The organism is Micrococcus sp. Mcc28 (genome assembly GCF_024519775.1).
In the GTDB taxonomy this organism is placed as follows: Bacteria; Actinomycetota; Actinomycetes; order Actinomycetales; family Micrococcaceae; genus Micrococcus; species Micrococcus luteus.
Window position 1 is genome coordinate 171,177 of sequence record NZ_JALJRH010000001.1, and the last position, 42,223, is coordinate 213,399.

Here is a 42,223-nt window from a genome sequence, read left to right on the forward strand (position 1 = left end):
GCCGGCGTAGGTCGAGGCGGTGTCGAGGGCAACCTGATCCGCGTACGCGTCGTCGCAGACCGTGGCGGCCTCGAAGGTCTGCGTGTGGGACACGGTGTTCGGCGCGCCCAGCGGCACGGACGAGCCGTGGGTGTAGACGGTCTCGCCCACACCGATGGACGAGGCCGGCCGCGTGGACCAGTCGCCCACGACGTCGACGTCGTCGGCCAGGGCCACGCGGACCGCGTCCACGCCCGAATCGCCGGGCAGTGCCGAGACGGTGCCGATCGCGGTGCCGTCAGCGTCGCGGACGGTCGAGCCGATCTGCCACTGGCCCGCACCACAGTGGGCCGCGGTGTAGGCGGTGGCGTCGTCGACGATGGTCAGGCTGCACGCCCCGGCCGGCGCGGTGATCGCCGAGCCCTGGGTGAGCGTGGTCTGCGCGAGGGCGGGGCCGGCACCGGCCACCACCACCGCGCCCAGCGCCGCGGTGGCGACGCCGGTCAAGGTTCTGGTTCTCATGGGTACTCCTCGGAGGATGGGAGGCATGGGGCCGGCGCGCGGCGCACGGCCTCCAGGATGGGGTGGGGCCACCACGGGCCCTCCCCTCCCCCTCAACGGTACCGGACAGGCCGGGCGACCGATCAGGGTCGGCGGACCGTGATCTCCACGGAGTCGGCCCGCTCGGCCAGCAGCGGCAGGTCTGCCAGGAGGGTCTTGAGCGTGGCCGTCATCAGGCGCACCCCGGCCGCGTCGGCGTCCCGGGTGGGCATCGCGACGATCTGCAGCTCGGGCCCGGCCCCGCCTCCGTTCATCACCGCGCCGGAACCCGTGTGTGTGGCCACCCCCGACCCGGGTGCGAGGCCCAGGTTCAACAGGTTCGGGACCAGGTCGGCGATCTCGGCGATCTCGTCCGCGATCTCCTGGTCCCGATAGGCGGGGGTCCACTCCCTCTGCTGGGCGAGCGACCACACGGCCGGGCGTCGCACCACGTACGTGTGCTCGGCGCCGGCGTCGATGACGACGAGCTCACAGCCCTCGTCCACGGCGGACAGGCAGGCACGCGGCAGCCACACGGCCACGGGTCGGGCGACCGGGTTCCACGCCGTCAGCGCGGGCACGTTCGTGAACACCGGCAGCGCCTGCCGGCCGTCCGGCGCGCGCATGGTCACGAGGGCCACGTCCGCGGCCTTGTCCCCGTGCGCCGCGACGTCGTGCTCGTGGCCGGTGTGGTCGGCGTGGTCGTGGACGTCGTCCTCGTCCCCGGCGAGGGTGGGCACGACGGCGGCGAACACGCGGATGCGCGCGAGCACCTCCGTCACCTCCCGCTCACCGGCGGAGCCGTCCGTCAGGGCCGCCATGACGGCGGTCCACTCGGCCGGGCTGGTGCCGTCGTCCTCGTCGAACACGTGCAACGGGTTCGCGGAGCCGTCCACGCCGGGGCCGGAGAGGTCGCGGCCCTGCCACGGGATGCCCGCGGTGTCCGCGGTGTTCTCGCCCGCGGTCTTCTCCCGCATGCGGTCGAGTGCGGCCCGGATGTGCCCCGGCAGCTCCCGGGCCGCCGGATGCGGCACCGCGACCGTCTCGTCGATCGGACCGAGCCCGTCGCCGCGGGCCAGGCCGCCGTCGTCGTGCGAGCCCGTCACGGGGCGACCGGGCCGGGCTGCTCGGAGCGCGCCTGCTCCACCGTGGCGCCGCCGGCGACGGCCAGCGCCTGCTCCAGGCTGAAGCGGCCGGCGTACAGCGCCTTGCCCATGATCGCGCCCTCGACGCCCTGGCCGGTCATGGCCGCGAGCGCGGCAACGTCCTCGAGGGAGGAGATGCCGCCCGAGGCGACGACCGGCTTCGCGGTCTTCGCGCAGACCTGGGCGAGCAGCTCCGTGTTCGGCCCCTTGAGCGTGCCGTCCTTCGTGACGTCGGTGACCACGTAGCGGGCGCAGCCGGCATCCTCGAGGCGGGCGAGCACCTCCCAGAGGTCGCCGCCCTCCTTGGTCCAGCCGCGGGCGGCGAGCGTGGTGCCGCGCACGTCGAGGCCCACGGCCACCCGGTCGCCGAAGCGCTCGATGACGCGCGCGGTCCAGTCCGGGTCCTCGAGGGCGGCGGTGCCCAGGTTCACGCGCGCCGCACCCATCTCGAGGGCGTTCTCGAGCGAGGCGTCGTCGCGGATGCCGCCGGACAGCTCGATCTTCACGCCGATCTCCTCCACCACACGGCGCATGACCTCGCGGTTGTCACCGCGACCGAAGGCCGCGTCCAGGTCCACGAGGTGGATCCACTCCGCGCCGGCGCGCTGCCAGTCCAGGGCGGCGGTGACCGGGTCGCCGTACGAGGTGGCGCTGCCGGCCTCGCCCTGGACGAGGCGGACGGCCTGGCCGTCCTGGACGTCGACGGCGGGCAGCAGCTCGAGGGCGGGGGCGTTCGGGGTCATGGGGTTCCTCTCGGGTGGGGCGGCCGGCGCGGTCAGGCGCCGACGGTCAGGAAGGAGGCGGCGATGGCCATGCCGGCCAGCACGAGGACGATCACGATGGCCCACAGCGGCGCCTTCTGCGTGCGCATGGACCAGGCGGCGCCGAGCAGCAGCCCGCCGAGGGCGAGGTAGAGGACGGACCAGTAGGGCATCAGAGGGTCTCCAGCCAGTTGCGCAGCAGCTGCAGCCCGGCGTCCCCGGACTTCTCGGGGTGGAACTGCGTGGCCGACAGGGGGCCGTTCTCCACGGCGGCGATGAAGTCCGCGCCGTGGTGCGCCCAGGTGACCTGGGGCGGACGCATGGCGGAGATCGTCTGGTCGAACTCCCATTCGAGCACGCCGTAGGAGTGGACGAAGTAGAACCGCTCGTCCTCGATGCCCGCGAAGAGGGCGCTGCCCTCGGGCGGCCGGACGGTGTTCCAGCCCATGTGGGGCAGGACCTCGGCGGGCAGCTCGGCGACGACACCCGGCCACTCCCCCATGCCTGCGGTGCGCTCGCCGTGCTCGACGCCGGCGTCGAAGAGGATCTGGTGGCCCACGCAGATGCCGAGGACGGGTCGGCCCCCGGCCACGCGGCGGCCGATCCAGCGGGTGCCGCCGACCTCGGTCAGTGCCCGCATCACGGACGCGTACGCCCCGACGCCGGGCACGAGCAGCCCGTCGGCCTCCTGCACGGCCTGCGGATCGCGCGTGAGCTCGACCTCCGCGCCGGCCCGCTCCACGGCACGCAGCGCCGAGTGCACGTTGCCCGAGCCGTAGTCCAGGACGGCGACGCGCGGCCGCACGCCGGGGACGGTGGTGGGGCGGGCCATCAGAGGGCGCCCTTGGTGGAGGGCACGCCGGTCATGCGGGGGTCGTCCTCGACGGCGGCGCGCAGGGCGCGGGCGAAGGCCTTGAACTGCGCCTCGACGATGTGGTGCGGATCCCGGCCTCGCACGACGTCCATGTGGAGGCAGATCGCCGCGTGGTACGTGATCGACTCGAACACATGGCGGGTCATGGAACCGGTGAAGTGCCCGCCGATGAGGTGGTACTGCTGGCCCTCGGGCTCGCCCTCGTGCACGAGGTACGGCCGGCCGGAGACGTCGACGACGGCGCGCGCCAGCGCCTCGTCCAGCGGCACGGACGCCTCGCCGAAGCGGCGGATGCCGGACTTGTCCCCGAGCGCGGTCTTGAGCACCTCGCCCAGGGTGATGGCGACGTCCTCGACCGTGTGGTGCACGTCGATGTGCGTGTCCCCGGTGGCACGGACCGTCAGGTCGATCTGGGAGTGCCGGGACAGCGCGGTGAGCATGTGGTCGTAGAACGGCACGGTGGTGGAGATCTCAGCGCGGCCGGTGCCGTCCAGATCCATCTCGACGTACACGTCCGACTCGCTCGTGGTGCGCGTCATGCGCGCACGGCGTCCGGAGATCAACTCGGCTGCCACGGGTCCTCCTCGGGCTGGGTCCGCACCGGTCCGGGACGGGTGCGGGGGGATGCGGGTGCGCGCGGCCGGTGCCGGCGGGCCGGGGCGCCGCGCGCGCTGTCCCTATCCTAGGGAGCCGGGCGGACGCCGAGACTCCGGTGACGCCTCAGGACCGGTCCCCGGTCTCGCCGAGGACCTCCGCGAGAGCGGTGAGGAACGCCGTCGTCTCCGCCTCGGTGCCGGCGGTGACGCGCAGGTGGTGCGGGATGCCGACGTCCCGCACGAGGACGCCGCGGTCGAGCAGGCGGCGCCACACGTCGGACGCGTCCTCGAGGTGACCGAAGAAGACGAAGTTCGAGTCGGACACCGAGGGCCTCAGTCCCAGGCCGCGCAGGGTGGAGACGATGCGGTCGCGCTGGGCCTTGATGTCCTCCACGGTGCGCAGCAGCGCGTCCACGTGATCGAGGGCGGCCTCCGCCGTGGCCTGCGTGACCGCGGAGAGGTGGTACGGCAGGCGCACCAGGCGCAGGGCGTCGGCGACGGCGGGGTCCGCGGCCAGGTAGCCCAGGCGCGCGCCGGCCAGGGCGAACGCCTTGGACATGGTGCGCGTGACGATCAGCCGCTCACGGCCGGGCAGGAGGGTGAGGGCGGAGCGGGTGCCGGCGAGGGCGAACTCCGCGTAGGCCTCGTCCACGACGACCATGGCGCCGGGCCCGCCGGCGGCCTCGTTCTGCGCCTGCGCGGCGTACACGGCCTCGATGGTCGCCAGGTCCAGGGCGGTGCCCGTCGGGTTGTTGGGCGAGGCCAGGAAGACGACGTGCGGACGGTGCTCCCGCACCATGGCCGCCGCGTGCTCGGCGCTGAGGGTGTGGTCTTCGGCACGGCCGCCGTCCACGAACACGGTGTCCGTGCCGCCGGCCAGCAGCGGGTACATGGAGTACGAGGGCAGGAAGCTCAGCAGTGTCCGCCCGGGGCCGCCGAAGGCCTGGAGGATCTGCTGCAGGATCTCGTTGGAGCCGTTGCCGGCCCACACGTGGTCCGCCGTGAGGCCGTGGCCGAGGTAGCCGGCGAGCGCACGTCGCAGCCCCGTGAACTCGCGGTCCGGGTAGCGGTTCAGCCCCCCGGCGACGGCCGCGACCCGCTCGGCGATGGCGGCGGCGACCTCCTCCGGCACCGGATGCGTGTTCTCGTTGGTGTTGAGCATGTACGGCACGTCCAGCTGGGGGGCGCCGTAGGGGCTCAGGCCGCGGAGGTTCTCACGCAGGGGCAGAGAGCTGAGGTCGGTCATGGCCGCCAGTCTAGGAAGCGTGGAGGGCGAGGCCCGCCGTGCGTCACCGCGTGGCCGGGACGAACAGCTCCTCGCCCGGCGCGGGGGCCCGGCCCTCGAGCCCGTTGAGCTCGTCGATCGTGGCGATCACCTCGTAGACGTCCGCCTCCGGAGCCACCGTGGTGGCGATGGTCCACAGGCTGTCCCCGGGCATGACCGTGACGGACTGGGTGGCGGGCCCCGCGGTGTCCGCGGACACCGCGGCGGGCGACAGCAGCACACCCAGGAAGAAGGCGGCCGCCAGCGTGGCGGCCACGGCCGCGGCGATCACGGGGATCCCCCGCAGCACGAGGCGGCCGCGGCGGGTCAGACGGATGGTGGCCGGACGCGGCCGCGCCGTCGCGGGCGAGCCGGCGAACTGGGCGGTGGTGAGCGTCATGGTGTCCTCCTCCGGGGCGGATGCCCTCCAGGTGATCGAACATGTGTTCGAATCCGTTCGAATGCCTTTCTAGCACAGGTGTTCGAGACATGCCACGACGAGATCGAACATATCTTTGAAGGAGAGGCGGCTCTCCTCTAGGCTCGAGGCCATGCACGGACGCCCCGGAACGCCCCGGGACCGCCAAGACACAGGCAACCAGCGGGGGCGGACACGGTAAGCGTCCGGACGGCAGCCGGACGCCGGAACACGAGTCCGGCCACCATCACCCCGGGAGAACGGACGGCAGCCATGAGCACCACCGACGATCAGCCGGCGGCGCGCGCGCCGCTCACCGACCGCCAGCGGCGGATCGTGCAGACCATCCGGGACGCGATCGCCGACCACGGCTACCCGCCCTCCATGCGCGAGATCGGCGACGCCGCGGGCCTGGCCTCGCTCTCCTCCGTCACGCACCAGCTGGGCCGTCTCGAGCGGCACGGCTACATCCGGCGCGACCCCGGACGCCCGCGTGCCCTCGAGGTGCTGCTCGACGTGGACGGCACCCCGCTGGGCGAGGCCGCCTCCCCCGCCGCTGCGCCGTCGTCGCAGGTCTCCACGATCCCCGCGTGGCACACCGGCACGGACGAGGCGGACAGCGTGCCGGTCCCCTGGGTCGGCCGCATCGCGGCGGGCGGCCCCGTCCTGGCCGAGCAGCATGTCGAGGACGTCATGGCGATCCCGCGACGCCTCACGGGCGAGGGCGAGCTGTTCATGCTGCGTGTCACGGGTGACTCGATGGTGGACGCCGCGATCTGCGACGGCGACTGGGTGGTGGTGCGCCGGCAGGAGACGGCGGAGAACGGCGACATCGTCGCGGCCCTGCTCGACGACGAGGCCACCGTGAAGACCTTCCGCCGCCGCGACGGGCACACCTGGCTCCTCCCCCAGAACACGGCCTACGAGCCCATCCTCGGCGATCACGCCACCGTGATGGGGCGGGTCGTCACGGTCCTGCGTTCGCTCTGACCCGCTCCCTCCGACCGGGCCGGGCTGACGGCCCGAGGCCGAGCGAGCTCAATCGCCCGAGGCGAGCCGTGCCAGCACCCCACGGACGACGTCGCCGTCCGTGGTGCGCCAGAAGTCCGGCAGGGCGCTCGTGATGTAGCCGCCGTACCGCTCGGTGGCCAGGCGGGGGTCCAGCACGGCCACCACGCCGCGGTCCGTCACGGAGCGCACGAGGCGCCCGGCGCCCTGGGCCATGCGCACGGCCGCATGCGTGGCGGAGATCCGCATGAACCCGTTGCCGCCGTGCCGGGCGACGTCCCGGGTGCGGGCCTGGGAGAGCGGGTCGTCCGGCCGCGGGAACGGGATGCGGTCGATCACCACGAGCCGCAGCGAGTTCCCCGGCACGTCCACGCCCTGCCACAGGCTCATGGTCCCGAACAGGGACGTGTCCGGCTCCTCGGCGAACTGGCGCACGAGGGCGGAGAGGGTCGCGTCCCCCTGGCACAGGATCGTGGTCTTCGGCCCGAGCCGACGGCGCATCTCGGCGGCGGCGTCCTCGGCCGCCCGGCGCGAGGAGAACAGGCCGAGGGCCCCGCCCCGCGACGCCCTCAGGAGCGCCTCGAGCTCATCCAGGGACTCCGGCGAGGCCGTCCTGCCGGGCCGGGGCAGGTGCCGGGCCACGTAGAGCACCCCCTGACGCGGGTAGTCGAAGGGGCTGCCGACGTCGAGGGCCTCGAACTTCGGGGCGTCCGGACCGGCCAGGCCCACGTCGCCGGCCACCGAGTCGAACCGGCGCTCCCCCGAGCCCACGGTGAGCGTGGCGGAGGTGAGCACCGTCGTCGCCTTGCCGAACAGGCCCTCCCGCAGCTTGCCGGCCACCGAGAGCGGGGCCACGTAGAGCTGGGGCGGGTCGGTCTCGTCCCCCGGCTGCCAGCCCACGCCGGGCTCGAAGTGGCCGGGGCGGGTGGCCCACAGCACCTCGGGGAAGTCCGCCTCGGGCCGGGCCGCGAGCATGCGCTCCACCACCTCGAGGACCTCGAGGATCCGCGAGCGCGCCATCTGCCGTCCGCCGTCGGCGTCGGCCTCCTTGTCCTTGTCCTGGCCGAGGTCGGACAGGCACTGACGCGCGGCGGTGAGGACGCCGGTGAGGGCCTGCTCCTGCACCTCGTCCGGGCCCGCGGCGATCAGGCCGGACGGGGTGTCCGTGAACGCGCGGTCCAGGGCCGCCCCGGCCTCGATCAGGTCCTCCACGGCCACCGTGGTGTGGCGGCGCAGCGAGGTGGCCGCGCCGTGCACGATCGACCCGGACAGCTGCCCGGTGACCGCACCGGTCACCCGGTCCTGCAGCTCGTGGGCCTCGTCCACGACGACGGCCGAGTACGCCGGCAGCACCGCGAGCCCCTCGAAGGCGCTGATGGCGAGCATCGCGTGGTTGGTGACCACGACGTCCGCGTCCGCCGCGTCCGCGCGGGCACGCTCGGAGAAGCACTCCTCGGCCTGGGGGCAGCGGGACGCGCCGAGGCAGTCGACCGCGGTGACGGAGACCTGCCGCCACGCGCGGTCGGTGACGGGGACCTCGAGGTCGTCGCGGTCCCCGGTCTCGGTCTGGTCCGCCCACGCCCGCAGGTACATGACCTCCTTGCCCAACAGGGAGGAGGGCCCGGCGGCGCCGTCCGTGGCGGAGCCGATCACCCCGCCGTCGTCGGCGACCGTGAAGAGGGCCTCCTCGCCCTCATCCCCGGGGTAGCCGCCGTCCACCTTGTGGCGACAGAGGTAGTTGGAGCGGCCCTTGACCAGGGCGACGACGGGCTCGCGAGGCAGCTCGTCCGTGAGCGCCTCGACCAGCCGTGGGGCATCCCGCTTCATGATCTGGGCCTGCAGGGCGAGCGTGGCCGTGGCGACGACGACGGGGTCCTCCTGCGTCATCGCGTGCTGAAGCGCGGGGATCAGGTAGGCCAGGGACTTGCCGGTGCCGGTGCCGGCCTGCACGAGCAGGTGACGGCGCGACTCGAGGGCGCGCGCCACCTGCAGCACCATCTCCCGCTGGCCCGCGCGGTGCTGGCCACCGGTGGCCTGCACCGCGGCATCCAGCAGGCGCAGCGCCTCGCGCTCGTGCTCCGTGCGCGGCTGCGCGCCGTCCGCCCCGGCTTCCTTCGCCCCGCCGCTCACGACGCGTCCGCCTCCACGACGAACTCGGCGAAGTCCGGCGCGATGTCCTCACGGACCAGCACGGACAGGCGGGTGCCGCCCTCCTCGTAGCCCTCGGCCAGGATCTCCGCGTCCGCCGAGTGCAGGCGGGAGACCAGCTCACCCCGGGTGAACGGGACCAACAGTTCGAGCCGCACGTCCGGCCGCGGGATGGTGGCCGCGATGGCGCGCTCGAGCTCGTCGATGCCCTCGCCGGTGCGCGCGGAGACCACCACGGCGTGGGGCTCCTTGGACCGGATCCGGGCGATGACGGCCGGGTCCGCCGCGTCCGCCTTGTTCAGCACGATGATCTCGGGGATCCGGTGCGCGTCCACCTCCGCGAACACGGAGCGCACCGCGGCGATCTGGCCCTCCGGATCCGGGTGCGAGCCGTCCACGACGTGCAGGATGACGTCCGCGTCCGCGACCTCCTCGAGGGTGGAGCGGAACGCCTCGACCAGCTGCGTGGGCAGGTTCCGCACGAAGCCGACCGTGTCCGAGAGGGTGTAGCCGATGCCGTCCGGCGTCATGGCCTTGCGCACGGTGGGGTCCAGCGTGGCGAACAGGGCGTTCTCCACGAGCACCCCGGCGTGGGTGAGGCGGTTGAGCAGGGACGACTTCCCGGCGTTGGTGTACCCGGCGATCGCCACGGACGGCACCCGGTTGCGACGACGGTTGGCGCGCTTGGCCTCGCGTGCCGGCTTCATCCCGGCGATGTCCCGACGCAGCTTCGCCATGCGGGTGCGGATGCGGCGGCGGTCCAGCTCGATCTTGGTCTCGCCGGGGCCACGGGAGCCGATGCCCTCGCCGGCGGCGGCACGGCCGCCGGCCTGCCGGGACATGGACTCGCCCCAGCCGCGCAGGCGCGGCAGCAGGTACTCGAGCTGCGCGAGCTCGACCTGGGCGCGGCCCTCACGCGAACTCGCGTGCTGGGCGAAGATGTCCAGGATCAGCGCGGTCCGGTCGATCACCTTCACCCGCACCACATCCTCCAGCGCGCGACGCTGGGACGGGGCGAGCTCGGAGTCCACCACCACGGTGTCCGCACCGGAGAGCGCCACGATCTCGGCGAGCTCCTGCGCCTTGCCCTTGCCGAGGAACGTGGCCGGGTCCGGGGTGGCGCGGCGCTGGATGACGCCGTCGAGCACCTCCGAGCCCGCGGTCTCGGCGAGCGCGGCCAGCTCCCGCAGGGAGTTCTCCGCGTCCTCCGCGGACCCCTCGGTCCAGACGCCCGCCAGCACCACGCGCTCCAGGCGCAGCTGGCGGTACTCGACCTCGGTCATGTCCTCGAGCTCGGTGGACAGGCCCTGCACGCGCTTGAGGGAGTGGCGCGCGGCGAGCTCGTCCTGGTCACCGTCGGCGTCCGTGTGGCCGTCCTCGCCCTCGTCCAGGGCGAGTGCGCGGCCCGCGAGCGCGCCGGAGCGGTCCGGGGCGCCGGCGTCGGGGGCGTCCCGGTGCTCGGCGGCGGCGCCGTCCGCGGAGCCGTGCCCGGTCGCCTCGCGCTCGGAGGCGCGGCGAGCGTCATCGGCGGCCAGGATGCGGTCGATCACGGCCTGGATCTCGTCCTCGGAGCCGTGGGCTCCCTGGGGGCCGGGGGTGTGCTGGTTCTTCTCAGTCATGGTCTCCTCTGGGCCGCCGCGGTCGGATGGCCCGATGGTCTCAGGGTAAAGGGGTGCGCGGACGCGTTAGGCGGCTGTCCGCAGGGGGCGGACGTGGCGGGTGACGCGCACGGCCGTGTGGGCAGGGGTCGGCGCCGCGCTGCGACGATCTCGCGGCGGCTCCGTTCGCGGGAGGAAGGTGAGCACGCGGCACCGCAGCCACGAGGTCTCATCGGCGGGCGTGCAGGGACGGACCACATCGTCCATGGTGGGATCTCCATCAGGTGCCAGGGCGCGCTCGACGGCCTCATCCGAGGCGGGCGCGCGAGGGGGCGGGGGCGGGCAGTGACGCGGGGGCGTCAGCGCAGGAAGATCCACATGGGCGTCGAGTGTACCGGGCGGCGCGCGTGCGCGACAGGGGCCCCGGCGCCCGGTCCGCTGACGACGCGCACGTATCCTGCGGGCATGACCGTGTCCCCCTCCCCTGCCCCGCCGCAGCCCGGCCGGACGGGCCGGGCGACCGTCGTCGTGATCGGCGCGGGCCAGGCGGGGCTGTCCGCCGCGTACCACCTGCGCCGCCGCGGCGTCGTGGGGCTGACTCCGAACGACGACGGCGCCGCCGGCGTCCCCGAGGACGCCCCCGGCACGTTCGTGGTGCTCGACGCGGAGACCGCCCCGGGCGGTGCGTGGCAGCACCGCTGGGACTCGCTCACGATGGCCACCGTCAACCACATCCACGAGCTGCCCGGCGACCCGGTGCCGCCGGCCGACCCGGCCGCGCGCGCCAACGCCCTGCTGCCGGCCTACTTCGCGGACTACGAGGCACGGTTCGCCCTGCCGATCCGGCGGTCCGTGCGCGTGAGGCGCGTCGAGCGGATCGGCGAGCCGGGACGTGCGCGCGGGCTCCTCGTCCGCACGGACGGGGCGCCGGGCACGTGGCGGGCGGACTTCGTGGTCAACGCGACCGGCACCTGGACGTCCCCACGGTGGCCCTCGGTGCCCGGGATGCGCTCGTTCCGCGGCCGGCAGCTGCACACCCATGACTACGTGTCCAAGGACGAGTTCGCCGGGCAGCGGGTGGTGATCGTGGGCATGGGCGTCTCGGCGACGCAGCTGCTGGCCGAGATCTCCACGGTCGCGGACACCCTGTGGGTGACCCGCCGCGAGCCGCAGTGGCAGGACTCGGCCGCGCCCGGCGCCCTGGCCGAGTCGGTGCGCGGGGTGGACGAACGGACCCGTGCGGGCCTGCCGCCGGGCTCCGTGGTCGGGGCGACCGGGATGCACCGCTCACCCTGGGTGCGCGAGGCGGAGACACGAGGCGTGCTGGTGCGCCACCCCATGTTCACGGCCGTCGAGCCGGACGGGGTGCGGATGCCCGACGGCTCGTTCGAACCGGCGGACGTGATCCTCTGGGCCACCGGCTTCCGGCCGGCGATCCGGCACCTCGCTCCCCTGCGGCTGCGCACGCCCGCCGGCGGCATCCGCGTGGCGGGCGGGCGCGCCCTGGACGAGCCGCGCCTGTTCCTCCTCGGCTACGGCCCCTCCCAGTCCACAGTCGGGGCCAACCGCGCCGGGCGCGACGCAGCGCGCGCGATCCTCTCGGACCTGGCCGGGCCGGCGTCGGGCTGAAGGCCGCCACGACCCGCTGACTACGATGGTCGCCGTGAGCTCCGCATCCCATTACTTCGACGTCGACCCCTCCGCGCCCGAGCGACGCCGCACCGTGCGGACGCGCCTGGCCGGCCGCGACGTCGAGGTCCAGACGGCCAACGGGATCTTCTCCCCGGACGGTCTGGACAAGGGCACCGCGGCCCTGTTCTCGGCCGTGCCCGCGCCGCCGGCGAGGGGCCGGTTCCTCGACGTCGGCGCGGGCTGGGGGCCGGTCGCCCTCACGCTGGCGCTGCGGTCGCCCGAGGCGGAGGTGACCGCCGTCGAGGTCAACGACCGCTCCCTGCAGCTGACCCGCGACAACGCCGCGGCGCTGGGTCTCGACAATCTCGTGGCACTGCGGCCGGAGGACGTCCCCGAGGGCGCGGAGTTCGACCTCATCTGGTCCAACCCGCCCATCCGGATCGGCAAGCCGGCGCTGCACGCCCTGCTGGAGCGGTGGCTGCCGCGCCTGGCCCCCGGCGGCGAGGCCTGGCTGGTGGTGCAGAAGAACCTCGGCGCGGACTCGCTGCTGCCGTGGATCGGCCGGATGCTCGAGGAGCGCGCGCCCGGCCGGTTCACCGCGGAGCGGGCGGACAGCGTCAAGGGCTTCCGGATCCTGCGGGTGGCGCGGGCGCGCTGAGACGCCGTTCCCCGAACGACAGCGGTTCGTGGCCCGCCGTTTCCCGAACGACAGCGGTCAGGCGGTGAGTTCGCCGTCGAAGACCAGCTCGGCCGGGCCCGAGAGGACCACGTGCTCGGCCCCCTCCGGGCCCGGCACGACATCCACGGCCAGCACGCCGCCGGGCACCTCGACGAGCCACGAGTCCGAGCCCTGGTCGCCCGACCACGCGCGCATCGCCACGGCCGCCGCGCACGCGCCCGTCCCGCAGGACTGGGTCTCGCCCACCCCGCGCTCGTGCACGCGCATCCGCACGCGGCCGACGCCCTCGCGCACGAGCGGCTCGTGCGCGGCCACGAACTCGACGTTCGTGCCGTGCGGCGGGGCGGGGTCCACCTCGGGGGCGCGGCCCAGGTCCAGGCCCTGCAGGTCGGCGAAGGAGGCCAGCGGGACCACGGTGTGGGGGTTGCCCATCGAGATGCTCAGCGCCGGACGCGGATCGGTGAGGCCGTGGGCACGGACCATCGAGTCCGACGCCGCCTCCTCCGCGAGCTCGGGGTCGAGGTAGGACCAGGGGCCCATGTCGATCGCGTAGCCGTGCTCGAGCCGGGTCACGGCCTTCACGCCGGCGCGCGTGCCGATGGTGATCGCCCGGCCGGGGGCCAGGTCCACGAGACCCTTCTCGACCAGGAAGTGCACGAAGACGCGCACCCCGTTGCCGCACATCTCGGCGATCGAGCCGTCGCCGTTGCGGTAGTCCATGAACCACTCGGCCTCGGGGTGCTCGGCGAGCAGCGCCTCACCCTCCGGCAGGCGTGCCGAGCGCACGGCGCGGATGACGCCGTCGGCGCCGATCCCCCGGTGCCGGTCGGCCAGCCGTGCGACGCGCTGGGCGTCGAGCTGCGTGTTGCCGTCCGGGTCGGCGATCAGCACGAAGTCGTTGCCCGTGCCATGGCCCTTCGTGAACGGCACGCGCGGCGCGCTCGCGTGGAGGGGGTCCTGGGCGGCGGGCGCCGCGGGCTGCTCGGTCATGAGCCCAGTCTAGGTGGCGTCCCCGGCGACGACGGCGAGCGCCTCCGCCACGATGTCCTCGCCCTGCGCGTCGAGCCAGACGACGCGCGGGTCGGCCCGGAACCAGGTCTCCTGGCGTCGGGCGAACCGGCGCGTGGCCACGACGGTCTGCTCGGCCGCCTCCGCCTCGGTGAGCTCGCCGTCGAGGACGGCGAGCATCTGGGCGTAGCCGATGGCGCGGGACGCGGTCGGTCCCTGCCGCAGCCCCTCCGGCCCGGGGACGTCGAGGCGGCGGACCTCGTCCAGCAGGCCCTCGGCCAGCATGCGCTCCACCCGGGCCGCGATCCGCCGGTGCAGCTCGGCCCGGTCCAGGCGCAGGCCGAGCTGCACCACGGGGGCGACCTCCGGGGCGTACGTGCGCTCCGGCATGAACGCGGAGAACGGGCGGCCCGTCAGCCGGCACACCTCCAGCGCGCGCACGATGCGGCGGGCGTCCTGCAGCCGCTCCGCCGAGACCGGGTCCAGGGCGGCCAGCTCGGCCCTCAGCCCGGCCAGGCCCTCCCGCTGCGCGCGCGCCTCCAGCTCGGCCCGCAGCGCCGGGTCCGTGGGCGGGAACTCGAGCACGTCCAGCGCCGCCCGCACGTACAGCCCGGAGCCACCCACGAGGATCGGGGTCCGACCCCGCGCGCGGATCTGGTCGAACAGGTCGCGGGCCGCGGACTGGAAGGCCGCCACCGAGGCCTCCTGGCCGACGTCGAGCACGTCCAGCTGATGGTGCGGGACGCCCTCGCGTTCAGCCTGGGTGACCTTCGCCGTGCCCACGTCCATCCCCCGGTAGAACTGCAGGGCGTCCCCGTTGACCACCTCGCCGTCCAGCGCGTGCGCCAGGGCGACGGCGAGGGCGGACTTGCCCGTCGCCGTCGCCCCGACGACGGCGACGACGGGCGGCCGGGCCGCGGCGGCGGACATCAGGACCGCGGGCGCAGGGTCGGCATGCCGAGGCTCGTGGCCCCGGAGCCGCCCGCCGTGCCGGGGGCGGGCGCGCCGCACGACTCGGCCTGGGCGCGGTCCCACGCGTCGCCGGCCCGGGAGCGGCGCAGGACGTAGTCCTGTGCGGTCGGGTCGGCGACGGCGAAGAACGGGTGGGCCTCGGTGACCGTCACGGTGACGAAGTCGCCGGGGCGGGGGGTCTCGGCGCCGGCGGGCACGGAGAAGTGCACGAGCCGGTTGTCGGGTGCGCGCCCGGACAGGCGGCCGCGCTCCGCGGCCTTGGAGCCGGAGTCGGCGGTGACGAGCAGCTCCTGGCGGGTGCCGACGAGCGTGGCCATCTCCTCGGCCGAGATCCGGTCCTGCAGGGCCACGAGGCGCTCGAAGCGCTCCTGGACGACGGCCTTGGGCACCTGGTGGTCCATCTCCCCGGCCGGGGTCCCAGGGCGGATGGAGTACTGGAAGGTGAACGCGGAGGAGAAGCGGGAGGCCTCGACCACGCGCATCGTCTCGGCGAAGTCCTCCTCGGTCTCCCCGGGGAAGCCGACGATGATGTCCGTGGTGATGGCGGCGTGCGGGATGCGCTCGCGCACCTTCTCCAGGATCCGCAGGAACTTCGCGGACCGGTAGGAGCGGCGCATGTCCTTGAGCACCTTGTCCGAGCCCGACTGCAGGGGCATGTGCAGCTGCGGCATGACGTTGGGGGTCTCGGCCATCGCGTCGATGACGTCGTCCGTGAACGCGGCCGGGTGGGGGCTGGTGAAGCGGACGCGTTCGAGGCCCTCGATCTCCCCGCACGCGCGCAGCAGCTTGGCGAACGCGCCGCGGTCGCCGAACTCGACGCCGTAGGTGTTCACGTTCTGGCCCAGCAGCGTGACCTCGACGGCGCCGGCGTCGACGAGCGCCTGCACCTCGGCGAGGATCTCCCCGGGGCGGCGGTCCTTCTCCTTGCCGCGCAGCGACGGGACGATGCAGAACGTGCACGTGTTGTTGCAGCCCACGGAGATGGACACCCAGCCGGAGTGGGTGGAGTCGCGCTTGGTGGGCAGGGTGGAGGGGAACACCTCGAGCGACTCGAGGATCTCGATCTCGGCCTCGGCGTTGTGGCGGGAGCGCTCCAGCAGCACGGGCAGGGAGCCGATGTTGTGGGTGCCGAAGACGACGTCCACCCACGGGGCCCTGCGCTGGATGGCGGCCTGGTCCTTCTGGGCGAGGCACCCGCCGACGGCGATCTGCATGCCCGGGTGCGCGTCCTTCACCGCACGCAGGTTGCCGAGGTTGCCGTACAGGCGGTTGTCCGCGTTCTCGCGGACCGCGCACGTGTTGAAGACCACGAGGTCGGCCTGGGCGTCCTCGGCGACCGGGGCGTAGCCGGTGGACTCGAGCAGGCCGGAGATGCGCTCGGAGTCGTGCACGTTCATCTGGCAGCCGAAGGTACGGACCTCATAGGTCAGACCCTCGTGCGGGCGCGCGGCGGCGCCGTCCTGCGCGAGCGGGGTGGTGCGGGGGGTGGGGTCCGTCAGAGTCACCGCACCATTCTAGGAACTCCGGGCGCGGCCCGGATCCGCTCACTCCTCGTGCTCGGCGAGGACCTCCTTCACGACGGCGAACGCGAGGCCGCCGCCGTAGCCCTTGCGTCCCAGCATGCCGACGAGGCGGCGGGTCACCTTGTTCCGCTCGGCCCGGGCCTCCGGCGAGGCACCGCCGGGGACGGTGCGGCCCCGCAGCCGTCGGCGCACGAGGTCGAGGGCGGCGGTCCGTTCGTCCTCGCCGTCGATGGCCTCGAGCGCCTCGGCGGCGATCTCCCGGTCCACGCCCTTCTGCTGGAGCTCGTGCCCGAGGGCACGGCGCGCCAGGCCCTTGCTTCGGTGACGGCTGCGGACCCAGACCTCGGCGAAGGCGGCGTCATCCACGAGGCGCACCTCCTCGAAGCGGTCGAGGACGCGCTCGATCAGCTCGGGCTCGGCCTGGCGCTCGGCGAGCTTGCGTTCGAGCTGGCCGCGGGAGCGGGGGCCCAGGGCGAGCTGGCGCAGGACGACCTCGCGTGCGGCCTCCTCGCGCTCACGCGGTGCGGTGGGCAGGGGCGCCGGGCCGGGGCGACGTCGGGGGCGGTCGGTCTCGACGGCGGGGCGGGGATCCACGGCCGGGCGTCCCTCGTCGCGAGGACGGCCACGCCGCGGGGGCGTGGTGGCCCGCTTCCGGCCCCGGCGCTCGATGTCCGCCCGGGTGTCCTCGCGCCCGGACCAGGGCAGCGCACGGGGCCCGGCGCCGGGCGCGGGACTGGGCAGATCGCTCGCGCGAGTCAGCAGGGCCCCGAGATCCGGTGCTGCGCCGGGGGCGGGATCCGAGCCGTCCCCCGCGGGGGTTCCGGCGTCGCGCGCGGGCACGGCGTCCCGCGCGGCGTCCGCGTCGGACGACGTCGGCTCCGGTGCGCCGGCCAGGTCGAGCCACATCCGGCCCACGTCCGAGTCCCGGGCGTCGTCGAACGCGGACGCACCGGAGGCGGAGCCGCTCCGGCCGGTCGTCTCCGACCGGTGGGCGGCCCCGCCTCCGACGTTCCTGCGCGATCGGGTCATCCGACGGCGGTGTCCCCCGGAACCGCGGTCAGGGCCGGGGCCTCGTCGTCCTCGGCCTCCGGGGCCACGCCGATGCCGAGCTTCGTGAGGATGCGCTCCTCGATCTCGTTGGCGAGGTCCGGGTTGTCCTTGAGGAAGCGACGGGCGTTCTCCTTGCCCTGCCCGAGCTGGTCCCCGTCATAGGTGAACCACGCGCCGGACTTCTTGACGATGCCCTCCTCGACACCCATGTCGATCAGGCCGCCCTCGCGGGAGATGCCGACCCCGTAGAGGATGTCGAACTCGGCCTGCTTGAAGGGCGGGGCCATCTTGTTCTTGACGATCTTCACGCGGGTGCGGTTGCCGACGGGGTTGCCGGCCTCCTTGAGGGTCTCGATGCGGCGGACGTCGATGCGCACGGACGCATAGAACTTGAGCGCCTTGCCGCCCGTGGTGGTCTCCGGGGAGCCGAAGAACACGCCGATCTTCTCGCGCAGCTGGTTGATGAAGATGGCCGTGGTCTTGGTCTGGTGCAGGCGGCCGGTCACCTTGCGCAGCGCCTGGGACATGAGGCGGGCCTGCAGGCCGACGTGGGAGTCGCCCATCTCGCCCTCGATCTCGGCGCGCGGGGTCAGCGCGGCCACGGAGTCGATGACGACGATGTCCAGGGTGCCCGAGGAGACGAGCATGTCCATGATCTCCAGGGCCTGCTCGCCGGTGTCCGGCTGGCTGACCAGCAGGGCGTCCGTGTCCACCCCGAGCTGGCGGGCGTAGACCGGGTCCAGGGCGTGCTCCGCGTCGATGAAGGCCGCGATGCCGCCGTTGCGCTGCGCGTTGGCCACCGCGTGCAGGGCCAGGGTGGTCTTGCCCGAGGACTCCGGGCCGTAGATCTCCACCACGCGGCCGCGCGGCAGGCCGCCGATGCCCAGGGCCACGTCCATGGCCACCGAGCCCGTGGGGATGACCTCGACGGGTGCCTGGGTCTGGTCCCCCAGCCGCATGACGGAACCCTTGCCGAACTGCTTGTCGATCTGGGCGAGAGCGGCCTCGAGGGCCTTCTCGCGATCCGTCACCTTGCTCATCCTTCACCCCTAGCTCTGGTGGTGCTGCCGCGGACGCTGGAGCGCCCGCCTCAGTCATGTCCGTGAATCTACGGGGGGGCGGCGGACACGATAAGCGTGGCCGGCCCCGCCTGTGCACGAGATCACCCCGTCGCACTGCTGTGCAGGACTCTACCGCATTCTTCGAACACGTGTTCGAACAGGGGCAGTGCCCCGCCAGCGCGTCGCGGCGTCAGCGTTTCGGCGGCACGTCCCGACCGAGACGCCGCTCCTGCGGGATCTCATGCAGGTCGCAGACCGCCAGCCAGACCCGCCGCGGGTCCACGCCGGCGGCGAGCGCCGCCGTCGCGGTGGTGTCCAGGCCGGGCAGGTGCAGGGAGTCGGCCACGAGGCCGGCCCGGGCGGGGCCGAACTCCTCGTCCATCAGCCGGCGGAACTCGCTCTCGCGCACGGGCGGTCCTCTCTGTGGTCGGTCGCGGGGTCAGGGACGGGGACGCAGACGGCGCGGGCGCCCCGAGACGGGGCGCCCGCGCCGTGGGTGTGGCGGGGTCAGCGGCCGGCCAGCGAGCCCAGGCTGGGGTCCGTGAGGTCGTCCGGCAGGGTGTCCGGGACGACCATGCCCTCCTGCTCCACGAGCCGGTCCGAGACCTCCCGCAGCAGGTAGGACAGCGGGATGTCCAGCGCCTGGCAGATCGAGGCCAGCAGCTCGGAGGAGGCCTCCTTCTGGCCGCGCTCCACCTCCGACAGGTAGCCGAGCGAGACACGGGCGTCGTGCGAGACCTCGCGCAGGGTGCGGCCCTGGAGCTGCCGGACGTCGCGCAGGACGTCGCCGATCTCGTGGCGGAGGAGGGGCATGCTGCGCTCCTTGATGTCGGGGGCGGCCGCGCGGGGACGGGGCTGGTCATCGACCCAGCGCGTGATTCCGTGGGAATGGACGGGATGTCGCATCATGTCTATCGCCTGCTCCTGGACTTTTCCTGAAGGGCGCCGGGCCGCGGGCCTGATCCCGCGGGGCACTCTTCTTGACTCGTTACATTCAACGTCGGGCGGGGTCGCGTTCATTCCCGACACATGGTCTCCTCCGCCGTCAGGCCCTCGGCGGCCCCGTCGCCCTCGTGCCGCTCCGAGCGCCGATGCCGTTCCCGCAGGGAGTACGTGGCGTTCCGGATGCGGTCGGAGTCGTCCAGGCTCGAGCCGACGGCCCCGGCCATCGTGCCCATCGACGCCGCGAGCCACACGAGCCGCACGTAGTCGCCCACGCCGCCGGGCTGGTCGAGCTCCTCCTCCAGATACTCCACGGGGATGATCATGAGCGCGACCAGCAGCAGCGTGACGAAGAGCAGGACGTAGACCACGGTGCAGGCCAGACCGACGGTGAGCACGGTGGAGAGGTTGTCCAGCCGCGAGCTGTGCCGGTGGGTCGCACCGTGCGTCCACAGGCCGTTCGTGGTGACCAGCCACGCCACCAGCAGCACCACGGACAGCACGCTGACCGCCGCGAGCCGCACCGGGGACATCACGCTGGAGAGCACCCAGATGGAGCCGAAGAACACGCCGTAGGCACCGGCCGCACTGGCCGAGGCGATCGTGAACGTCATATCCCGCGGCATGAGCAGCGGCCGGTTGGCCATCACCATCCCGGCCAGCAGACGCAGCGTGCCCGCCCAGCCCTTCACGTACACCGTGGACGTGCGCCGGGACCCGCCGCCCATCCCGGTGGTCGTGGTCACGTCCGCGTCGACGTCGACCAGCGGGGCGATGCCCCGCAGCGCGTCAGTGTCGGGCTCGGGGGGCTCGTCCGCCGGGGACGGGCCGCCGTCCTCCTCCACCTCGCCGGACTCGTCGGAGGACTGCACGTCCAGCTCCCCGTCCGGCGGGTCCACGTGGGGGGCGGTGTCGATGTGCTCGACGATCCGCAGCACCGTCTCCCGCAGCCGGCGGGCCGGGGTGATGACCCCCAGCGCCGGTACGCACACGACGCCGACCCGCAGCTGCGGCACGACGTCCGCCACCACGCCGCGCCGGTGGTCGAACCGGGGCAGGTCGACGACGGCGACCACCGTGTCCCATCCCCGCCCGTCCGCGAGGGAGCGGACCGGCTCCTCCAAGACCATGCCCCCGGTCGCACCGACCGGCAGCGACTCCTGCCGGGTCTCGACCCGCCAGCCGCCGGGCTGCGGCAGGCGTTCGTCGAGCCGGTCCTCGACGTCCCCGGCGATGCGGCGCACGAGGGCCCACGGGGTGCCCGGGTCGGCCACGAGGCCGATGACGCGGGGGCCCGGGGCGTCGTCGCCGTCCTGCGGCGCATGCTCGGGCGGGGTGGGAGGCGATGCGGTCTCCATCGCGCCGAACCTACGCGGCGGGGCGGGCCGGCACCAGGGACGGGGCGCCGAGGCGGGTCGGTCGGCGCCCCCATGCAGCCTCAGTGGCCGCAGCCGGCGAGCAGGCGCGTCAGGGCCTGCAGCGCCGCGGCGACGGTGGCCTCCCGGATCGCGGCCCGGTCGCCGTCGAGCCGGAGGAGGATCGCGGTGGCCGCGCCGTCGCGCTCGCCGCCGAGCACGTCCAGCGCGCTCGCGTCCGCGTCGGGCACGGCCAGGCCGAGCCACACGGTGCCCACCGGCTGCCCCTGGTGCGGCTCGGGCCCGGCCACGCCCGTGGTGGCCACGCCGACGTCGGCGCCCAGGGCCGCCCGGGCGCCGAGGGCCATCCGCCGGGCCACGTCCGCATCCACCGCCCCGACCCGCGCGAGCAGGTCCTCCGGCACACCCAGCAGGCCGGTCTTCACGGCGTTCTGGTAGGCCACCACGCCGCCGTGCAGCACGGCCGACGCCCCGGGGACGTCGGCCAGGCGCGCGGCCAGCAGGCCGGCGGTGAGGGACTCCCCCGTCGCCACCGTGAGGCCCGCGTCCGCGAGCGCGTGCACCACGTCCCGGGCCGCCGCCGTGGTCATCGCCTCAGGCCCCCCGCTGGGCGGCGAGGGCGTCCCGCCGCAGGATCCACGCGTCCTTGACGTACTCCAGACCGGTCAGCACCGTCAGCACGGTGGCGGCCCCGATGACCACCCAGCCGGCCCACGGCCACCAGCCGCCCACGAGCGGAGCCAGGGGCAGGAGCAGCAGGCCGATGCCCACGGTCTGCAGCACGGTCTTGAGCTTGCCGCCGCGGCCGGCCGGCATCACGCCGTAGCGGATCACCACGAAGCGCATCAGGGTGATGCCCCATTCACGCACCAGGATCACGATGGTCACCCACCACCACAGCTCGCCCAGCAGGGAGAACAGCACGAGGGCCGTGCCCGTGAGCAGCTTGTCCGCGATGGGGTCCGCGATCTTGCCGAAGTCGGTGATCAACCCGCGGGCGCGGGCGATGTCCCCGTCGAGCTTGTCGGTGTACATGGCCGCCGCGAACAGCGCCAGCGCGACCCAGCGGGCGACGAGCGAGTCGCCGCCCCACGGCCCGCCGGCCCACAGCGCCCAGGCGAAGAAGGGCACCATCAGGATGCGCACCGAGGTCAGGATGTTCGGCAGGTTCCAGGCGGACACGTGCTGCGCCCCGCCCGCCGTGCTCATCTGCCCGTCAGCTGCCACGCGTCCTCCGATCCCTCGTCGTCGTCCTCATCGTTCCAGTCCACGGCGGCCGGGCGCGAGTCCAGATCCTCCTGCACCAGGTCGCGCGGACCGGACGACGCCGAGGCGTCGCCGTCGCCGGAGGTGGCCGAGGGCGGGGTGTCTCCGGAGATGGTGGCGAGCACGTCCGCGAGGTCGTCGGGCTTGACCAGCACGTCGCGGGCCTTGGAGCCCTCGGAGGGGCCCACGACGCCGCGGGACTCCATGAGGTCCATGAGGCGGCCGGCCTTCGCGAAGCCCACCCGCAGCTTGCGCTGCAGCATGGACGTGGAGCCGAACTGCGTGGTGACCACGAGTTCGACGGCCTGCAGGAGCAGGTCCAGATCGTCGCCGATGTCCTCGTCGATGACCTTCTCGGTCTTCTCGGGGATCACGTCCTCGCGGTACTGGACCTGCATCTGCGACTTCACGTGCTCCACGACGGCGTGGATCTCGGACTCGTTGACCCACGCACCCTGCACGCGCATGGGCTTGGACTTGCCCATCGGCAGGAACAGGGCGTCGCCCTGGCCGAGCAGCTTCTCCGCGCCGGGCTGGTCCAGGACCACGCGCGAGTCCGTGACCGACGACGTCGCGAACGCCATGCGCGAGGGCACGTTGGCCTTGATCAGGCCCGTGACCACGTCCACGGACGGCCGCTGCGTGGCGAGCACGAGGTGGATGCCGGCCGCACGGGCCAGCTGGGTGATGCGCACGATCGCGTCCTCGACGTCGCGCGGGGCGACCATCATCAGGTCCGCGAGCTCATCCACGATGACCAGCAGGTACGGGTACGGGCGCAGCACGCGCTTGGAGTCCGGCGGCAGCTTCACCTGGCCGGCCCGGACGGCCTTGTTGAAGTCGTCCACGTGCTTGTAGCCGAACGCCGCGAGGTCGTCGTAGCGGGTGTCCATCTCCTTGACGACCCACTGCAGCGCCTCGGCCGCCTTCTTCGGGCTCGTGATGATCGGGGTGACCAGGTGGGGCACGCCCTCGTACGCGGTGAGCTCGACGCGCTTGGGGTCCACCATCACCATGCGCACCTCGTCCGGGGTGGAGCGCATGAGGATCGAGGTGATCATCGAATTCACGAACGAGGACTTGCCGGCGCCGGTGGCGCCCGCCACGAGCATGTGGGGCATCTTCGCGAGGTTGGCCACCACGTAGCCGCCCTCCACGTCCTTGCCGACGCCCATCACCATCGGGTGGTCGGTGCGCTGGGCGGCCTGCGAGCGCAGGACGTCGCCGAGGGCCACGACCTCCTTGTCCGTGTTGGGGATCTCGATGCCGATCGCGCGCTTGCCCGGGATGGGGCTGAGGATCCGCACGTCCGAGGAGGCCACCGCGTACGCGATGTTCTTCTCCAGCGCCGTCACCTTCTCCACCTTGGTGCCGGGGGCGACCTCGACCTCGTAGCGGGTCACCGTCGGCCCGCGGGAGAACCCGGTGACCTGGGCGTCCACCTTGAACTCGGTGAACGTGGTGGTCAGCGCGGCGACGACCCGGTCGTTGGCCTCGGAGCGCTCCTTCGGCTGGGGCCCGGCCGGGAGCAGGGCCGACTGCGGCAGCGTGTACGACACGTCCCCGCCCAGCTCGGACTGGGTGCCGCGGGCCGGCTCGGCGGTCACCGGCGGCACCGGCGCGGGGGTGCTGGCGGGCACGGCGGAGGACGACGACGGCGCGGCGGTCCCGGAGCCCTGACCTGGGGCGTCGTCCAGGGCGAACGGGGTGTCCTCCCCCGCGTCCTCCTCCAGGGCTGTGGCGGCCGGGGCGGCGGCCTCGCGCTGGGCGCGGGCGTGTTCGCGCACCTGCTCGAGGGCACGGTCCGCGGCCGTGGGCCGGCGCACTCCGGCGGGCGGCTGCGGCTCGGCGTCCGCGTCCTCGGGCGCGTCGTCCTCGTCCACCCACGGGTCGAAGTCGTCCGAGGCGTCCTGGTCCGCGTCCCGCGGGTCACGCGCGTCTGCGGCGGCCTGCTCGGCGTCGAACACGCCCTGCTCTCCGCGAGCGGCCCGCCGCGGGGCGGGTCGGGGCAGGACCTGGGTGGTCTCGGCCTCGGGGGCGGCGTGGGAGCCGGCCTCGGCCTCGTGGATCACCGGGGAGTCGTAGGCGGTGCCGGCGGAGTGCTCCGAGGCGGCGTCGGCGGCCTGATCCTCGCGTGCCCGGCGCCCGCCGAACAGGCGCGCGAACAGGCCCGGCCGGGAGGCCCCGGCGGCGTGGGAGCCGGCTGCCGGTCCGTCCAGGTAGGACTGGTCGTGGTCCGGGTGGGTGCGCCCGGTCTCCGCGTCCACGGAGAGCGGGGTGGCGAGGTCCTCGGCCTCGCGGCGCACCTCACGGGCCCGGCGCCGCTCGTCGCGGCGGGCGGCCCGCTGCTCGGAGGCGCCCTCGGGGTCCTGGCCCGTGAGCCAGTCGTAGCCTCCCGCGAGCCGCTGCGGGATCGCACCGACGGGCGTCGCGGTGAGCACGAGCACCGAGAAGAAGGCCAGCAGGATCATGAGGACCCAGACGGGCACGGGGGTCAGCAGGGAGGCCAGCGGCGCCGTCGCCAGGTAGCCGACCATGCCCCCGGCACCGAGCATGTCCTCGAAGGCCTCGGCGGCCGAGGGCACACCGCCCACGAGGTGGGCGATGCCGGAGCCGGCGACGGTCGCCATGAGCAGGCCGATGATGATGCGCCCGTTGGCGCGATGGTCCGTGGCGTGGCGGAAGCAGCGCACAGCCACGACGAGCAGGGCGATCGGCACCAGGAGGGCGAACCACCCGACGGTGCCGCCCACCACCCCGTGCACCACGCGGCCGACGGCGGTGCCGCGCAGGCCCCACCACTCCACGGCCGCGATCAGCGCGGCGAGCAGCAGCAGGAGCAGGCCGGTGCCGTCACGGCGTTCCTCGCGGTCGATGCGCACGTCCGGGCCGAGCTTGCGGAAGCCGGCGCCGACCGGCGTGGCCAGCCCCATCCACAGGGTGTGCAGGGCGCGCAGGGGCGCGGCGGGCCGGTCGGTCTCGGGGACGGTCGCGGTCGACCCCTTCCGTCCGGAGCCTCGGCGTCCGGCGGAGCCGGAGCGGGACGTGGCGGAGGAGGAGGACGAACGCGTGGGGGAAGTACGGGTCGCCATGCCCACCAAACTACCGCGAACCGCGGACACGGCAGGCATGGCGACCCGGAGGGGTCAGGCCTCCAGGACCACCGGGATGATCATCGGGCGGCGGCGCAGCTTGCGGTTGACCCACGTGCCGACGGTCCGGCGGACCACCTGCTGGAGCTGGTGGGCGGTGTGGTCCTTGCTGGACTGCACGGCCTCCTCGAGCGCCCGGACGATCTTCGGCTTGATCTCCTCGAACACCTTCTCGTCCTCGGCGACGCCGCGGGCGTGGACGTCCGGGCCGGACACGATCGCGCCGGTCTGCCGGTTGACCACGGTGATGATCGAGAGGAAGCCCTCCTCGCCCAGGACACGGCGGTCCTTGAGGTCCGAGTCGGAGATCTCGCCCACGGAGGAGCCATCCACGTACACGTAGCCGCACTCCACCTCGCCGACGACCTTCACGAGGCCGTCGGTCATGTCCACCACGGTGCCGTTGCCGGCCAGGATGACGTTCTCGGCCGGCACGCCGGTCTTCTCCGCGATCCGGCCGTTGGCGATCAGGTGGCGGGTCTCGCCGTGCACCGGCATCACGAACTCGGGCTCGACGATGTTGTAGCAGTACAGCAGCTCGCCCTCGGAGGCGTGGCCGGAGACGTGCACCTTGGCCATGCCCTTGTGCACCACGGTCGCGCCGAGCTTCATGAGCCCGTTGATCACGCGGAACACGGAGTTCTCGTTGCCCGGGATCAGCGAGGAGGCCAGCACGACGAGGTCGCCCTCCTCCAGCTGCACCTGGTGGTCGCCGTTGGCCATCCGGGACAGGGCCGCCATCGGCTCGCCCTGGGAGCCGGTGACCATCAGCACGATCTCGTCGTCGCGGTACTTGTCCACCTTGCGGATGTCCACGAGGATCCCGTTCGGCACGTTGAGGTAGCCGAGCTTCGCCGCGATGGTCATGTTGCGGATCATGGAGCGCCCGCCGAAGGCCACCTTGCGACCGTGCTTGTGGGCGGCGTCGAGGACCTGCTGCACGCGGTGCACGTGGGAGGAGAACGAGGCCACCACGATGCGGCGCTTCGCCGTGGCGAAGTAGCGCTCGAGGGTGGGGCCGATCTCCGCCTCCGTGGTGGTGAACCCCGGAACCTCGGCGTTCGTGGAGTCGGTCATGAACAGGTCCACGCCCTCCTCGCCGAGACGGGCGAAGGCGCGCAGGTCGGTGATGCGGCCGTCGAGCGGCAGCTGGTCCATCTTGAAGTCGCCGGTGTGCAGGATGGTGCCGGCGTCCGTGTGGATGGCGATGGCGAGCGCGTCCGGGATCGAGTGGTTCACGGCCACGAACTCGCACTCGAACGGGCCGAACTCGACGATGTCGTCTTCCTTGACCACGCGGGTGCGCGGCTTGATCCGGTGCTCCTCGAGCTTGGCCTCGATCAGGGCCAGCGTCAGCTTGGAGCCGATCACGGGGATGTCGTCGCGCAGGCGCAGCAGGTACGGCACGGCGCCGATGTGGTCCTCGTGGCCGTGAGTCAGGACGATGCCGACGACGTCGTCCACGCGGTCCCGGATGTAGTCGAAGTCCGGCAGGATCAGGTCGACGCCGGGCTGGTGCTCCTCGGGGAAGAGGACGCCGCAGTCGACGATGAGGATCTTGCCGTCGATCTCGAAGGTGACCATGTTGCGGCCGACCTCCTCGAGGCCGCCCAGCTGGACGATGCGGCAGGTGCCCCGCTTGAGCTTGGGCGGGGTGGACAGGCGGGTGCCTGCGGTCATGGAACGGGTCCCTTCTAGAAGGTGATGCCGGCCTCCGCGAGGTCGGCTCGGATGACGGAGAGCTCGTCCGGCGTGGCCTGGACGAGGGGCAGCCGCACGGCTGCGGACGGGATGACGCCCTGGGCGGCGAGGACGGCCTTCGCGGCCACCGCGCCCTGGACGTGGGTCATGATGCCGCGCTGGACGGGGTCCAGCGCGAAGTGGTGATCACGGGCACCGGCCAGGTCGCCGGCGTGGACGGCGTCCACGAGCTGGCGGTACAGCTCGGGGGCCGCGTGCGCGGCCACCGAGACGACCCCCACGGCGCCGAGCGCCATGAGCGGCAGGGTCGCGCCGTCGTCGCCGGAGTAGAGGTCGAGGTCCGTGTGCGCCAGGACGGTGGTGGTGGACTGCAGGTCCCCCTTGGCGTCCTTGAGCGCACGGATGTTGGGGTGCTGCGCGAGCGCGATGACCGTCTCGGGCTCGATCGGCATCACGGAGCGGCCCGGGATGTCGTAGAGCATGATCGGCAGGTCCACCCCGTCGGCCACGGTCTCGAAGTGCGCGCGGATGCCGGCCTGGTTGGGCTTGTTGTAGTACGGGGTGACGAGCAGCAGCCCGTCCACGCCCGTCTCGGCCGCGCGGCGGGACAGCTCGAGGGTGTGCGCCGTGTCATTGGTGCCGGTGCCGGCCACGACCCGGGCGCGGTCCCCCACGGCCTCGACGACGGTGCGGAACATCGCCACGTTCTCGTCGTCCGTGAGCGTGGAGGTCTCGCCGGTGGTGCCGGTGACCACGAGGCCGTCGGCCCCGCGGTCCACCAGGTGCTCGGCCAGCGCGGCGGCCGCCTCGAGGTCCACGGCGCCCTCGTCCGTCATGGGGGTGACCATGGCGGGCACGACCGTGCCGAAGAGCAGCTCGGAGGGGATGACGGCGGAACGGACGGCACTCATGGGCCCCACCCTACCTGCGAGACTGGGGGCCCGCGCCGTCCGTGGCCCCTCCGCGACGCGCGGCGACCCGAGAGGAGCCCGCCCTGCGTCCCGCCCCGCCCCCCGCCGCCGTCCGCCCGGACCGGCCCGCGCGTCGCCGGCTGCCCGGCGTCGACGCGGCCCGCGCGATCGCCCTGCTCGGCATGATCACCGTCCACGTCGTCGACCCGGTGACGGCGGACGGGGCGCCGCACCCGGCGTTCCTGTGGTTCGCCGGACGCGCCTCGGTGCTGTTCGTCCTGCTGGCCGGAGTCGGGCTGGCCCTGTCCACGGGGGGCGCGACGCCGGCCACGGGGGTCCGGCGCGCGGCGCTGCGCCGCCGGATCGCCCGACGGGCGGGCCTGCTGTTCGTGCTCGGGCTCGCGTGCGGGACGCTCGGCGTCCCCGTGGCCGTCATCCTGTGCCACTACGCCCTGCTCTTCCTGCTCGCGCTGCCCCTGCTGGGCCTGCGCGCCCGCGCCCTGGGCCTGATCGCGGGGGCGTGGCTCGTGCTCGGGCCGGTGCTGGTGTTCGCGGTGGTCGCGGCCGCGCAGGCCGCCGTGGGGCGTCAGGAGTTCTTCGTGGGTGGGCGGCTCTGGCTCTCCCCCGGCCCCGCGGACCTGCTGCGTCCCGGGCTGCTGCTGGCCGATCTCACGGTCACGGGCTACTACCCCGTCCTGTCCTGGGGCGCGTTCCTCGTGCTGGGGCTGGCCCTGGGGCGGCTGCCGCTGGACCGTCGCCGCGTGGCCGCCGGGATCCTCGGCGGCGGGGCCACGGCGTGGGCGGCGGCCGGCGTCGTCGGTGCGGCGGTGCTGCGGGCCCCGGGCACGGTCGGGCGGGTCGCCGCGGCGATCGGCACGGACCCGGTCGAGACGGCGCTCACGCTGCGCACGGGCGAGCCGCGGCTCGCGCTGCTGATCCCGGATCCGCTGTGGCTCGCCCTGCCGACCCCGCACTCCGGGTCCGTCGTGGCCGCCGTGCTCGCGGCGGGCTGGGCGTGCGCCGTGCTGGGCGCCTGCCTGCTGGCCCGGCCGCTGGTCGGGCACGCCGCGCTGCGCCCGCTCGTGGGTGCGGGGCGCATCCCGCTCACGCTCTACGTGGGGCACCTCGTGGTGCTCGCGCTCGTGGACGCGACCGGGATCGACCCGGCCGACGGGGCGCTGCTCGCCGTCCTCGTCGTGCTGTGCCTCGCGGCCGGACTGACCGCCGAGCTCAGCGGCCGGCGGGGTCCGCTCGAGGCCGTGATGGCCCGGCTCTCCCGGGCGGGTGGGGAACGGGCCGTCGGAGGGCGCTGAGCGACGCGTGGGCCGCGTCAGCCGGCGCGGTGCAGGCGGACGGCCTCCCGGGCCGCCTCGCGGGCGCGGCGGCGGTCGCCCGAGGCGTCGTAGGCCAGGGCGAGGCGGTAGCGGGCGCGCCAGTCGCGTGGTGCGGCCTCGGCCTCCACGCGGTACAGCTCGAACTGGGCGTCGGCGGCCTCTCGGTCGATCCGGCCGCCGGGCGAGCGCGGCAGGTCGTCCTCCGGCAGCCCGCCCTCGGCCTCGAGCTGGTCGGCCAGGCGTTCGGTCTGGCGGCCGAACCACACCTCGCGGGCCAGGACGGCCACGGTCACCAGCACCACGAGGATGACGCCCACGCCGATCGCCTTGGCCAGCGGCTGCGGGGCGCGCACCAGCGCGACGGACGCGTTGAGGGCGAACCCGGCGAACAGCAGCACGAGCAGGCACACGAAGCCGACCCACACCTTGCTCATCACGGTCGAGCGGCGGGCGCGGGCGGCGGGCTCGGTCGGGCCCACGGCGCCGTCGTCGGGGGTGCGGGAGGGCTCAGCCAAGGTCCAGGTATCCGTCCAGTCCGTAGGTCAGACCCGGGCGGGAGGCCACGGTCCGCAGGCCGAGGACGACGCCGGGCATGTAGGCGCCGCGGTCGAATGCGTCGTGCCGGACCACGAGCTGCTCACCCGGCCCGCCCAGCAACACCTCCTGGTGCGCCTCCAGGCCGCGCAGGCGCACCGCGTGCACGTGCACGCCGTGGACGACGGCGCCGCGCGCGCCGTCCGGGTCGTGCTCGGTGGCGTCCGGGGAGACGGGCACGCCGGCCGCGTCCCGGGCCGCGCCGATGAGCTCGGCGGTCCGCACGGCCGTGCCCGACGGGGCGTCCACCTTGTCCGGGTGGTGCAGCTCGACGAGCTCGACGGACTCGAAGTACCGCGCCGCCTGCGCGGCGAACGCCGAGGCCAGCACCGAGCCGACCGAGAAGTTCGGGGCGATCAGCACGCCCACCCCCGGGTGCTCAGCCAGCTGCGCCTCCAGGCGCTCGCGGCGCTCGGGCACCCAGCCCGACGTGCCCACGACCGTGTGCAGCCCGTGCTCCACGGCGAAGGCCACGTTCTCGGGCGAGGCGTCCGGGACCGTGAGGTCCAGGACGTGGGTGGCCCCGGCGTCGAGCACCGCGTCCAGGCGGTCCTGCGAGCCGAGCTCGGCCACGAGCTCCAGGCCCTCGGCCGCTCGCACCGCGGGCACCGCGTGGCGGCCCATGCGGCCACCGGCGCCCAGGATCGCGACGCGCGGGACGTCGTCGGGAGCGGACACGGCGGAGGGGGTGCGGGTCTCGGTCATGGCCTCCAGCCTACGCGGCCCGCCCCGGCGGCCGTGGCCGAGGTCAGGCCGGGGCGACGACGACGCGCGCCCGGTCCCCCGCGGCCAGGCGCGCGGCCACGGCCCGGACCTGGCCGGCGTCGACCTCGCGGACCCGGGCGAGGGAGGCCGCCAGGTCCACGTACTCCCCCGTGACCAGCTCGGCCCGTCCCAGCCGGGACATGCGGGCGCCCGTGGACTCCATGCCCAGCACGGTGCCGCCGCAGATCTGCCCGTGGGCGCGCGCGAGCTCCTCCTCGGTGACGTCGGCCTCGGCCATCCGGTCCAGCTCGGCCTCCATCAGCGCGGCCACCTCCTCCACCCGGTCCGGCTGGCAGCCCGCGTACAGGCCCCAGTAGCCGGCGTCGGAGTACCCGGCGGAGAACGAGTAGGTGTTGTAGGCCAGGCCGCGGCGCTCGCGGATCTCCTGGAACAGCCGCGAGGACATGCCCCCGCCCAGGACGGACTGCATGACGCCCAGGGCGAAGCGGTCCGGGTCCGTGGTGGACAGCGAGCGGCCGCCGACGAGGACGTTGGCCTGCTCGACCGCCTTGGCGACGGTGTGCGTGCCGGTCCGCACCCGCGAGGCCGCGGCCCCAGCGGTGTCCACGGCACGACGCGGGGCGGGCAGGGCCCCCGGGGTGAGCTCCCAGCCCGAGGCGCGCAGGGCGGCGAGGACGAGGCGGCAGACCTCGTCGTGGTCGAGGTGGCCGGCGGCGGTGACGACGAGCTCGTCCGGGCGGTACCAGTGCGTGTAGTGCCCCACCACATGGTCGCGGGTGACGGCCCGGATCGTCTCGGGCGTGCCGCCGATCGGCCGGCCGAGGGGGTGGCCGTCCAGCATGACCTCGGCGAGCTTCTCGTGGGCCACGTCCACGGGGTCGTCCGCGTCCATGGCGAGTTCCTCGAGGATCACGCCGCGCTCGGTCTCGAGCTCGTCCGGGTCGATCAGGGAGGAGGTGAGCATGTCCGTGAGGACCTCCACGGCCATCGGCAGGTCCTCGTCCAGCACGCGGGCGTGGTAGACGGTGGACTCCTTGGCCGTGCCGGCGTTGGACTCCCCGCCCACGCGGTCGAAGGCGGCCGCGATGTCCATCGCGGTGCGCGTGGGCGTGCCCTTGAAGAGCAGGTGCTCGAGGAAGTGCGTGGCGCCGTAGCCCTCGGGCGACTCGTCACGGGACCCGACGGCCACCCAGTAGCCGATGGTCACCGAGCGCTGGTCCGGCATGGCCTCGGTGAGCACGCGGACGCCGCCGGGCAGCACGGAGCGGCGCACCACGGAACCGTTGCCCTCGTCCGCCAGCACGCCGTCGAAGTCCAGGGGGATCTCACGGTGAACACTCATGACGGCCATTCTCGCCCATGCGCGACGACGGCGCCGCACCACTCGCGGGGAGGGTGCGGCGCCGTCGTGGTCACCGGGCCGGGCGGGGCGGATCAGGCCTCGATCTGCGAGGACTCGATCGCGTCCGCGGTCTCGGCCAGGGCGTCGGACTCCGCCACCACCGGGGAGAGGGACAGCTTGCCGCGGTCGTCGATCTTGGTGATCTCGACCTGGACCTTCTGGCCCACGCCGAGCACGTCCTCGACGTCGTCCACGCGCTTGCCCTCGTTGAGCTTGCGCAGCTCGGAGACGTGCAGCAGACCGTCCTTGCCCGGGGTGAGCGAGAGGAACGCGCCGAACGTGGTCAGCTTCACGACGGTGCCGAGGTACCGCTCGCCGATCTCGGGGACCTGCGGGTTGGCGATCGCGTTCACCGCGGAGCGCGCGGCCTCGGCCGAGGCGCCGTCGGTGGCGCCGATCAGCACGGTGCCGTCGTCCTCGATGGTGATGTCCGCGCCCGTGTCGTCCTGGATCTGGTTGATCATGGCGCCCTTGGGGCCGATGACCGCGCCGATCTTGTCCACCGGGATGCGCACGGAGATGATCCGCGGAGCGGTGGGGGCCATCTCATCCGGGGCGTCGATGGCGGCGTTCAGCACGGACAGGATGTGCAGGCGCGCCTCGCGGGCCTGCGTCAGGGCGGCGGCCAGCACGGAGGCCGGGATGCCGTCCAGCTTGGTGTCCAGCTGGATCGCGGTGACGAACTCGGCGGTGCCGGCCACCTTGAAGTCCATGTCGCCGAACGCATCCTCGGCGCCGAGGATGTCGGTCAGGGCCGCGTACTGGGTCTGGCCGTCCACCTCGGCGGAGACCAGGCCCATGGCGATGCCGGCCACGGGCGCACGCAGCGGCACGCCCGCGTTCAGCAGGGACAGGGTGGAGGCGCAGACGGAGCCCATCGACGTCGAGCCGTTGGAGCCGAGGGCCTCGGAGACCTGGCGGATCGCGTAGGGGAACTCCTCGCGGGCCGGCAGCACGGGCACCAGGGCGCGCTCGGCGAGGGCGCCGTGGCCGATCTCGCGGCGCTTCGGGGAGCCCACGCGGCCGGTCTCGCCGGTGGAGTACGGCGGGAAGTTGTAGTGGTGCATGTACCGCTTGGCCGTCTCCGGCGCCAGCGAGTCGATCTGCTGCTCCATCTTGAGCATGTTCAGCGTGGTGACGCCCATGATCTGGGTCTCGCCGCGCTCGAAGATGGCGGAGCCGTGCACGCGGGGCAGGACCTCCACCTCCGCGGTCAGCTTGCGGATGTCCGTCAGGCCGCGGCCGTCGATGCGCACCTGGTCGGTGAGGATGCGGCGGCGCACGATCTGCTTGGTGAGGGAGCCGTAGGCCTTGGCGATCTCGCCCTTGCGCTCGGCGAAGTCCTTGCCCTCGCCGGCGAGCTCCTCGAGCACCTCGAGCAGGTAGGCGTCCGAGGCCGACTCGCGCTCCTGCTTGTCGCCGATGGAGAAGATCTCGGTCAGGCGCCCCGTGGCGAGCTTCTCGACGGCGGCGTAGGCGTCGTCCTGGTAGTCCTGGAACACGGGGACGTCCACCGGGTCCTTGCCGGCGCGCTTGACCAGGTCGGCCTGGGCCTCGCACAGGGCGCGGATGAAGGGCTTGGCGGCCTCGAGGCCCTCGGCCACGATCTCCTCGGTGGGCGCCTGCGCGCCGCGCTCCTTGACCAGGGTCCAGGAGTCCGGGGTCGCCTCGGCCTCGACCATCATGATGGCGACGTCGTCGCCCACCACGCGGCCGGCCACGGCCATGTTGAACACGGCGCCCTCGAGCTGGGAGTGCTTCGGGAACGCGACCCACTGGCGCGCGCCGGAGCCGTCGTCCATGAGGGCCATGCGCACGCCGCCGATGGGGCCGGAGAACGGCAGGCCGGACAGCTGCGTGGACAGGGAGGCGGCGTTGATGGCCACCGTGTCGTAGATCTCGTCCGGGGCGATCGAGGTGACGGTCACGACGACCTGGACCTCGTTGCGGATGCCCTTGACGAACGCCGGGCGCAGCGGGCGGTCGATCAGGCGGCAGGTGAGGATCGCGTCCGTGGACGGGCGGCCCTCGCGGCGGAAGAACGAGCCGGGGATGCGGCCCGCGGCGTACATGCGCTCCTCGACGTCCACGGTCAGCGGGAAGAAGTCGAAGCCCTCGCGGGGCGACTTGCCGACGGTGGTGGCGGACAGCATCGACGTCTCCTCGTCGATGTAGACCATGGCGGCGCCGGCGGCCTGCTGGGCGAGGCGCCCGGTCTCGAAGCGGACGGTGCGCTTGCCGTACGAGCCGTTGTCGATGACGGCCTCGGCGAAGGTGATCTCAGGACCCTCCATGAGGGCCTCCTTTCAGGTGGACGGCGCCGCAGGCGTCCCTGTCCCCCTGGTCTTCGATCGAGGCCCTCGGCATCCCGCCGTGCGGCGGGGTCCGGGAGCCACTGTCGAGGACCGCGAGCGATGGGCGCGGAGCCGTCGGGTGTGTCGATGATGCGGGGATGCGCGCCATGGCGCGCCGGAGTGCCGCAGGCTGCGGCGATCTCTCCCCCGGGACACACTACGTGCGTCCGGGGGCAGACGAAAGGCGGCGCCGGCGCTCGCGGGTCTCCCGCGGGCTCCGGCGCCGCCTCCTCAGGTCACTTGCGCAGGCCGAGGCGCTCGATCAGCGCGCGGTAGCGCTCGATGTCGACCTTCTGCAGGTAGCCGAGCATGCGACGACGGCGACCGACCAGGGCCATCAGGCCGCGACGGGTGTGGTGGTCGTGCTTGTGCTCCTTGAGGTGCTCGGTCAGGTCCTTGATGCGGCGGGACAGGACCGCGATCTGCACCTCGGGGGAACCGGTGTCGCCCTCGTGGGTGGCGTACTCCTTGATGATCTGCTGCTTGACAGCGGGATCCAGGGCCATGGTGGGCCTCCTTCACTTCGGTACCGCGAACACGGGCCGCGCCCCGCCGGGGCGGACGACGCGGGGCCCACCCCACCGCGGACTGCAGGGAGGCCGAGGGTCGAGTCTACCGCATCGCCTACCCTGGCCCGGTGAGCACCCCACCGGTCCCCCACTCCCCGGCCCCGTCGTCGTTCCCCCTCCGGCCGCCCGCGCCGCCCCTGGATCTGCCGCTGATCGGCCACGGCTACCCCGCGCTGCTGCGCACGCCGCGGGCCCGATGGTGGAACCCGCTCGCGTCCTTCGGCCTCGTGCTGGCCGGCCTGGTGGGCCTCCTCGTGCTCGGGGGCGTGCTGGGCGCTCTCGCCCTGATCGCCACGTCCGGGCCCGCGCTGCTCGGCGCGGCCGACCCGACGGACGTGACCGACCTCGACCTGTACTCCGCGCCCATGGTGCTGCTGAACAACCTCCTGCTCGCCGCGCTGATCGGGGTCGCGCTGCTGGCCGTGGCGCTGGGCCACCCCGTCGCCGCCCGCTTCGTCCACTCGGTCGAGGGCCGCGTGCGCTGGCGCTGGCTGGCGCGCTGCGTCGTCGTGCTGACGCCGCTGTTCCTCGCCTACGTGCTGGGCGCGTGGGCCCTCGACGGCGCCCCCACGGCCCCGCGCGCGCAGGACTGGGTCTGGCTGCTCGTCATGGCGTTCGTGCTCACCCCGTTCCAGGCCGCGGGCGAGGAGTACCTGTTCCGCGGGTGGCTGCTGCTGGCCGTCGGCACGTGGATCCGCCGGCCGGTCGTGGCCGCCGCGGTCACCGCGGTGCTCTCGGCGGCGACCTTCTCGCTCGCCCACGGCTCGCTCGACCCGTGGATCCTGCTGGACCTCGCCGCGTTCGCCGTCGCCGCCGTCCTGCTCACGTGGCGCACGGGCGGGCTCGAGGCCGCCGTCGCCCTCCACGTGGTCAACAACGTGGTGATCATCGCCGTCGGCACGCTCGTGGGCACCGTCGAGGACAGCTACGTGGGCGCGGAGACCGCCGGCTCCCCGGCGGCCACGCTGCTCTCGGTGGCGGTGGTCGCGGTGGCCACGGCGCTGCTGCTCTGGCAGGCGCGGCGGGCCGGGATCGCCCGGACGGTCCCGGTCACCGTGGGCGCCCGCCCCTGACCGGCGCCGCCCACCAGGCCACCGTCACGTAGGGCACCTGCAGGACCGCGTCCGCCGCATGGCCCAGGTGCTCGTGCAGGTACCAGTCGAGGTTGGCCGTCATCCGGGACCGGATCCGCTCGTCCGCGCGCAGCCAGTACGAGCGCGAGGCCATGAGCCCGTGCAGCCCCGCCGCGGTCATGGGCTGCGTCCACGCCCAGCGCGCGTGCTCCTCCGCCCCGAACGGGGCGGCGAACCGGCGCTGCTCCGGCCGGGCGGCGTGCACGTCCCCGGCGTGCATGATCCGGGTGAGACGGTGCACCCACGGCACCGCCGTGTCGAGCTGGTTCCACACCGCGGCGAGGCGCCCGCCCGGGCGCAGCACCCGTGCGGCCTCCGCGCTCGCCGCGGCCGGGTCCATCCAGTGCCATGCCTGGGCCGCCACCACGACGTCGGCGCTCGCCGCCGGCAGGCCCGTGGCCTCGCCCGTGCCCGGCACGGCGCGCACCCGCCCGCCCGTGCCGGCCGCGACCTCGCGTTCCAGGACGGCGCGCATCGACGCCGACGGCTCGAGGGCCGTCACCGTCCGCACCCGGTCCGCCGGGCGGGCCGCGAGCAGCCGGGTGAACAGTCCCGTCCCGGCCCCGAGCTCCACCACGTCCGCGCCGTCGGCGGTGCCCGCCAGGACGCGGTCCACCACGGCGGCCGGGTAGGAGGGGCGGACGGCGTCGTAGTGCTCCCCGCCGGTCTCGAAGGGGTTGGGCCCGGCCCGACGGGCCCGGGCCGGGCGCCCCGGCAGGTTCGGCACAGCGGGGGGAGCGCCCGGCTCCGGGGCGCTCACCGGTCGGAGGGGGTCGTGGCCAGGATCGCCCGGGCCTCGTCCACGTCCTGCGTGATCTGCGCCACGAGCTTCTCGACGCCCTCGTAGGCGACCATCCCGCGCAGCCGGGCCACGAACTCCACCTCGATGTGCTGGCCGTACAGGTCGAAGTCCTCCACCCGCTCGTCGTGGCGGTCGATCACGTGCGCCTCCACCACGCGGGAGACGTCCTCGAACGTGGGGTTCGAGCCGATGGAGATCGCGGCCGGCCACACCCCGCCGTGCGCGTCGTGCACCCAACCGGCGTAGACGCCGTCGGCCGGGATCATGCCCTGCACATCCGTCTCGAGGTTCGCCGTGGGGAAGCCGAGCTCGCGGCCGCGCGCGAACCCGTGCACCACCTCGCCGGCGAGCACGTGGTGCCGACCGAGGACCGCCGCGGCCTGAGCGACGTCGCCCGCGGCCAGGGCCTCGCGCACCCAGGTCGAGGAGCAACGGCGCTCCGGCTCGGCCCCGTGCTCGGCGGGGAACTCCTCGACGGCCTCGACCTCGAAGCCGTAGCGGGCCCCCAGGCGCACCATCTCCGCGACGTCGCCGGTGTTGCCCCGGCCGAAGCGCACGTCGTGCCCCACGACCACGACGGCGGCATGCAGCCCGTGCACGAGCATGCCGCGGACGAACTCCTCCGGGGACTGGTCCGCGAACTCGAGGGTGTACCGCTGCAGGAGCACCGCGTCCAGACCCGCCTCCTCCAGGAGGACGACCCGCTGCTCGGGGCTGATGATGTCCACGTGGGGCACCTCGGGCTGGTGCACGGCGCGCGGGTGCGGGGTGAAGGTCACGGCCACGGCCAGGGCGTCGCGGGCCCGCGCCAGCTCGACGACCCGGCGCAGCACCTCCCGGTGGCCGCGGTGCACGCCGTCGAAGTTGCCCAGGGTGACCACGGTGCGCGGCAGGTCCGTGGGGACCTCGTCCAGGCTGTTCCAGACCCGCATCAGAGCGCCCCCGCCTCGGCCGGGCGGGCGGGGCGGTGCGTCAGCAGCCAGATCAGGCCGACCACCGGCAGCACGAGCGGCACATAGCCGTAGCCCGCGCCGAACCGGGACCACACGGTGTCGTGGGCGAACATCCCCGGATCCAGGACGGTCCACAGGCCCACGCCCACCACGCCGGCCAGCTCCACGAGCACGGCGCCCAGCGCCACGGCCCAGGCGCGCGCGCCGGAGCGGGCGAGCGCGAACGTCGCCACGATGTACACGACCGCCGCGACCGCGGAGAGCGTGTACGCCACGGGGGCGGCGTCGAACTGCGTGAGGATCTGGAAGAGGCTGCGCGCGCTCGCCGAGAGGGCGAACACCGCGTAGACCATGACGATGATCCGGCCGAGACCCTGGTTGCGCGCGGGGGCGCCGTCGCTGGGTGCCATGTCCATCCTCCTCACCACTGCCCGAACCAGATGACCTGCATGCGGTGCAGCATCACGGCGATCGTGGGCCCGACCACGGCCAGCACGAGGTTGGACCACCGGGTCTTGTCCGTGACGGCCCAGCCCACGGCGATCACCGGCACGATCAGGGCGGTGAGGATGTAGCCCCAGAACTCCCAGCCGGGGCCGTTCAGGGTGTCCCCGCCGAGCTGGCGGACGGCGGCGGCCGCGGCGTAGACGAGCGTGAACAGCTCGACGGCGGCCACCGAGAGGATCGAGGCGTCCGCGGGGTGGCGGCGGATCGCCGTCATCACCACGCAGACCACGAACGAGACGGCACCGATCACCAGTCCCGTCCAGAACCAGGCGTCGAGGATCATGCGGTCCTTCCCTGTCCCGGCCCCTCGGCCGGGGCGAACACGAGCTGGGGCTTGGCGACGTCGGCGCCGCGGCGGCGCACGTCGGAGACGAGGGCGATGACGCGGCCGTCCGGCGCGCGCCCGGCGACGAGCGTCTCACCCGTGCCGGTGGGCGCCACGACCCGCCCGAAGGCGAGCTCGTGGGCCTCGTGCTCCGTCAGCTCGCGCACCGGGAAGAGCCCGGCGGCGGCCTCGGAGAGCTCGGTCATCGCGAAGCGCTCCGCGAGGGCCTCGAGCGAGAGCGCGTCGGCCACGTCGAACGGGCCGACGGCGGTGCGGCGCAGCGCCGTGAGGTGCCCGCCGGTCTCGAGGGCCTCGCCCAGGTCGCGGGCGAGCGCCCGGATGTAGGTCCCGGAGGAGCAGCGCACGGTGACGTCGAGGTCGACCAGCCGGCCGCCGTCGAGCCGGCGCAGCTCGTGCACCGTGAACTCGTGCACGGTGACGGGGCGGGCGTCGAGGGTGACGTCCTCTCCCGCGCGGACGCGGTCGTAGGCGCGCCGGCCCGCCACCTTGACGGCGGAGACGGCCGAGGGCGCCTGCAGGATCTCGCCCGTGAGGGCGGCGACCTGCTCGGCCACGCGCTCGGGCGTGACGGCGTTGGCCAGCCGGGTCTGCACGACCTCGCCCTCCGCGTCGTCCGTGACGGTCGACTGCCCGAGCCGGATCGTGGCCGTGTACGTCTTGTCCGTGCCCGTGATGGCGGTCAGCAGGCGCGTGGCCTTGTTGACGCCGACCACGAGCAGGCCCGTGGCCATGGGGTCCAGGGTGCCGGCGTGGCCCACCTTGCGGGTGCCCGCCAGCCGGCGGACCCGCCCGACGACGTCGTGCGAGGTCCACCCCTGCGGCTTGTCCACGAGGACGACCCCCGACGCCTCCGTTCCCGGCGCGTCGGGGGCCTGTCCCCCGGTGCTGCGTGCGCTCACCGTGCCGCGGGCCTCAGGCGCGCGGGGCGTCGTCGGCGTCGGCGTCCGGCTCGGCGGTGCGGTACGGGTCCGCGTCACCGGCGTACGACGCGCCCTCGCGCGCCTTCGCCAGCTCGGCGTCCCGCTCCTTGGCCGCGCGGAGGACGTCCTCCAGGTGTGCGGCCGCCTCGGGGACGGTGTCCGCCACGAACTCGAGCGTGGGCACCAGGCGGATGGTGAGCCCGCGGCCCACCTCGCGGCGCAGGATGCCGCGGTTCTCCTGGATGCCCTCGTGGGCGGCGGCCACCGTGGCCTCGTCGCCCAGGACGGTGTAGTAGACGGTGGCGTGCTGCAGGTCGTTGGTCACGCGGACCTCCGTCACGGTGACGGGCTCCACGCGATCGTCCTTGACGCCGCGGCGCAGCGCCTCGGCCACGAGGACCTTGATGCGCTGGGCCAGGCGGCCGGCGCGTGCCGGATCGGCCATGGTGCGGTTCCTTCCGGTGGTGATGGTTCAGAGGGTGGGACGCGGAAGGCGGGGGCCCGTGCGGGCCCCCGCCCCGGCCGTCAGACGCGCGGCTTCTCCTGCATCTCGAAGGTCTCGATCACGTCGCCCTCCTTGATGTCGTTGAAGCTGCCCAGGCCGATGCCGCACTCGTAGCCCTCGCGGACCTCCGTGGCGTCGTCCTTGAAGCGGCGCAGCGACTCGATCTTGAGGTGCTCGGAGACCACCACGCCGTCGCGCACCAGGCGGGCCTGGGCGTTGCGGCGGATGAGGCCCGAGCGCACGAGCGAACCGGCGATGTTGCCCCACTTGGAGGAGCGGAACACCTCGCGGACCTCGGCCGAGCCGAGCTCGACCTCCTCGTACTCCGGCTTCAGCATGCCCTTGAGCGCGTTCTCGATGTCGTCGATCGCGTCGTAGATCACGCTGTAGAAGCGCATGTCCACACCCTCGCGGTCGGCCAGGTCGGCGACCCGCTCGGCGGGGCGCACGTTGAAGCCGATGATGATGGCGTTGTCCACGGTCGCCAGGTTCACGTCGTTCTGCGTGATGGCGCCGACGCCGCGGTGGATGACGCGCAGCTGCACCTCGTCCTCGCCGACCTCGATCTTGAGCAGCGAGTCCTCGAGCGCCTCGACGGCACCGGACGCGTCGCCCTTGATGATGAGGTTGAGCGTGTCCAGCTTGCCCTCGGCCACGGCCTGGTCGAAGTCCTCCAGGGTGATGCGCTTGCGGCGCTTGGCCAGCTGGGCGTTGCGGTCCGCGGCCTCGCGCTTCTCCGCGATCTGGCGGGCGGTGCGCTCGTCGTCGGTGACGAGGAACGAGTCGCCGGCCCGCGGCACCGCGGACAGGCCGAGCACCTGGACGGGACGCGACGGATCGGCCGCCTCCACGGCGTTGCCGTTCTCGTCGAACATGGCGCGCACACGGCCGTGGGCGGAGCCCACCACCATGGTGTCGCCCACGCGCAGCGTGCCGGTCTGCACCAGCACGGTGACGACGGCGCCGCGGCCCTTGTCGAGGTTGGCCTCGATGGCCACGCCTCGGGCGGCCTTGTGCGGGTTCGCCGTGAGCTCGAGGGCGGCGTCCGCGGTGAGCAGGATCGCCTCGAGCAGCTGGTCGATGTTGATGTTGTTGCGCGCGGAGACGTCCACGAACATCGTGTCGCCGCCGTACTCCTCGGGCACGAGGCCGTACTCGGTGAGCTGACCGCGGATCTTGTCCGGGGCGGCGGTGTCCTTGTCGATCTTGTTGACCGCCACCACGATCGGCACGCCGGCCGACTGGGCGTGGTTGAGCGCCTCGACGGTCTGCGGCATGACGCCGTCGTCGGCCGCCACCACCAGCACGGCGATGTCGGTGACCTTCGCACCGCGGGCACGCATGGCGGTGAACGCCTCGTGACCCGGGGTGTCGATGAAGGTGAGGCGACGCTGCTCGCCCTCGTGCTCCACGGGCACCTGGTAGGCGCCGATGTGCTGGGTGATGCCGCCGGCCTCACCCTCGATGACGTTCGAGGAGCGGATGGCGTCCAGCAGACGCGTCTTGCCGTGGTCCACGTGGCCCATGACGGTGACGACCGCGGGGCGCGGCTCGAGGTCGGCCTCGTCCTCGTTGGCCGCCTCGGCCTCGAGGTCGATGTCGAAGGCCTCCAGCAGCTCCTTGTCCTCGTCCTCCGGGGACACGATCTGGACCTTGTAGCCCAGCTCGTCGCCGAGCAGCTGGAAGGTCTCCTCGTCGAGGGACTGGTTGGCCGAGGCCATCTCGCCGAGGGTGAAGAGCACCTTCACCAGGTCGGCGACGTCGGCGCGGATCTTCTCGGCGAAGTCGGCCAGGGACGCGCCGCGGCGCAGACGCAGGACGGTGGTGCCGTCGCCCTTGGGGACCTTGACACCGCCGATCTCACGCGTGTGCTGCTGCTCGAACTCCTGGCGCTTCGCGCGCTTCGACTTGCGTCCCCTGCGTGGGCCGCCGCCGCGCCCGAAGGCGCCCTGGGCGTTGCCGCGACCGCCACGGCCGCCCGGGCCGCCGGGACGACCCGGGCCGCCGCCGGGGCCGCCGCCCGGACGGCCACGGCCGCGGGCCGGCTGCGGGGCCGGGGTGATCTGCTTGGGCATCATGCCCGGGTTCGGACGCGGCCCACCGGGGCGGGGGCCGCCGGCGCCCGCGGCCGGGCGCGGACCGCCCGGACGGGGCCCGCCGGCGCCGGCCGGCGGACGGGGGCCGCCCGGACGAGGCGCGCGGTCCTCACGACCGGAGCGCATGCCCTGCGAGGGGGCGAACGGGTTGTTGCCCGGGCGCGGAGCACCGCCACGGCCGCCCGGGCGGGCGCCCGGACGAGACCCGGCGGAGCCGCCCTTGGGGCTGAACGGGTTGTTGCCGGGGCGCGGGGCACCCGGCTTCGGCGCGGACGCACCCGGCTTGGGCGCAGCGGCGCCCGGCTTCGGCGCGGCCGACCCCGGCGCGGCCGGCGGCTGCGGGGCCTTCGGCGCGGGGGCAGATCGGAAGAGCGTCGT

40 protein-coding genes (1 of these 40 running past the window's edge) are annotated in these 42,223 nt (G+C 73.9%); 5 read left to right on the plus strand and 35 right to left on the minus strand.

Features of this window, described 5'->3' with window-relative positions; genetic code table 11:
* The 8 genes from NR073_RS00780 to NR073_RS00815 form a co-directional block, all read right to left on the minus strand.
* Positions 1–501 carry the 5' portion of a trypsin-like serine protease gene (locus NR073_RS00780; RefSeq protein ID WP_233437060.1) on the minus strand. 723 nt of this gene lie to the left of the window's left edge, so 501 of the gene's 1,224 nt are visible here — the first part of the coding sequence; it begins with the start codon at positions 499–501; its stop codon lies off the left edge, out of view.
* 122 nt (positions 502–623) lie between these two features.
* Positions 624–1,625 (minus strand): SseB family protein, encoded by a 1,002-nt coding sequence (locus NR073_RS00785; protein ID WP_060973580.1) that lies wholly within the window; start codon positions 1,623–1,625, stop codon positions 624–626.
* Complete coding sequence (gene priA, locus NR073_RS00790; RefSeq protein ID WP_020628149.1) at positions 1,622–2,407, minus strand: bifunctional 1-(5-phosphoribosyl)-5-((5-phosphoribosylamino)methylideneamino)imidazole-4-carboxamide isomerase/phosphoribosylanthranilate isomerase PriA; 786 nt, start codon at positions 2,405–2,407, stop codon at positions 1,622–1,624. The genes NR073_RS00785 and priA overlap by 4 nt, the downstream gene beginning before the upstream one ends.
* A gap of 32 nt (positions 2,408–2,439) precedes the next feature.
* The gene (locus tag NR073_RS00795) at positions 2,440–2,598 is read right to left on the minus strand and encodes a hypothetical protein (protein ID WP_004167696.1); all 159 of its coding nucleotides are present in this window, start codon (positions 2,596–2,598) and stop codon (positions 2,440–2,442) included.
* Positions 2,598–3,257 carry an imidazole glycerol phosphate synthase subunit HisH gene (gene hisH, locus NR073_RS00800; RefSeq protein ID WP_004167703.1) on the minus strand — a complete coding sequence of 220 codons (660 nt, stop codon included), beginning with the start codon at positions 3,255–3,257 and terminating at the stop codon, positions 2,598–2,600. The genes NR073_RS00795 and hisH overlap by 1 nt, the downstream gene beginning before the upstream one ends.
* On the minus strand, positions 3,257–3,838 hold the full coding sequence (gene hisB, locus NR073_RS00805) for an imidazoleglycerol-phosphate dehydratase HisB (protein WP_152743305.1): 582 nt from the start codon (positions 3,836–3,838) through the stop codon (positions 3,257–3,259). Before hisB ends, hisH begins: the two co-directional genes overlap by 1 nt.
* Before the next feature lie 181 nt (positions 3,839–4,019).
* Positions 4,020–5,141: a histidinol-phosphate transaminase gene (locus NR073_RS00810; protein ID WP_060973582.1), complete on the minus strand. Its 1,122-nt coding sequence runs from the start codon at positions 5,139–5,141 to the stop codon at positions 4,020–4,022.
* A gap of 43 nt (positions 5,142–5,184) precedes the next feature.
* Entirely contained in the window at positions 5,185–5,559 is a 375-nt protein-coding gene (locus tag NR073_RS00815; RefSeq protein WP_020628151.1) for a LysM peptidoglycan-binding domain-containing protein, read from the minus strand.
* Positions 5,560–5,850: 291 nt separating this feature from the next.
* Here NR073_RS00815 and lexA point away from each other — a divergent pair, with 291 nt between their 5' ends.
* Positions 5,851–6,567 (plus strand): transcriptional repressor LexA, encoded by a 717-nt coding sequence (gene lexA / locus NR073_RS00820; RefSeq protein ID WP_044658586.1) that lies wholly within the window; start codon positions 5,851–5,853, stop codon positions 6,565–6,567.
* A gap of 48 nt (positions 6,568–6,615) precedes the next feature.
* Here lexA and NR073_RS00825 read toward each other — a convergent pair whose 3' ends face one another.
* Together NR073_RS00825 and hflX are read right to left on the minus strand one after the other, a co-directional pair.
* On the minus strand, positions 6,616–8,715 hold the full coding sequence (locus NR073_RS00825; protein WP_372970634.1) for an ATP-dependent DNA helicase: 2,100 nt from the start codon (positions 8,713–8,715) through the stop codon (positions 6,616–6,618).
* Entirely contained in the window at positions 8,712–10,352 is a 1,641-nt protein-coding gene (hflX, locus tag NR073_RS00830; RefSeq protein WP_256748540.1) for a GTPase HflX, read from the minus strand. The genes NR073_RS00825 and hflX overlap by 4 nt, the downstream gene beginning before the upstream one ends.
* A gap of 444 nt (positions 10,353–10,796) precedes the next feature.
* On the opposite strand from hflX, the gene NR073_RS00835 reads away from it, so the two are divergent.
* Both NR073_RS00835 and NR073_RS00840 read left to right on the plus strand, forming a co-directional pair.
* Positions 10,797–11,960, plus strand: a complete 1,164-nt coding sequence (locus NR073_RS00835) for an NAD(P)-binding domain-containing protein (protein WP_256748541.1) — start codon at positions 10,797–10,799, stop codon at positions 11,958–11,960.
* A 25-nt stretch (positions 11,961–11,985) separates the two neighbouring features.
* Positions 11,986–12,621 (plus strand): class I SAM-dependent methyltransferase, encoded by a 636-nt coding sequence (locus NR073_RS00840; RefSeq protein ID WP_141843252.1) that lies wholly within the window; start codon positions 11,986–11,988, stop codon positions 12,619–12,621.
* Positions 12,622–12,678: 57 nt separating this feature from the next.
* Here the strand turns inward: NR073_RS00840 and dapF are convergent, their stop codons facing one another.
* The 13 genes from dapF to dapA all read right to left on the minus strand — a co-directional run bounded on the left by dapF (position 12,679) and on the right by dapA (position 27,604).
* The gene (gene dapF / locus NR073_RS00845) at positions 12,679–13,632 is read right to left on the minus strand and encodes a diaminopimelate epimerase (RefSeq protein ID WP_129866790.1); all 954 of its coding nucleotides are present in this window, start codon (positions 13,630–13,632) and stop codon (positions 12,679–12,681) included.
* Between the two features lie 9 nt (positions 13,633–13,641).
* Entirely contained in the window at positions 13,642–14,580 is a 939-nt protein-coding gene (gene miaA / locus NR073_RS00850) for a tRNA (adenosine(37)-N6)-dimethylallyltransferase MiaA (RefSeq protein ID WP_141843250.1), read from the minus strand.
* Positions 14,580–16,127, minus strand: coding sequence for a tRNA (N6-isopentenyl adenosine(37)-C2)-methylthiotransferase MiaB (gene miaB, locus NR073_RS00855; protein ID WP_020628159.1), 1,548 nt, complete (start codon positions 16,125–16,127; stop codon positions 14,580–14,582). Before miaB ends, miaA begins: the two co-directional genes overlap by 1 nt.
* A gap of 39 nt (positions 16,128–16,166) precedes the next feature.
* Complete coding sequence (locus NR073_RS00860) at positions 16,167–17,174, minus strand: regulatory protein RecX (protein WP_036384237.1); 1,008 nt, start codon at positions 17,172–17,174, stop codon at positions 16,167–16,169.
* Positions 17,171–18,235: a recombinase RecA gene (gene recA, locus NR073_RS00865; RefSeq protein WP_036384235.1), complete on the minus strand. Its 1,065-nt coding sequence runs from the start codon at positions 18,233–18,235 to the stop codon at positions 17,171–17,173. The genes NR073_RS00860 and recA overlap by 4 nt, the downstream gene beginning before the upstream one ends.
* A gap of 211 nt (positions 18,236–18,446) precedes the next feature.
* On the minus strand, positions 18,447–18,665 hold the full coding sequence (locus NR073_RS00870; protein WP_002856506.1) for a DUF3046 domain-containing protein: 219 nt from the start codon (positions 18,663–18,665) through the stop codon (positions 18,447–18,449).
* Between the two features lie 98 nt (positions 18,666–18,763).
* Complete coding sequence (locus NR073_RS00875) at positions 18,764–19,165, minus strand: helix-turn-helix domain-containing protein (protein WP_036315027.1); 402 nt, start codon at positions 19,163–19,165, stop codon at positions 18,764–18,766.
* A gap of 107 nt (positions 19,166–19,272) precedes the next feature.
* Positions 19,273–20,556 (minus strand): hypothetical protein, encoded by a 1,284-nt coding sequence (locus NR073_RS00880; RefSeq protein WP_135039869.1) that lies wholly within the window; start codon positions 20,554–20,556, stop codon positions 19,273–19,275.
* A gap of 80 nt (positions 20,557–20,636) precedes the next feature.
* Positions 20,637–21,164: a CinA family protein gene (locus tag NR073_RS00885; protein WP_036384231.1), complete on the minus strand. Its 528-nt coding sequence runs from the start codon at positions 21,162–21,164 to the stop codon at positions 20,637–20,639.
* A gap of 4 nt (positions 21,165–21,168) precedes the next feature.
* Positions 21,169–21,783 carry a CDP-alcohol phosphatidyltransferase family protein gene (locus NR073_RS00890; RefSeq protein ID WP_036384229.1) on the minus strand — a complete coding sequence of 205 codons (615 nt, stop codon included), beginning with the start codon at positions 21,781–21,783 and terminating at the stop codon, positions 21,169–21,171.
* Positions 21,780–24,932 carry a DNA translocase FtsK gene (locus tag NR073_RS00895; protein ID WP_182488561.1) on the minus strand — a complete coding sequence of 1,051 codons (3,153 nt, stop codon included), beginning with the start codon at positions 24,930–24,932 and terminating at the stop codon, positions 21,780–21,782. Before NR073_RS00895 ends, NR073_RS00890 begins: the two co-directional genes overlap by 4 nt.
* A 54-nt stretch (positions 24,933–24,986) precedes the next feature.
* On the minus strand, positions 24,987–26,672 hold the full coding sequence (locus NR073_RS00900) for a ribonuclease J (RefSeq protein ID WP_145951140.1): 1,686 nt from the start codon (positions 26,670–26,672) through the stop codon (positions 24,987–24,989).
* A gap of 14 nt (positions 26,673–26,686) precedes the next feature.
* Complete coding sequence (gene dapA, locus NR073_RS00905) at positions 26,687–27,604, minus strand: 4-hydroxy-tetrahydrodipicolinate synthase (RefSeq protein WP_036315014.1); 918 nt, start codon at positions 27,602–27,604, stop codon at positions 26,687–26,689.
* Positions 27,605–27,645: 41 nt separating this feature from the next.
* On the opposite strand from dapA, the gene NR073_RS00910 reads away from it, so the two are divergent.
* Positions 27,646–28,917, plus strand: a complete 1,272-nt coding sequence (locus NR073_RS00910) for a heparan-alpha-glucosaminide N-acetyltransferase domain-containing protein (RefSeq protein WP_145951139.1) — start codon at positions 27,646–27,648, stop codon at positions 28,915–28,917.
* A 17-nt stretch (positions 28,918–28,934) separates the two neighbouring features.
* Here the strand turns inward: NR073_RS00910 and NR073_RS00915 are convergent, their stop codons facing one another.
* The 5 genes from NR073_RS00915 to rpsO form a co-directional block, all read right to left on the minus strand.
* A complete protein-coding gene (locus NR073_RS00915) occupies positions 28,935–29,453 on the minus strand; it encodes a hypothetical protein (RefSeq protein WP_036315008.1) in 519 nt (172 codons plus the stop codon).
* Entirely contained in the window at positions 29,446–30,237 is a 792-nt protein-coding gene (gene dapB, locus NR073_RS00920) for a 4-hydroxy-tetrahydrodipicolinate reductase (RefSeq protein WP_098093270.1), read from the minus strand. Before dapB ends, NR073_RS00915 begins: the two co-directional genes overlap by 8 nt.
* A gap of 43 nt (positions 30,238–30,280) precedes the next feature.
* Positions 30,281–31,609 (minus strand): pitrilysin family protein, encoded by a 1,329-nt coding sequence (locus NR073_RS00925; protein ID WP_036384925.1) that lies wholly within the window; start codon positions 31,607–31,609, stop codon positions 30,281–30,283.
* Positions 31,610–31,692: 83 nt separating this feature from the next.
* Positions 31,693–33,954 carry a polyribonucleotide nucleotidyltransferase gene (locus NR073_RS00930; protein ID WP_145951138.1) on the minus strand — a complete coding sequence of 754 codons (2,262 nt, stop codon included), beginning with the start codon at positions 33,952–33,954 and terminating at the stop codon, positions 31,693–31,695.
* Positions 33,955–34,250: 296 nt separating this feature from the next.
* Positions 34,251–34,520, minus strand: a complete 270-nt coding sequence (gene rpsO / locus NR073_RS00935) for a 30S ribosomal protein S15 (protein ID WP_017488396.1) — start codon at positions 34,518–34,520, stop codon at positions 34,251–34,253.
* 131 nt (positions 34,521–34,651) lie between these two features.
* Between rpsO and NR073_RS00940 the strand changes: the two genes are divergently transcribed.
* A complete protein-coding gene (locus NR073_RS00940) occupies positions 34,652–35,656 on the plus strand; it encodes a CPBP family intramembrane glutamic endopeptidase (RefSeq protein WP_044658601.1) in 1,005 nt (334 codons plus the stop codon).
* Here NR073_RS00940 and NR073_RS00945 read toward each other — a convergent pair.
* The 7 genes from NR073_RS00945 to infB form a co-directional block, all read right to left on the minus strand.
* Entirely contained in the window at positions 35,634–36,476 is an 843-nt protein-coding gene (locus NR073_RS00945; RefSeq protein WP_115165215.1) for a class I SAM-dependent methyltransferase, read from the minus strand. The genes NR073_RS00940 and NR073_RS00945 overlap by 23 nt on opposite strands.
* A complete protein-coding gene (locus NR073_RS00950) occupies positions 36,473–37,450 on the minus strand; it encodes a bifunctional riboflavin kinase/FAD synthetase (protein ID WP_036314988.1) in 978 nt (325 codons plus the stop codon). The genes NR073_RS00945 and NR073_RS00950 overlap by 4 nt, the downstream gene beginning before the upstream one ends.
* Positions 37,450–37,881 (minus strand): hypothetical protein, encoded by a 432-nt coding sequence (locus NR073_RS00955; protein WP_036314984.1) that lies wholly within the window; start codon positions 37,879–37,881, stop codon positions 37,450–37,452. Before NR073_RS00955 ends, NR073_RS00950 begins: the two co-directional genes overlap by 1 nt.
* An 11-nt stretch (positions 37,882–37,892) precedes the next feature.
* A complete protein-coding gene (locus tag NR073_RS00960; protein ID WP_002855305.1) occupies positions 37,893–38,261 on the minus strand; it encodes a hypothetical protein in 369 nt (122 codons plus the stop codon).
* Positions 38,258–39,223, minus strand: a complete 966-nt coding sequence (gene truB, locus NR073_RS00965) for a tRNA pseudouridine(55) synthase TruB (protein ID WP_078026112.1) — start codon at positions 39,221–39,223, stop codon at positions 38,258–38,260. The genes NR073_RS00960 and truB overlap by 4 nt, the downstream gene beginning before the upstream one ends.
* Before the next feature lie 13 nt (positions 39,224–39,236).
* Complete coding sequence (gene rbfA / locus NR073_RS00970) at positions 39,237–39,689, minus strand: 30S ribosome-binding factor RbfA (RefSeq protein WP_036336697.1); 453 nt, start codon at positions 39,687–39,689, stop codon at positions 39,237–39,239.
* A gap of 80 nt (positions 39,690–39,769) precedes the next feature.
* The coding region (gene infB, locus NR073_RS00975) for a translation initiation factor IF-2 (RefSeq protein ID WP_256748542.1) at positions 39,770–42,223 on the minus strand (2,454 nt) is incomplete at its 5' end.

What these genes read in the sequence shown, in the direction of transcription:
- NR073_RS00835 (WP_256748541.1), top strand. Translation starts at nt 10,797, where the DNA reads ATGACCGTGTCCCCCTCCCCTGCCCCGCCGCAGCCCGGCCGGACGGGC.
- hisB (WP_152743305.1), bottom strand. Translation starts at nt 3,838, where the DNA reads ATGACGCGCACCACGAGCGAGTCGGACGTGTACGTCGAGATGGATCTG.
- NR073_RS00810 (WP_060973582.1), bottom strand. Translation starts at nt 5,141, where the DNA reads ATGACCGACCTCAGCTCTCTGCCCCTGCGTGAGAACCTCCGCGGCCTG.
- NR073_RS00895 (WP_182488561.1), bottom strand. Translation starts at nt 24,932, where the DNA reads ATGGCGACCCGTACTTCCCCCACGCGTTCGTCCTCCTCCTCCGCCACG.
- NR073_RS00840 (WP_141843252.1), top strand. Translation starts at nt 11,986, where the DNA reads ATGGTCGCCGTGAGCTCCGCATCCCATTACTTCGACGTCGACCCCTCC.
- priA (WP_020628149.1), bottom strand. Translation starts at nt 2,407, where the DNA reads ATGACCCCGAACGCCCCCGCCCTCGAGCTGCTGCCCGCCGTCGACGTC.
- lexA (WP_044658586.1), top strand. Translation starts at nt 5,851, where the DNA reads ATGAGCACCACCGACGATCAGCCGGCGGCGCGCGCGCCGCTCACCGAC.
- dapF (WP_129866790.1), bottom strand. Translation starts at nt 13,632, where the DNA reads ATGACCGAGCAGCCCGCGGCGCCCGCCGCCCAGGACCCCCTCCACGCG.
- NR073_RS00875 (WP_036315027.1), bottom strand. Translation starts at nt 19,165, where the DNA reads ATGATGCGACATCCCGTCCATTCCCACGGAATCACGCGCTGGGTCGAT.
- NR073_RS00890 (WP_036384229.1), bottom strand. Translation starts at nt 21,783, where the DNA reads ATGAGCACGGCGGGCGGGGCGCAGCACGTGTCCGCCTGGAACCTGCCG.
- NR073_RS00950 (WP_036314988.1), bottom strand. Translation starts at nt 37,450, where the DNA reads ATGCGGGTCTGGAACAGCCTGGACGAGGTCCCCACGGACCTGCCGCGC.
- NR073_RS00955 (WP_036314984.1), bottom strand. Translation starts at nt 37,881, where the DNA reads ATGGCACCCAGCGACGGCGCCCCCGCGCGCAACCAGGGTCTCGGCCGG.
- rbfA (WP_036336697.1), bottom strand. Translation starts at nt 39,689, where the DNA reads ATGGCCGATCCGGCACGCGCCGGCCGCCTGGCCCAGCGCATCAAGGTC.
- NR073_RS00925 (WP_036384925.1), bottom strand. Translation starts at nt 31,609, where the DNA reads ATGGCCGTCATGAGTGTTCACCGTGAGATCCCCCTGGACTTCGACGGC.
- NR073_RS00815 (WP_020628151.1), bottom strand. Translation starts at nt 5,559, where the DNA reads ATGACGCTCACCACCGCCCAGTTCGCCGGCTCGCCCGCGACGGCGCGG.
- NR073_RS00880 (WP_135039869.1), bottom strand. Translation starts at nt 20,556, where the DNA reads ATGGAGACCGCATCGCCTCCCACCCCGCCCGAGCATGCGCCGCAGGAC.
- miaA (WP_141843250.1), bottom strand. Translation starts at nt 14,580, where the DNA reads ATGTCCGCCGCCGCGGCCCGGCCGCCCGTCGTCGCCGTCGTCGGGGCG.
- NR073_RS00900 (WP_145951140.1), bottom strand. Translation starts at nt 26,672, where the DNA reads ATGACCGCAGGCACCCGCCTGTCCACCCCGCCCAAGCTCAAGCGGGGC.
- NR073_RS00795 (WP_004167696.1), bottom strand. Translation starts at nt 2,598, where the DNA reads ATGCCCTACTGGTCCGTCCTCTACCTCGCCCTCGGCGGGCTGCTGCTC.
- NR073_RS00930 (WP_145951138.1), bottom strand. Translation starts at nt 33,954, where the DNA reads ATGGAGGGTCCTGAGATCACCTTCGCCGAGGCCGTCATCGACAACGGC.
- NR073_RS00860 (WP_036384237.1), bottom strand. Translation starts at nt 17,174, where the DNA reads ATGACCCGATCGCGCAGGAACGTCGGAGGCGGGGCCGCCCACCGGTCG.
- NR073_RS00960 (WP_002855305.1), bottom strand. Translation starts at nt 38,261, where the DNA reads ATGATCCTCGACGCCTGGTTCTGGACGGGACTGGTGATCGGTGCCGTC.
- hflX (WP_256748540.1), bottom strand. Translation starts at nt 10,352, where the DNA reads ATGACTGAGAAGAACCAGCACACCCCCGGCCCCCAGGGAGCCCACGGC.
- recA (WP_036384235.1), bottom strand. Translation starts at nt 18,235, where the DNA reads ATGAGCAAGGTGACGGATCGCGAGAAGGCCCTCGAGGCCGCTCTCGCC.
- dapB (WP_098093270.1), bottom strand. Translation starts at nt 30,237, where the DNA reads ATGACCGAGACCCGCACCCCCTCCGCCGTGTCCGCTCCCGACGACGTC.
- NR073_RS00885 (WP_036384231.1), bottom strand. Translation starts at nt 21,164, where the DNA reads ATGACCACGGCGGCGGCCCGGGACGTGGTGCACGCGCTCGCGGACGCG.
- dapA (WP_036315014.1), bottom strand. Translation starts at nt 27,604, where the DNA reads ATGAGTGCCGTCCGTTCCGCCGTCATCCCCTCCGAGCTGCTCTTCGGC.
- hisH (WP_004167703.1), bottom strand. Translation starts at nt 3,257, where the DNA reads ATGGCCCGCCCCACCACCGTCCCCGGCGTGCGGCCGCGCGTCGCCGTC.
- rpsO (WP_017488396.1), bottom strand. Translation starts at nt 34,520, where the DNA reads ATGGCCCTGGATCCCGCTGTCAAGCAGCAGATCATCAAGGAGTACGCC.